The 53,395-nt window shown below is 38.6% G+C and carries 52 protein-coding genes, 2 tRNA genes and 1 rRNA gene (1 of these 55 running past the window's edge); 53 read left to right on the forward strand and 2 right to left on the reverse strand.

The window, feature by feature from the left end:
* The 8 genes in view from BN1372_RS14090 to rsmI are tightly spaced (at most 55 nt apart) and all read left to right on the forward strand, a layout consistent with a single transcriptional unit that may run on beyond the window.
* Positions 1-293, forward strand: partial view of an aminotransferase class I/II-fold pyridoxal phosphate-dependent enzyme gene (locus BN1372_RS14090; RefSeq protein WP_062200961.1) — the 3' portion only. The gene continues 1,132 nt to the left of window position 1, outside the view; only the last 293 of its 1,425 coding nucleotides appear in the window; its start codon lies off the left edge, out of view; its stop codon occupies positions 291-293.
* A 5-nt stretch (positions 294-298) separates the two neighbouring features.
* Positions 299-952 carry a dTMP kinase gene (gene tmk, locus BN1372_RS14095; RefSeq protein WP_062200962.1) on the forward strand — a complete coding sequence of 218 codons (654 nt, stop codon included), beginning with the start codon at positions 299-301 and terminating at the stop codon, positions 950-952.
* A gap of 2 nt (positions 953-954) precedes the next feature.
* A complete protein-coding gene (holB, locus tag BN1372_RS14100) occupies positions 955-1,941 on the forward strand; it encodes a DNA polymerase III subunit delta' (protein WP_062200964.1) in 987 nt (328 codons plus the stop codon).
* Between the two features lie 3 nt (positions 1,942-1,944).
* The gene (locus tag BN1372_RS14105; protein ID WP_062200965.1) at positions 1,945-2,775 is read left to right on the forward strand and encodes a PSP1 domain-containing protein; all 831 of its coding nucleotides are present in this window, start codon (positions 1,945-1,947) and stop codon (positions 2,773-2,775) included.
* A 15-nt stretch (positions 2,776-2,790) separates the two neighbouring features.
* The gene (gene yabA / locus BN1372_RS14110; RefSeq protein ID WP_267902266.1) at positions 2,791-3,138 is read left to right on the forward strand and encodes a DNA replication initiation control protein YabA; all 348 of its coding nucleotides are present in this window, start codon (positions 2,791-2,793) and stop codon (positions 3,136-3,138) included.
* Positions 3,139-3,193: 55 nt separating this feature from the next.
* The gene (locus BN1372_RS14115) at positions 3,194-3,931 is read left to right on the forward strand and encodes a tRNA1(Val) (adenine(37)-N6)-methyltransferase (protein ID WP_062200967.1); all 738 of its coding nucleotides are present in this window, start codon (positions 3,194-3,196) and stop codon (positions 3,929-3,931) included.
* The gene (locus tag BN1372_RS14120; RefSeq protein WP_062200968.1) at positions 3,928-4,176 is read left to right on the forward strand and encodes a GIY-YIG nuclease family protein; all 249 of its coding nucleotides are present in this window, start codon (positions 3,928-3,930) and stop codon (positions 4,174-4,176) included. Before BN1372_RS14115 ends, BN1372_RS14120 begins: the two co-directional genes overlap by 4 nt.
* Positions 4,177-4,181: 5 nt before the next feature.
* Positions 4,182-5,045 (forward strand): 16S rRNA (cytidine(1402)-2'-O)-methyltransferase, encoded by an 864-nt coding sequence (rsmI, locus tag BN1372_RS14125; RefSeq protein WP_147515414.1) that lies wholly within the window; start codon positions 4,182-4,184, stop codon positions 5,043-5,045.
* A 43-nt stretch (positions 5,046-5,088) separates the two neighbouring features.
* On the opposite strand, the gene BN1372_RS14130 is transcribed toward rsmI, so the two are convergent.
* Positions 5,089-5,367 (reverse strand): AbrB/MazE/SpoVT family DNA-binding domain-containing protein, encoded by a 279-nt coding sequence (locus BN1372_RS14130; RefSeq protein WP_062200971.1) that lies wholly within the window; start codon positions 5,365-5,367, stop codon positions 5,089-5,091.
* Between the two features lie 434 nt (positions 5,368-5,801).
* Here BN1372_RS14130 and metG point away from each other — a divergent pair, with 434 nt between their 5' ends.
* From metG to BN1372_RS15760, 3 genes are all read left to right on the forward strand, one after another.
* Entirely contained in the window at positions 5,802-7,745 is a 1,944-nt protein-coding gene (gene metG, locus BN1372_RS14135; protein WP_062200973.1) for a methionine--tRNA ligase, read from the forward strand.
* Between the two features lie 212 nt (positions 7,746-7,957).
* Positions 7,958-8,722: a TatD family hydrolase gene (locus tag BN1372_RS14140; RefSeq protein WP_062200975.1), complete on the forward strand. Its 765-nt coding sequence runs from the start codon at positions 7,958-7,960 to the stop codon at positions 8,720-8,722.
* A 216-nt stretch (positions 8,723-8,938) separates the two neighbouring features.
* Positions 8,939-10,159, forward strand: coding sequence for a ubiquitin-like domain-containing protein (locus BN1372_RS15760; RefSeq protein WP_062200976.1), 1,221 nt, complete (start codon positions 8,939-8,941; stop codon positions 10,157-10,159).
* Between the two features lie 37 nt (positions 10,160-10,196).
* Here the strand turns inward: BN1372_RS15760 and BN1372_RS14150 are convergent, their stop codons facing one another.
* Positions 10,197-10,364 (reverse strand): hypothetical protein, encoded by a 168-nt coding sequence (locus tag BN1372_RS14150; RefSeq protein WP_062200978.1) that lies wholly within the window; start codon positions 10,362-10,364, stop codon positions 10,197-10,199.
* Positions 10,365-10,530: 166 nt separating this feature from the next.
* Between BN1372_RS14150 and rnmV the strand changes: the two genes are divergently transcribed.
* From rnmV to BN1372_RS14365, 42 genes are all read left to right on the forward strand, one after another.
* The gene (rnmV, locus tag BN1372_RS14155) at positions 10,531-11,094 is read left to right on the forward strand and encodes a ribonuclease M5 (RefSeq protein ID WP_062200979.1); all 564 of its coding nucleotides are present in this window, start codon (positions 10,531-10,533) and stop codon (positions 11,092-11,094) included.
* A complete protein-coding gene (rsmA, locus tag BN1372_RS14160; RefSeq protein WP_062200981.1) occupies positions 11,087-11,959 on the forward strand; it encodes a 16S rRNA (adenine(1518)-N(6)/adenine(1519)-N(6))-dimethyltransferase RsmA in 873 nt (290 codons plus the stop codon). Before rnmV ends, rsmA begins: the two co-directional genes overlap by 8 nt.
* A 67-nt stretch (positions 11,960-12,026) precedes the next feature.
* A complete protein-coding gene (yabG, locus tag BN1372_RS14165; protein ID WP_062201411.1) occupies positions 12,027-12,887 on the forward strand; it encodes a sporulation peptidase YabG in 861 nt (286 codons plus the stop codon).
* 219 nt (positions 12,888-13,106) lie between these two features.
* On the forward strand, positions 13,107-13,346 hold the full coding sequence (gene veg, locus BN1372_RS14170) for a biofilm formation stimulator Veg (RefSeq protein ID WP_062200983.1): 240 nt from the start codon (positions 13,107-13,109) through the stop codon (positions 13,344-13,346).
* A gap of 122 nt (positions 13,347-13,468) precedes the next feature.
* Positions 13,469-13,642, forward strand: a complete 174-nt coding sequence (locus tag BN1372_RS14175; protein WP_062200984.1) for a small, acid-soluble spore protein, alpha/beta type — start codon at positions 13,469-13,471, stop codon at positions 13,640-13,642.
* 503 nt (positions 13,643-14,145) lie between these two features.
* Complete coding sequence (gene ispE / locus BN1372_RS14180) at positions 14,146-15,012, forward strand: 4-(cytidine 5'-diphospho)-2-C-methyl-D-erythritol kinase (RefSeq protein ID WP_062200986.1); 867 nt, start codon at positions 14,146-14,148, stop codon at positions 15,010-15,012.
* 58 nt (positions 15,013-15,070) lie between these two features.
* Positions 15,071-15,928: a pur operon repressor gene (gene purR, locus BN1372_RS14185; RefSeq protein ID WP_062200987.1), complete on the forward strand. Its 858-nt coding sequence runs from the start codon at positions 15,071-15,073 to the stop codon at positions 15,926-15,928.
* 496 nt (positions 15,929-16,424) lie between these two features.
* On the forward strand, positions 16,425-16,709 hold the full coding sequence (spoVG, locus tag BN1372_RS14190) for a septation regulator SpoVG (protein ID WP_062200989.1): 285 nt from the start codon (positions 16,425-16,427) through the stop codon (positions 16,707-16,709).
* Between the two features lie 443 nt (positions 16,710-17,152).
* Entirely contained in the window at positions 17,153-18,532 is a 1,380-nt protein-coding gene (gene glmU, locus BN1372_RS14195; protein WP_062200991.1) for a bifunctional UDP-N-acetylglucosamine diphosphorylase/glucosamine-1-phosphate N-acetyltransferase GlmU, read from the forward strand.
* 18 nt (positions 18,533-18,550) lie between these two features.
* A complete protein-coding gene (locus tag BN1372_RS14200) occupies positions 18,551-19,504 on the forward strand; it encodes a ribose-phosphate diphosphokinase (protein WP_062200992.1) in 954 nt (317 codons plus the stop codon).
* Positions 19,505-19,587: 83 nt separating this feature from the next.
* Positions 19,588-20,208 carry a 50S ribosomal protein L25/general stress protein Ctc gene (locus BN1372_RS14205; RefSeq protein ID WP_062200994.1) on the forward strand — a complete coding sequence of 207 codons (621 nt, stop codon included), beginning with the start codon at positions 19,588-19,590 and terminating at the stop codon, positions 20,206-20,208.
* 84 nt (positions 20,209-20,292) lie between these two features.
* Positions 20,293-20,850 carry an aminoacyl-tRNA hydrolase gene (gene pth, locus BN1372_RS14210; protein ID WP_062200995.1) on the forward strand — a complete coding sequence of 186 codons (558 nt, stop codon included), beginning with the start codon at positions 20,293-20,295 and terminating at the stop codon, positions 20,848-20,850.
* Between the two features lie 57 nt (positions 20,851-20,907).
* Entirely contained in the window at positions 20,908-21,138 is a 231-nt protein-coding gene (locus BN1372_RS14215; protein ID WP_062200997.1) for an anti-sigma-F factor Fin, read from the forward strand.
* 47 nt (positions 21,139-21,185) lie between these two features.
* Positions 21,186-24,743 (forward strand): transcription-repair coupling factor, encoded by a 3,558-nt coding sequence (gene mfd / locus BN1372_RS14220; RefSeq protein ID WP_147515416.1) that lies wholly within the window; start codon positions 21,186-21,188, stop codon positions 24,741-24,743.
* A 109-nt stretch (positions 24,744-24,852) separates the two neighbouring features.
* The gene (gene spoVT / locus BN1372_RS14225; protein WP_062201000.1) at positions 24,853-25,392 is read left to right on the forward strand and encodes a stage V sporulation protein T; all 540 of its coding nucleotides are present in this window, start codon (positions 24,853-24,855) and stop codon (positions 25,390-25,392) included.
* Positions 25,393-25,483: 91 nt separating this feature from the next.
* The gene (locus BN1372_RS14230; RefSeq protein WP_062201002.1) at positions 25,484-27,073 is read left to right on the forward strand and encodes a putative polysaccharide biosynthesis protein; all 1,590 of its coding nucleotides are present in this window, start codon (positions 25,484-25,486) and stop codon (positions 27,071-27,073) included.
* 5 nt (positions 27,074-27,078) lie between these two features.
* Positions 27,079-28,548, forward strand: coding sequence for a bifunctional methyltransferase/pyrophosphohydrolase YabN (yabN, locus tag BN1372_RS14235; RefSeq protein ID WP_062201005.1), 1,470 nt, complete (start codon positions 27,079-27,081; stop codon positions 28,546-28,548).
* Positions 28,549-28,827: an RNA-binding S4 domain-containing protein gene (locus tag BN1372_RS14240; protein ID WP_062201008.1), complete on the forward strand. Its 279-nt coding sequence runs from the start codon at positions 28,549-28,551 to the stop codon at positions 28,825-28,827.
* Between the two features lie 71 nt (positions 28,828-28,898).
* The gene (gene yabP, locus BN1372_RS14245) at positions 28,899-29,168 is read left to right on the forward strand and encodes a sporulation protein YabP (RefSeq protein ID WP_230198833.1); all 270 of its coding nucleotides are present in this window, start codon (positions 28,899-28,901) and stop codon (positions 29,166-29,168) included.
* On the forward strand, positions 29,165-29,725 hold the full coding sequence (gene yabQ, locus BN1372_RS15925) for a spore cortex biosynthesis protein YabQ (RefSeq protein ID WP_062201013.1): 561 nt from the start codon (positions 29,165-29,167) through the stop codon (positions 29,723-29,725). Before yabP ends, yabQ begins: the two co-directional genes overlap by 4 nt.
* A 23-nt stretch (positions 29,726-29,748) precedes the next feature.
* Positions 29,749-30,147 carry an FtsB family cell division protein gene (locus tag BN1372_RS14255; RefSeq protein ID WP_062201016.1) on the forward strand — a complete coding sequence of 133 codons (399 nt, stop codon included), beginning with the start codon at positions 29,749-29,751 and terminating at the stop codon, positions 30,145-30,147.
* A gap of 82 nt (positions 30,148-30,229) precedes the next feature.
* Complete coding sequence (locus BN1372_RS14260; protein ID WP_062201018.1) at positions 30,230-30,646, forward strand: S1 domain-containing RNA-binding protein; 417 nt, start codon at positions 30,230-30,232, stop codon at positions 30,644-30,646.
* 579 nt (positions 30,647-31,225) lie between these two features.
* Positions 31,226-31,302 (forward strand) — tRNA-Met (locus BN1372_RS14270).
* Positions 31,303-31,315: 13 nt separating this feature from the next.
* A tRNA-Glu gene (locus tag BN1372_RS14275) sits at positions 31,316-31,390 on the forward strand.
* Between the two features lie 555 nt (positions 31,391-31,945).
* Positions 31,946-34,444 carry a stage II sporulation protein E gene (gene spoIIE / locus BN1372_RS14280; RefSeq protein WP_062201023.1) on the forward strand — a complete coding sequence of 833 codons (2,499 nt, stop codon included), beginning with the start codon at positions 31,946-31,948 and terminating at the stop codon, positions 34,442-34,444.
* A gap of 55 nt (positions 34,445-34,499) precedes the next feature.
* On the forward strand, positions 34,500-35,222 hold the full coding sequence (locus BN1372_RS14285) for a vWA domain-containing protein (RefSeq protein WP_062201026.1): 723 nt from the start codon (positions 34,500-34,502) through the stop codon (positions 35,220-35,222).
* Entirely contained in the window at positions 35,194-36,081 is an 888-nt protein-coding gene (locus BN1372_RS14290) for a protein kinase domain-containing protein (RefSeq protein ID WP_187118417.1), read from the forward strand. Before BN1372_RS14285 ends, BN1372_RS14290 begins: the two co-directional genes overlap by 29 nt.
* A gap of 28 nt (positions 36,082-36,109) precedes the next feature.
* A complete protein-coding gene (tilS, locus tag BN1372_RS14295; protein WP_062201032.1) occupies positions 36,110-37,489 on the forward strand; it encodes a tRNA lysidine(34) synthetase TilS in 1,380 nt (459 codons plus the stop codon).
* A gap of 27 nt (positions 37,490-37,516) precedes the next feature.
* Entirely contained in the window at positions 37,517-38,056 is a 540-nt protein-coding gene (hpt, locus tag BN1372_RS14300; RefSeq protein WP_062201034.1) for a hypoxanthine phosphoribosyltransferase, read from the forward strand.
* A 71-nt stretch (positions 38,057-38,127) separates the two neighbouring features.
* Positions 38,128-40,080: an ATP-dependent zinc metalloprotease FtsH gene (ftsH, locus tag BN1372_RS14305; protein WP_062201037.1), complete on the forward strand. Its 1,953-nt coding sequence runs from the start codon at positions 38,128-38,130 to the stop codon at positions 40,078-40,080.
* 121 nt (positions 40,081-40,201) lie between these two features.
* Positions 40,202-40,978, forward strand: a complete 777-nt coding sequence (locus BN1372_RS14310) for a type III pantothenate kinase (protein WP_062201040.1) — start codon at positions 40,202-40,204, stop codon at positions 40,976-40,978.
* A 65-nt stretch (positions 40,979-41,043) separates the two neighbouring features.
* Positions 41,044-41,916 carry an Hsp33 family molecular chaperone HslO gene (gene hslO, locus BN1372_RS14315; RefSeq protein ID WP_062201043.1) on the forward strand — a complete coding sequence of 291 codons (873 nt, stop codon included), beginning with the start codon at positions 41,044-41,046 and terminating at the stop codon, positions 41,914-41,916.
* 68 nt (positions 41,917-41,984) lie between these two features.
* On the forward strand, positions 41,985-42,914 hold the full coding sequence (cysK, locus tag BN1372_RS14320; RefSeq protein WP_062201046.1) for a cysteine synthase A: 930 nt from the start codon (positions 41,985-41,987) through the stop codon (positions 42,912-42,914).
* A gap of 218 nt (positions 42,915-43,132) precedes the next feature.
* Entirely contained in the window at positions 43,133-44,539 is a 1,407-nt protein-coding gene (locus tag BN1372_RS14325; protein ID WP_062201416.1) for an anthranilate synthase component I family protein, read from the forward strand.
* Between the two features lie 21 nt (positions 44,540-44,560).
* Positions 44,561-45,130, forward strand: coding sequence for an aminodeoxychorismate/anthranilate synthase component II (pabA, locus tag BN1372_RS14330; RefSeq protein WP_062201048.1), 570 nt, complete (start codon positions 44,561-44,563; stop codon positions 45,128-45,130).
* A 15-nt stretch (positions 45,131-45,145) separates the two neighbouring features.
* Positions 45,146-46,006 (forward strand): aminodeoxychorismate lyase, encoded by an 861-nt coding sequence (gene pabC / locus BN1372_RS14335; protein WP_062201051.1) that lies wholly within the window; start codon positions 45,146-45,148, stop codon positions 46,004-46,006.
* Positions 46,007-46,409: 403 nt separating this feature from the next.
* Complete coding sequence (gene folP, locus BN1372_RS14340) at positions 46,410-47,231, forward strand: dihydropteroate synthase (RefSeq protein WP_230198856.1); 822 nt, start codon at positions 46,410-46,412, stop codon at positions 47,229-47,231.
* Entirely contained in the window at positions 47,224-47,595 is a 372-nt protein-coding gene (gene folB, locus BN1372_RS14345; RefSeq protein ID WP_062201055.1) for a dihydroneopterin aldolase, read from the forward strand. Before folP ends, folB begins: the two co-directional genes overlap by 8 nt.
* Positions 47,585-48,112 (forward strand): 2-amino-4-hydroxy-6-hydroxymethyldihydropteridine diphosphokinase, encoded by a 528-nt coding sequence (gene folK / locus BN1372_RS14350; RefSeq protein ID WP_062201059.1) that lies wholly within the window; start codon positions 47,585-47,587, stop codon positions 48,110-48,112. The genes folB and folK overlap by 11 nt, the downstream gene beginning before the upstream one ends.
* 14 nt (positions 48,113-48,126) lie before the next feature.
* Positions 48,127-49,131, forward strand: a complete 1,005-nt coding sequence (dusB, locus tag BN1372_RS14355; protein WP_062201062.1) for a tRNA dihydrouridine synthase DusB — start codon at positions 48,127-48,129, stop codon at positions 49,129-49,131.
* Positions 49,132-49,220: 89 nt separating this feature from the next.
* A complete protein-coding gene (gene lysS, locus BN1372_RS14360; protein WP_062201065.1) occupies positions 49,221-50,717 on the forward strand; it encodes a lysine--tRNA ligase in 1,497 nt (498 codons plus the stop codon).
* A gap of 424 nt (positions 50,718-51,141) precedes the next feature.
* Positions 51,142-52,692, forward strand: a 16S ribosomal RNA gene (locus tag BN1372_RS14365).
* Positions 52,693-53,395 lie beyond the last annotated feature (703 nt).

Raw genomic sequence — 53,395 nt, forward strand, 5'->3', positions numbered from 1 at the left:
CAGTTTTAACGAAACAAGCATCCTCCTTTATCCCCAGCTTGAACAACACGAAGCCATTTCCGTATTGTTATCAACAACTACAACAAAAACAAGTGTTACGTGTACCATTAAAGGAAAGCATTGGAGAAATTGCGGCGGAGTCGATTATTCCGTACCCACCAGGGATTCCTTTTATCTTGAAAGGGGAACAAATTGAACAAGAGCAAGTAAAAATACTACAAACATTACAACAACATCAAGCTTATTTCCAAGGAAATGATGGAAGTGAGATTTTGATTTACGGAAAGGAATAAAATTCGTGAAAAAAGGATTATTTATTACTTTTGAAGGGCCAGATGGTTCAGGAAAAACGACACAGATTAAACGTCTAGCTAACTTTTTACAACAAGAACAGATTCCATTTATCATTACGAGAGAACCAGGAGGAACGCGAATTAGTGATTTAATTCGTGGTATTTTACTAAATCCTGAGCATCAAGAAATGAAAAATCAAACAGAAGTATTGCTATATGCTGCTTCACGCGCACAACATATTCATGAAAAAATTATTCCAGCTATAGAGGAAGGAATAATTGTCTTATGCGACCGCTTTGTAGATGCATCGATTGCTTATCAAGGATACGGGTTAGGGATAGATATTGAAACGATTGAACAAATTAATCGTTTTGCAACGAGTCACCTTGAGCCAGATCGTACGTATTTATTTGATTTAGCACCGGAAGAAGGAAGGAAACGCATGTTGCTTCGACTCGGGGAACAAGTAACGAATTTAGACCGTATTGAACAAAAAACATTGGAATATCATAAACGTGTACGAGAAGGGTTTCATGCATTAGGGGAAAAACATAAGCAACGGATGACGGTCGTAGATGGTGCCCAAACGATTGATGCTATTTCGGAGCAAATTAAGCAAGATTTCTGTGAATTATTAAAAACGTGTGAGTGTGAGTAGTGATGACTTGGGATGAGTTATTTGAGATTCAACCAAATATCGTTAAAATTTTAACGAATAGCTTACGTAAAAAACGTTTATCACATGCGTATTTGATAGAAGGGGGAAAAGGAACTAAGAAGTTACCAATCGCCCTTCAATTAGCAAAGTCGCTGTTTTGTTTACAACGTGACGATGTTCACCCGTGTTTGCACTGTGTTAATTGCAAACGAATTGATTCATCTAATCACCCCGACATTCATGTTATCGAACCAGACGGGGCATCGATTAAAACGGAACAAATCAATGCGTTAAAAGAAGAGTTTTCTTATCGTAGTATGGAGTCGTCGTATAAAATTTACATTATTCAGCAAGCAGAAAAAATGACACCACAAGCGGCAAATAAGCTGTTGAAATTTTTAGAAGAACCGCATCCAGGGACGGTAGCCATTTTATTAACAGAAGCAAAACATCAACTGTTAGATACGATTCGGTCTCGTTGCCAAGAATTATCCACGCGTCCTTTATCGAAAGAACGGTTATATAATCATTTAGTCGAGGAACAATATCCTGCACAACTTGCGCGCATCAGTGTGCACTTAACGAACGATTACTCGGAATGTGTGGCATTGTGTACCGATGAATGGTTTGCACAAGCGAGAAAACTAGTGGTACAATTAACAGAAGAATTACAAAAAAATTCGCAGTCTGTTTTGTTGTTCATTCAATTACATTGGATGAACCATTTTCATGATAAAGACAAATTAGATATCGGATTAGATCTGTTGTTGTTATGGATGAAGGACTTATTGTATGTACAATTAGGTCAAAAAGAAAAGGTTGTGTATGAAAAAGAAGCAGAAACGTTAAGCAACCAAGCATTAACCATTTCAAAACGACAAATATCGAATGATTTATTTTATATATTAGAAGCAAAAAAACAGCTTCGTGCCAATGCCAATCCACAGTTATTAATGGAACGATTGATGCTTTCATTGCAGGAGGGATAATGTTTGAAATATGATGTTGTAGGAGTGCGGTTTAAAAAGGCTGGTAAAATTTATTATTTCGCACCAGACGATTTACCAATTGAGAAAGATAATTTTGTGATTGTAGAAACGATTCGTGGAGTAGAATACGGAAAAGTCGTCACGAATATGAAACAAGTAGATGAAGAAGATGTCGTCTTACCGTTAAAAAAAGTATTGCGTCTTGCAGATGAGAGCGACCGAGCGATTGTTGAGGAAAATCGACAAGCAGCAGAAGAAGCGCAAGAAATATGTATGCAAAAAATTAGCGAACATAAGCTAGAGATGAAACTAGTAGATGTGGAATATACGTTTGACAGAAATAAAGTCATTTTTTATTTTACCGCAGATGGTCGGGTTGACTTTCGTGAATTAGTAAAAGATTTAGCCTCTATTTTCCGAACAAGAATTGAACTTCGTCAAATTGGGGTGCGCGATGAAGCAAAAATGCTTGGTGGAATAGGGCCGTGTGGCCGAATGCTTTGCTGCTCCACGTTTTTAGGTGATTTCGATCCTGTATCGATTAAAATGGCGAAAGATCAAAACTTATCGTTAAATCCGACGAAAATATCTGGGCTTTGCGGTCGTTTAATGTGCTGCTTAAAATATGAAAATGACGGGTATGAAGTAGCTAAACAAGCATTACCAGACCTTGGGGAAAATATTGATACAGCGTTTGGAGCCGGGAAAGTAGTAGGGTTAAATATTTTGGAACGTATAGTACAAGTAGAGTTAAAAGACCACGATCGCGTAGTAGAATATACGCTTGATGAACTGATTGACGAAGGAGCAATTTCGAACGAACGCACGGAATGACGAGGTGGATGATGCGTGGAAAATGGGACAAAAAAAGAAATTTTTCAACAAGTGAGTCATATGGAACAACAAATCGGAGATCTTTATCAGCAACTTGGTCAGTTAAAAGAACAATTAGCTCAACTTCTTGAAGAAAATCAAAACTTAATGATGGAAAATCATCATTTACGACAACGATTTGAAAAAAAATCAACGAAACAAGTCGTAAAAACAAAACGAGAGAAAGAATGGGAAATTGGTGAAGGCTATGATAATTTAGCAAGGTTGTATCAAGAAGGCTTTCATATTTGTAATTTACATTACGGTAGTGTGCGTTCCGATGGAGATTGTCTTTTTTGTTTAGATCTATTAAGCAAACGTTAACCTTTCCAACCCGGGAAAGGTTTTTTTGTGTAACAAGAAAAGGGGGAAAAACGAGATGAAATTATACGAAGATGAACGGTTAGACTATTTATTAAATGAAGAGATGCGGATCATTCAAAGCCCAAATGTGTTTGCTTTTTCATTGGATGCGGTGTTGTTAAGTAATTTTGTCTACGTACCGATTCAAAAAGGGAAAATAATGGACCTTTGTTCAGGAAACGGTGTTATTCCCCTGCTGCTTAGCAAACGAACAAAAGGACAATTAGTCGGGGTGGAAATACAGGAGAGACTGTATGATATGGCCGTTCGTAGTGTGGAATATAACAAGCTAACCGACCGAATTCAAATGGTATTAGGCGACTTAAAGGATGCACCCAAAACAGTCGGGAACGGTATTTTTGATGTCGTGACATGTAACCCGCCTTATTTCCAAATGGATGGCCAAGCCGATTTACATGCCAACCCGCATTATGCGATTGCCCGTCATGAATTATTAACGACGCTAGAAGATGTCGTGAAAACAAGCAGTAGCTTAGTAAAACAAGGTGGAAAAGTAGCATTTGTTCATCGACCAAATCGTTTATTAGATATTGTAACTTTAATGCGAAAATATCGATTAGAACCGAAACGTCTACAATTTGTCCATCCGAAACGAGGAAAAGAAGCAAATACGATTTTAATTGAAGGAATAAAAGATGGCAAGCCGGATTTAAAAATACTCCCGCCAATCGCTGTATACGAAGAAGATAATTCGTACACAAAAGAGTTAAAAGAGATGTTATATTTAACGTGAATTATTACGTTTATATTTTACAATGCGCAGATGATACATTTTATATCGGATATACAACGAACATAAAGCGTCGTGTGATGTGTCATCAACAGAAAAAAGGAGCGAAATACACGCGAGGGAGAACACCGGTTAAACTTATGTATTTTCAAACCTTTTTAACGAAATCAGAAGCGTTACGAGCAGAATGTGCATTAAAGAAATTATCAAGGAAGCAAAAAGAACAACTCATAAAGCAAGGGGTGTAGTGATGATACACGTACAGAAAAGTTTTGCAAAAGAAACGGGGATGCTTTATTTAGTCCCAACCCCTATCGGTAATTTAGAAGATATGACGTTTCGGGCTATTCGCATTTTAAAAGAAGTCGATTATATTGCGTGTGAAGATACGAGAAATACGAAAAAATTATGCAATCATTTTGATATTACAACACCGCTCTTAAGTTATCACGAACATAATAAAATGGAAGCAGGAGCAAAAATAATTGCCCTTTTACAAAAAGGACATACGTTAGCTGTAGTAAGCGATGCAGGAATGCCTGCGATTTCCGATCCTGGTTTTGAGTTGGTGAATGATTGTATTGAAAAACAGATTCCGGTTGTTCCACTACCAGGTGCAAATGCGGCATTAACAGCTTTTATTGCTTCTGGCATGCCGAATGAACATTTTTATTATTACGGTTTTTTATCTCGATACGAAAAAGAACGAAAAAAAGAATTACAATCGCTTCAACATATCGACGTTCCGCTTATTTTTTATGAAGCACCGCATCGATTAAAAGAAATGTTGCAATCGATGTATCGTGTGTTTGGAAATCGTGCGATTGTGGTGTCCCGCGAATTGACGAAACGATATGAAGAATTTATTCGTGGCTCTTTAGAAGAAATAGTGAACCAATTTGAAACGGTAACGGTAAAAGGGGAATTTTGCATCATTGTGGAAGGAAACCAAGAGGAAATGAACGAAACACAATGGTGGGAGGCATTATCGGTTATTGGCCACGTGCAACATTATGTAGAAAAAGGGGAATCTTCCAAAGAAGCGATTAAAAAAGTAGCAAAAGAACGAGAAATGCCGAAACGAGAAGTGTACCAAACGTATCACGGATTATCATAAAAAAAGCATCTATCGTTTTGGATAGATGCTTTTTTTAAAATAATTAATTATCTAATTTTTTTTGGATTTCTTCCATCATGATTTCTGCACCTTCACGGCTTAAGATGATGCGGCCTTCACCAAATGTAAAGTTATCATCAGAAACTTCCCCAGTGATTTGGCAAGTCATGTTTGGTTTGTATTTTTTCAAGATAATGCGGTCATCATCTACGTAAATTTCTAACGCATCTTTTTCTGCAATTCCTAATGTACGACGTAATTCGATTGGAATTACCACACGACCTAATTCATCAACTTTACGAACAATACCTGTAGATTTCATCTAACATTCTCCTCCCAATAATTGAAAAAATTCTATCTTCGCTAATCCGTCATAATTCGACATTTGCAATATATTTATCATAACATAATTTCCTTTAATAGTCAAATACTTTATTTTATGGTAGGTATTTTTGAAAATTTAAAGTTAAAATATGATAAATATAAAACTCTACTATTAAGTAAAGTGCAAATTTTGTTACAATTAGGGTACTCAGTTAATTATCTTACACAATTAGAAAATAGTGCAATAACCTTTTTCGACATTATTCTACAACTTTAGGAAGGAAAATACAACTATTTTGAACGATTTTTTTAAAAAATATTTTTTTGGAAGGCAATACGTTATAATAAACGTAGAATATTAGCAACAATTCGTGTAGGATTCGTTCATTTTGTGTAAAATGGACCATAATAAAGTTAAGGAGGAAATGTGTTTTGAAAAAAGAAACATTTTATATTACTACACCTATTTATTATCCAAGTGATAAATTACATATTGGTCACGCATATACGACGGTTGCAGGCGATGCAATGGCTCGTTATAAACGACAACGTGGATTTGATGTCCGGTATTTAACAGGAACGGATGAACATGGACAAAAAATTCAACGAAAAGCAGCAGAAAAAGGCGTTACACCACAACAATTTGTTGATGAAATTGTAAGTGGTATTCAAGAACTATGGAAAAAGCTTGATATTTCTTATGATGATTTTATTCGTACAACAGAAGATCGCCATAAAGAAGTAGTAGCGAAAATTTTTAATCGCCTTGTGAAACAAGGAGATATTTACATGGATGAGTACGAAGGCTCTTATTGTACACCGTGTGAGTCATTTTTTACAGAACATCAATTAGTAAACGGAAACTGTCCAGATTGCGGACGCTCAGTCGAAACAGTGAAAGAAGAATCGTATTTCTTTAAAATGAGTAAATATGTTGACCGTTTATTGAAATTTTATGAAGAGAATCCAACATTTATCCAACCTGTATCGAGAAAAAATGAAATGATTAATAACTTTATTAAACCAGGGTTAGAAGATTTAGCAGTGTCCCGGACAACGTTTGATTGGGGAATTCGTGTGCCTGGTAATCCGAAACACGTTATTTACGTGTGGATTGATGCGTTAACGAACTATATTACAGCGCTTGGGTATGGAACGGATGAGGATGGTAATTTCCAAAAATATTGGCCAGCAGATGTTCATCTTGTCGGAAAAGAAATTGTTCGTTTCCATACGATTTATTGGCCAATTATGTTAATGGCATTAGATCTTCCATTACCGAAAAAGGTGTTTGCGCACGGTTGGTTGTTAATGAAAGATGGGAAAATGTCGAAATCAAAAGGAAACGTAATTGACCCAGTGACATTAATTGATCGTTACGGATTAGATGCACTTCGTTATTATTTATTACGTGAAGTACCATTTGGTTCGGACGGTGTGTTTACACCAGAAGGATTCGTAGACCGGATCAACTTTGACCTTGCGAACGATTTCGGTAACTTATTAAACCGTACCGTTGCCATGATTAATAAATATTTTGACGGACACATTCCTGCATACAACGGTAACGTAACAGAATTTGATGCTTCTTTACAAGAAATGGCGAAAGAAACGGTACAAAAAGTAGAAGAAGCAATGGAAGAACTACAATTTTCCGTCGCATTAACTGCTATTTGGCAATTTATTAGCCGAACAAATAAATATATTGATGAAACAATGCCATGGCAATTAGCTAAAGAGGAAACAAAACAAGCGGAATTAGCTGCAGTAATGGTTCATTTAGCCGAATCGTTACGTTATGTATCCATTTTATTACAACCATTTCTTACACAAGCACCGAAAAAAGTATGGAAACAACTCGGCATGACAGCAGGAGAAGTAACATCTTGGGATAGTTTACAAACGTACGGTTTAGCAGGTGGCTTAACTGTTATTAAAAAAGCAAAACCAATTTTCCCACGTTTAGATGTAGAAGAAGAAGTAGCGTTTATTAAAGCGCAAATGACACCACCAAAACAAGCGGAACCGAAAAAAGAAGAAAAAGAAGACATGGTGGAAATTACGATTGATGACTTTATGAAAATTGATTTACGTGTAGCAGAAATCATACAAGCAGAAAAAATCAAAAAAGCAGATAAATTATATAAACTACAACTAGATTTAGGTGATGAAAAGCGTCAAGTGGTGTCTGGTATTGCGGAGCATTACACAACAGAAGAATTAGTGGGACAAAAGGTTATTTGTATTACAAATTTAAAACCAGTAAAATTACGCGGAGAATTATCACAAGGAATGATTTTAGCTGGTTCGACTGATGACGTGTTAGCAGTCGCCACATTTGCAAAAGATCTACCAAACGGAACAAAAGTAAAATAAATGATAAAAATGTTTATACTATCCATTTAGTGTTAACTACTGTTTTGCGGTCAGTTACTATATTTTAAAAACTGTTAATAAACGGATGAAATGTTTCAAAAATAACGACATTTCGTCCGTTTTTGTAATATAACTGTAATCGAAATGAATCAGTACGGAAAAGAAAATGTGTTACACTTACTTCTGTAACAAAAGATTGGAGACGGATGAATATGTTATTTGATACACATGCACATTTAAATGCAGACCAGTTTAAAGAAGACAGAGAAGAAACGATTCAACGTGCATTAGAAGCTGGGGTGTCAAATATTTTAGTCGTAGGTTTCGACGAAGAAACCATTAATGGAGCCATTGAACTTGCAGAAAAATATGATTTTATTTATGCAGCAGTAGGATGGCATCCAGTTGATGCAATCGATGCAACAGAAAAAGACTTTGAGCGAATCGAACAACTCGCATATCATAAAAAAGTAGTTGCATTAGGGGAGATGGGTCTAGATTATTATTGGGATAAGTCACCAAAAGAAATCCAACATCACGTTTTTCGCCGCCAAATTCAAATTGCGAGAAAAGTAAATTTACCGATTATTATTCATAATCGTGATGCAACACAAGATTGCATTCAAATTTTACGAGAAGAGAAAGCAAATGAAGTAGGCGGAATTATGCACTGTTTTAGCGGTAGCGTGGAAACGGCAAAAGAATGTGTGAATTTGAATTTTCATATTTCGCTTGGGGGTCCGGTTACGTTTAAAAATGCACGACAACCGAAAGAAGTAGCGAAAGAAATTCCATTAGAGCGCTTATTAATTGAGACAGATTGTCCCTATTTAGCGCCTCACCCATACCGCGGGAAACGAAATGAAAGTGCATATGTCAAATTAGTCGCAGAACAAATTGCGGAATTAAAAGACCTTTCTTTTGAAGAAATTGCGAAAAAAACGACCGACAATGCTAAACAATTATTTCGCATATAGTCGGTGTGATTCAAAAGAAAAAACAGACCATTTTGTCTATAAATGAACTACCATGACGGAATACATCATATGAACAAGCTCTCCCCATATACGCTATAGGAACTTGTCGAACATTTTTTCTTTCAAATTAATCCCATATGTATCATAATATGGCTTACAGAAAAGTAGTTGTTTGCGAGTTGCTTTTGTTCATCCAATCTAACAGGGAGGGATTTCATGAGTTTAAACATGAAGAAACTTTTTTCCACCAATAAAGAGAAAGGGAAAAAGTTATTCATGTCTATCATCAGCTTACTTGTTGTCGTTGGAATAGGCGGGTTACTCTATTACCAATTAACAAGTAAATCCATCGAAATGAAGATTGATGGCGAAACAAAGATAGTACGTACACATGCGGAAACTGTGAACGAATTGATGATGGACGTTGGGATTAAAGTAGATCGTCACGATTATCTTTCACACGAACTAGATGAACCATTGAAACATGGAATGATCGTCCGTTTTAAAGATGCAAAAGAAGTGACGGTAACAGCAAATGGACAAGATAAAAAAGTGCATACAACTGCTAAAAATGTAGGCGATTTGATGAAAGAGCACAGCATAGCGGTTACAGATCACGACTTTATCAAACCAGGTGTGAAAACAAACATTAAAGATAAAATGACGATCACCTTTAATCAAGCATTTGAAGTGACATTAAACAATGCCGGTACAGAAACGAAAGTAATGACAACCACGAAAACAGTAAAAGAATTACTAGAAGCACATGATATAACGCTTGGCGAATTAGACCGCGTTGAACCAGCATTAGATACTGCCTTAACAGGTGCTACCGCTGTAAATGTTGTACGGGTTGAAAAAGCGACAGAAACGGTAGAAGAAAAATTGCCGTTTGCTGTTGTGAAAAAACAAGATAGTACATTAAACGAAGGTCAAGAAAAAGTCGTTTCAGAAGGTCGAGAAGGACTCGCGAAAAAAACAGTGGAAATTACGCGTGAAAATGGGCAAGAAGTGTCACGGAACGTCATAGAAACAATTACGACAGAAGAGGCGCAAGATAAAATAATTGCGGTTGGATCGAAAAAACAATCAGCATTTGAAGGCAGTGTTGCCGTATCTCGTGGCGGAAATAGTGAACCAGCAGGCGGGAAAGAGTTTTATGTAAGCAGTACTGCTTATTCGGAAAACTGTACCAACTGTAGTGGTGTGACAGCAACTGGATTTAATTTAAAAGCAAATCCAAATGCAAAAGTAATTGCAGTAGATCCAAGCATCATTCCATTAGGGTCAAAAGTATATGTAGAAGGTTACGGTTATGCGATGGCTTTAGATACTGGTGGAGCAATTAAAGGAAACCGCATCGATGTCTTTTTCTCTAGTGAACAACAAGCAAAATCATGGGGAAGAAAAACAGTTAAAATTAAAGTCATTGAGTAATAGATGAACACAAGGGATGTGTCTAACCCTTGTGTTTTTATTTTTTATGATAACAACCTTCGCAAATAAACGATCCTTCGAGATGTAACCACGCTTTTATTTCAGTAAACCCTTTATGCTTCGGATAACGCAATTTTACAAAAACGACGTCATTTCCTTTTATTTCTTTTCCGCAAATAGAGCATGTAGGTTTTTCACCAAACATGTTTTGTCCCTCCTAGGTAGAAAGTAAAAAATAATGGGCGTACAACTTCTATCAGAAAATGACTGATGGAAGTTGTACTTTGTACTATAATAAGGTCTAGAAATGAGTCGGTTATATAGTAAGACGAATCGATGAAAAAAAAGGTTCAATTTTTGGAGGATAAAAAATGAAAATGAAAGAAGTCATCGTCGTGGAAGGAAAAGATGATACGATTCGTATTAAACAAGCGGTGCAAGCAGATACGATTGAAACGAACGGTTCCGCTGTTTCAGAAGAAACATTAAGAAAAATTGAACGAGCAAACGAAAAGCGTGGTGTCATTATTTTTACAGACCCAGATTACCCAGGACAACGAATTCGTACTATCATTAGCAAACGAATTCCTGGATGCAAACATGCATTTTTATCACGAACAGAAGCAAAAGGGAAAGAAAATGAAAGTTTAGGGGTAGAACATGCATCAAACGAAGCAATTCAAGAAGCACTTGCAGCGGTAAAAACAGAATATAAAGAATTACCTGGAGAAGCGATTGCGTATCAGGATTTAATCGATGCAGGGCTTATTGCCGGAAATGGTGCTCGTAAACGTCGAGAAAAGCTTGGTATCTTGCTGCGAATTGGGTATTGTAATGGAAAGCAGTTATATCATCGTTTAACAATTTTTCATGTGACGAAAGAAGAGTTTCGCGACGCGATGAAACAAGTGTTACAGGAGGAAAACAATGAATAAAGATATCTCAACCCCGAACCGAACGAAAGAAATTTTACAGAAATACGGGTTTACTTTTAAAAAAAGTTTTGGTCAAAACTTTTTAATTGACCAAAATATTTTACGAAATATCGTTGGTCATGCAACGATTACAGACGAGTCTGGTGTCATTGAAATTGGACCGGGAATTGGGGCGCTTACGGAACAAATTGCGAAACAAGCAAAAAAAGTAGTCGCATTTGAAATAGACCCTCGTTTAATCCCTATTTTAGAAGAGACACTGACACCATATCCGCATGTAACGGTGTTGTTACAAGATGTGTTAAAAGCAAATGTAAAAGAAGTAATAGAACGAGAATTCGAAGGAATCGAAGATATTATGGTCGTTGCAAATTTACCTTATTACGTAACAACCCCAATTTTAATGAAATTGCTAATAGAAGAATTGCCAATCCGTGGCATTGTTGTGATGATCCAAAAAGAAGTAGCAGATCGTTTAAGCGCTGTTCCTGGCACGAAAGACTACAATTCCTTATCCATTGCGGTTCAGTACTATGCTGACGTAGAAACGGTCATGAACGTGCCAAAAACGGTGTTTATTCCGCAACCAAACGTCGACTCTGCGGTCATTCGTTTAACGATGCGTAAAGAACCACCTGTACACGTACAAGATACCGAATTTTTATTTGCATTAGTACGTGCTTCTTTTGCCAATCGGAGAAAAACATTGTGGAATAACTTAGTGACGTTCTTTGGAAAAGAACAAAAAGACAAGTTAGCAGCGCTGTTAGAACAAGTGAATATCGACACAAAACGCCGCGGGGAAACGTTAACGATTGAAGAATTTGCTGTTCTTTCTGAAACGTTACTTCCGTTAAAAAAATAGGGGAAAGACTCACCATCTTTCTCCTATTTTCATATCGTATAGGAGAAAGGGAAGTGAGGTGGACGGCGTGCAGTTAAAAGTCGGAACAATGGTGGCTAGGAAATCTTACGGTTGTGATATTTTGTTTCGGATTACCGAGCTTGATTTTGAAAATAAAATAGCCATATTATGCGGGGAAGATATTCGTCTAGTAGCCGATGCCCCTTTTCATGATTTAGTATTTGTCGATGAAAGAGAAAAGCAAAAGCATAAAGAACTGGAAAAGAAACGACAAGATGAAACCATTCGTATGTTTCGGCAACATTACCGAGTTGTGCAAGAAAAAATGACTTATTTGGTGACCGATGAATATACGATGCAAAAATCGTTTTTTGAACTGCCTGGGCAAGTGCTTCATATTGACGGGGATGCGCATTACCTAAGCAAATGTGAAGAACTGTATAAAAAATTAGGTGTGCCCTTTATCGGATTTCATATGACGGAAGAAGAAATGGTAAAAAAAGTACCACCTTTATTTGAACAATACCAACCACACATTATTGTTATTACAGGGCACGATGCCTATTTGAAACAAAAAGGTGAAGTAGATGAGTTAAAAGCTTATCGGCATACGCGTTTTTTTATCGAAACGGTTAAAAAAATTCGAAAACGGACATTGCAATTAGATTATCCGATTATTTTTGCAGGGGCATGTCAGTCACATTTTGAAAAATTAATTCGAGCAGGAGCAAATTTTGCAAGTTCTCCTGCTCGAGTAAATATTCATGCACTAGACCCCGTCTATATTGCCGCAAAATGTAGTTATACGCCAATTACAGAGTACTTAAACGTGTGGGAAGTGTTAAAACATACGATTACAGGAGAAAAGGGAGTAGGCGGCATTGATACGAAAGGAACGCTTCGAACAGGGATGCCTTTTAAAAAGTAAAAGCAAGTGATGCACTTGCTTTTTTTTGTGCCAAAAAAATATTGTTCAAAATGATACATAAATTTCTTTTCCTGTAAGATACTAAAAATAATTTAAAAAATTTAAGAACATAATAAAAATAAATTGACAAAATCGAACCAATATTGATATAATTTTTTATTTAATTTGACGAAAAAGGGCTTTTCCTGTATACTATAAGTTAGTGAGGTGGGATGATTAATGGCAAAAACATTAGCAGAGATTAAGCGTAAGCTCGATGAACATGTTGGAAAAAGATTAACGTTAAAGGCAAACGGTGGCCGTCGTAAAACGATACAGCGTTCCGGTGTTTTAGAAGAAACATACCCTTCTGTATTTATTGTGAAGCTAGATCCAACAGAAAATGCATTCGAACGTGTATCTTATAGCTATGCTGATGTTTTAACTGAAACGGTCGAATTAACATTTCAAGCAAAATAATAGTGCGTGGTTTTGAGGTGGCAGTTGGCGGTAGTCTGACTGCTTTTTTCATGTTATAAATAGTCCTTTTTCGTCGTATATTAAGAAGGCATCGTAACTGATACACGAAAGGGGTCAACATCATGGCGAAGCGTGGAGTTATGAGCAATCAACTAAAAGAAGAAATTGCGAAAGAACTTGGCATTTATGATGTAGTACAAAAAGAAGGCTGGGGCGGTATTAAGGCAAGGGACGCAGGGAATATGGTAAAAAAAGCAATCGAAATGGCACAAAGACAACTGGACAACAAGCAATAATATCGAGGATTTTCCTCGATTTTTTTCGTTTATCCATTAGGTGTATTAGGAGGCTGTTTGTGAGCGAGTTCGCTCCATTTTGGTATAATCCAGTAGGGGATCGAGTTATAAGATGGATGGCTCCATGAGGAAAACCCGCCTTATTACTCTGTCGCTGAATGAGCCCATCTCCACTTTTTGTATAATCTAGTTGCGATGGGCTAACGACTTCCGCTATAAGTCAAAGCCCTCCAGAGGCAAAGAGGCGCCTCTTCCGGTCTTCGCCTTATAGCTCCGTCGTTGAACGAGCCCATCTCCACTTTTTGTATAATCCAGTTGCGATGGGCTAACGACTTCCGCTATAAGTCAAAGCCCTCCAGAGGCAAAGAGGCGCCTCTTCCGGTCTTCGCCTTATAGCTCCGTCGTTGAACGAGCCCATCTCCACTTTTTGTATGAAAATATAGTCGAATTTTCGTTGTCGTGGTATTATTTGTAGAAGTAGTCTTGAAAAAGTAGGTGAACTTATGAAGGTATCTGTAAAAGCACCAGCTAAGATTAATTTAGCGCTTGATGTACTTGGAAAACGACCGGACGGGTATCACGAAGTACATATGGTGATGACGACGATTGATTTAGCTGATCGAATTGAATTAATGGATTTAGGGGAAGATCGCATTACGTTAGTAACGGATTATCGTTTTGTCCCGGATGATAATCGCAATTTTGCTTATCAAGCTGCGAGATTGTTAAAAGAAAAGTTTCACATCACCCGTGGTGTTCAAATTACGATTGATAAATGTATTCCTGTTGCGGCTGGTTTAGCTGGTGGCAGCAGTGATGCTGCTGCTACGTTACGTGGGTTAAATAAATTGTGGAACTTACAACTATCTACACAGGAACTAGCAGAGCTTGGCAGTGAAATTGGCTCGGATGTGGCGTTTTGTGTTTATGGCGGTACTGCTATTGCATCTGGACGTGGAGAAAAGGTTGAACCAATTTCTTCTCCTCCACCTTGTTGGGTTGTGTTAGCAAAACCGAATATTGGCGTGTCAACAGCAGAAGTATACGGAAAAGTACAAATGGAGACGATTCAACATGCTAACGTTCGTGAAATGGTGCAAGCGATTGAAAAGCAAGATTATGAAGGAATTTGTGAACATTTAAGTAATTCCCTTGAAGCGATTACGATGGAATTACACCCAGAAGTAGAACAAATTAAAGAGCAAATGAGGCGGTTCGGAGCGGACGGTGTATTAATGAGCGGCAGTGGCCCGACTGTTTTTGCGTTAACAAAGTATGAATCACGTATGCAACGTATTTATAACGGACTTCGTGGCTTTTGTGATCAAGTGTATGCCGTTCGACTTTTAAGTGAGTCACCTCTTGAATAAATACGTATAAAAATGTTATATTATGCTTAAAATATTCGGATTTGGGGGGTAGACGGTTATGAAAATGCGTCGGAGCGGTAGATTAGTGGATATGACTTGTTATTTGTTGCAACATCCCCATGAATTAATTTCTCTTACTTTTTTTTCAGAACGTTACGAAGCAGCAAAGTCCTCTATTTCAGAAGACTTAGGGATTATTAAAACAAATTTTGAAACACAAGGAATCGGTTCGCTTATTACAATTGCAGGAGCGGCAGGTGGGGTAAAATACATACCATTAATGAGTGAAGAAGAGTCGAATGAAGTGATTCAAGTGCTATCAGAAAAACTTGAAGATCCAGAACGACTTTTACCTGGCGGCTATTTGTATTTGACGGATTTATTAGGAGATCCGAAATTAATGAATCGGGCAGGACGGTTGTTAGCTTCCTTTTTTGCTAACCAGGACATTGAGTATGTGATGACTGTTGCAACAAAAGGGATTCCATTAGCATATACAGTAGCATCTTATTTAGATGTTCCGATGGTAATTGTTCGACGAGATAATAAAGTAACAGAAGGCTCGACAGTAAGTATTAACTACGTGTCTGGCTCGACAAAAAGAATTCAAACGATGGTGCTTGCACGTCGCAGCTTACCACAAGGTTCTAACGTATTAATTATTGATGACTTTATGAAAGCTGGTGGTACCATCCAAGGAATGGTTAATTTACTCGAAGAATTTAATGCCAATGTATGTGGGATTGGTGTACTAGTGGAAGCGGATTCAGAAGATGCTGACGTAGAAGAACGGTTAGTCGACGACTACATTTCACTAGTAAAGCTTGAAAAGGTAGATGTGAAAAAGAAAGAAATTTCAGCAGTCCCAGGGAACGTGCTCCAACATTACGAAAAATTATTAGATCGTACAAAATGATCATAGGCACTCTTCTTTTTTACAAAAGAAGAGTGTTTTTTGTTTGGATTGTCTCCGCTTTTCGTTGTCTAGCTGCGTTGGGCTAACGACTTCCGCTTTTGGTTGTCCATCTTCGGTGGGCTAACGACTTCCGCTTTTGGTTGTCCATCTTCGGTGGGCTAACGACTGCCGTAATAAGTCCCCCGATTCCAGAGGCAAAGAGACGCCTCTTCCATCGTGTGCCTTATTACTCTGTCGATGGACGAGCCCACCTTCGCTTTTCTTGTTGTCCAGCTCCGGGCGTTAGGGACTCGAATCATAAGACAGCTTGCTCCATGAGGAAAGACCACTTCATTCCGCAAGCTGTCTTATGCTTGTCGCCCCTGATCAAGCGCCCTCCGCTTTTCTTCTTTTTTATAAATTTTTTAAAATTTTTAATTTTAAGAAGGATTTTTTGTGCAATTGTGGAATATGTACACACAGACGTTTTTATTAAAGCATGAAGGTGGTGAAGTAAGTGGAAGTGACTGACGTTAGATTACGCCGTGTCAATACGGAAGGACGTATGCGAGCAATCGCCTCCATTACGCTTGATCATGAATTTGTAGTTCATGATATCCGTGTGATTGATGGTAATAATGGTTTATTTGTTGCAATGCCTAGTAAACGTACGCCAGATGGTGAGTTCCGTGACATTGCACACCCGATTAATTCGAATACTCGTGGTAAAATTCAAGAAGCTGTGTTAGCTGAATATCATCGTGTCGGAGAAGCAGAATTAGAAGAAGCTGGAGCTTCATAATAAAAGAATAAAGAAATACATAGAAGGGGTCTAGTTTATCAAAACTAGGCCTTTTTTTCTTTTTTCCTCTTAAAGCAGAAAGTCTCTTACTCTCAAACGATGGATAGATGGGGATGGATGGCAAGTATGGGTTGAAAAGCTGTAGTTTTTAGGATATATTCATTAGTGGATAAAATGCGAGATTTTTAGTAAAAAAACGCTTATTTAAAAGGAATTTTTTGTGTATTTCTTTTGGAAAAAGAGATGCTTTTATCCACGGTTATTCTCTTCTTTTTTGTACGTAAAAAAAAGAAGAAAATAGTAAAAAAACAGCTTGTATCCGTGAATGCTTGCGGGTTTGGTTAGTGGAGCTTATCTCGCTTTTTGCAAGAGTCACGTAAATTGTAAGATAGAGTATTACTTGCCTTTTTAGCGGGGAGATCTTGACTTTTGGAGGGTTAGTTATGACAAAGCGATTTGCGGTAATTTTAGCCGCTGGACAGGGAACAAGAATGAAATCCAAACTTTACAAAGTATTGCATAAAGTTTGCGGAAAACCAATGGTAGAACATGTTGTAGATCAAGTAGCAGGGTTAAATTGCGAAAAAATTGTCACGATTGTCGGTTTCGGTGCTGAAAAAGTAAAAGAGCGACTAGGTGACCGCGTAGAATATGCATTTCAAGAAGAACAATTAGGAACAGGCCATGCTGTTTTAATGGCAAAAGAAAACCTTGCACAATATGAAGGAGAAACATTAGTTGTGTGTGGAGATACGCCGCTTATTACGAAAGAAACAATGGAAGCGCTACTAAACACGCACAAACAAAGAGGGGCAAAAGCAACAATTTTAACTGCAAAAATGGACCAACCAACTGGATACGGACGAATTATCCGCAATGAACAAGGGTTCGTTGAACGTATCGTGGAAGAAAAAGATGCGACGCCAGAAGAAAAAGCAGTAACAGAAATCAACACAGGTACGTATTGTTTCGATAATCGTTACTTATTTGAAACGTTGAAAAAAGTAGGCAATGATAATGCACAAGGAGAATATTACTTGCCAGACGTTATTGGAATTTTAAAAAATGAAGGAGAAACCATTGCTGCTTACGTTACACCATCTTTTGAAGAAACAATCGGTGTAAATGACCGCATAGCGTTATCTGTTGCAGAAAAAATAATGAAACAACGTATAAACGAAAACCATATGCGTCAAGGTGTGACGATTATTGACCCGAATACAACGTATATCGGCGCGGACGTTCAAATTGGTCGTGATACGATTATTTATCCAAACACTATGCTTTCTGGTCGCGTTACAATCGGAGAAGATTGCCAAATTGGTCCGAATACAGAAATTGAAAACGCTACAATTGGCGATGAAACTGTTATTCGTCAATCGGTTGTAGAAGATAGCTCGGTAGGAAAACGAGTTAAAATTGGTCCTTTTGCTCATCTTCGTCCTGCTTCTGATATTTCCGACGATGTGAAAATTGGAAACTTCGTTGAAATTAAAAAATCAGTGTTGAAACAAGGGGCAAAAGCATCCCACTTAAGTTATATTGGTGATGCTGAAATTGGGGAAAATGTAAACCTAGGTTGTGGTTCGATTACCGTTAACTATGATGGTGTCCATAAGTTTAAAACGATTGTAGAAGATGACGCCTTTATCGGATGTAATTCTAATTTAATTGCACCAGTTCGTATTGAAAAAGGAGCGTACGTTGCTGCTGGTTCAACAATCACCAACGATGTTCCGCACGGTGCGCTATCGATTGCACGTGCTAGACAAACGAATAAAGAAGGCTACGCAGAAAAAATAAATCAAAAGAAAAATTCTTAAGCGGAGGGAACCCGACTAATGACTTCTTTAAATAATGACTCTCACTTTAAAGTATTAACATTAAGTTCAAATCCAGAGCTTGCACACGAAATTGTGGAACACATTGGTGTGAAAATGGCAAAAAGTACGAGTAAAACATTTAGTGACGGAGAAATCCAAATTAACATTGAAGAAAGCGTTCGTGGTTGTGACGTATATGTCATTCAATCTACATGCCAACCGGTAAATGACAATTTAATGGAATTACTAATTATGTTAGATGCCTTAAAACGTGCATCTGCCAAAACTATTAACGTTGTTATTCCATACTATGGGTACGCTCGTCAAGACCGGAAAGCACGTGCTCGCGAGCCAATTACAGCGAAATTGGTTGCCAATATCATCGAAACAGCAGGTGCGACTCGTGTTATTACTTGTGATTTACATGCAACGCAAATTCAAGGCTTTTTTGACATTCCAGTAGATCAACTATTAGGTGTACCGATTTTAGCGGATTATTTTGAAGAACAAAACTTAGAAGATATTGTCGTTGTTTCTCCAGACCATGGCGGTGTAACACGCGCGCGTAAAATGGCAGATCGTTTAAAATCACCGATTGCTATTATCGACAAACGTCGCCCTCGTCCAAACGTGGCTGAGGTGATGAATATTGTTGGCAATGTAGAAGGAAAAACGTGTATTTTAGTCGATGATATTATCGATACAGCAGGTACGATTACATTAGCGGCTAATGCGCTAATTGAAAGCGGTGCAAAAGAAGTGTATGCATGTTGTACACATCCTGTTTTATCAGGTCCTGCTATTGAACGCATTGAAAATTCAAAAATTAAAAAAATGGTCGTTTTAAATACAATTCCACTACCCGAAGAAAAGAAAATTGAAAAAATTGTCCAATTATCAGTTGCTGAATTGATGGCAGAAGCGATAGTTCGTGTTCAAAATAAGATGTCAGTAAGCAAGCTTTTTGACTAAATACAAAAAGAGGGTTATAATTTTCCATAATAGGGTACTCCTATAAATACGGTAAGGAATAAAAACTGGAAGGTGATTTTTAAATGTCTACTACAATAGTAGCAAGTCCGAGAAAAGATACGAAACGTTCAACTGTAAAAGCGCTTCGTAAGGAAGGAAAAATCCCGGCAGTCGTTTATGGAAAAAACCTAGACACTCAAGCGATTGCAGTTGATGGCCTAGAGCTAAATAAAACATTACGTGAACATGGTCGAAATGCTTTGTTAAGTTTACAAACATCAGACGGTCAAACCCATGCAGTATTAGTTCAAGAAGTTCAAACTGATTCTATTAAGCGTAACTGGATTCATGTAGACTTCCATAAGGTAAGTATGACCGAAAAAATTGATATTGAAGTACCAATAGTGTTAAAAGGACAAGCCCTTGGTGAAAAAGAAGGTGGCGTTGTCGACCAAACATTACGTGAAGTGGTTATTAACGTACTTCCAACAGAAATTCCAGAAACGCTTGAATACGATATTAGCGAATTAAACATTGGTGATGTTGTAACTGTAAATGATTTAAAAGAAAAATATTCATATGAATATGTGACTGACGGTGAAGAAGCAATTGTTTCTATCGTACCTCCTACACAATTAGGAGAAACTGATGGAGACGAAGAAGCTGCAGAACCAGAAGTTATTGGCGAAAAATCAGCAGAATAACATCTATTTATCTACATGATAAAAGGACGTAACCATAAGTTTGGTTGCGTCTTTTTTCACATTACATAGAAGGAGGGACCCACAATGAAATGTTTTGTCGGACTCGGAAATCCTGGAAAGAAATATGAACATACAAGACATAACGTAGGCTTTATGGTAATGGATGAATTAGCGAAGCGATGGAATATTTCCTTCAATCAAGAAAAATTTAAAGGAATTTATGGCACTGGCATCGTAAATGGCGAGAAGGTCTTTTTAATTAAACCGATTACGTACATGAATTTGTCCGGGGAGTGTGTACGTCCCTTTTTAGATTATTTTCAAATTGCTTTAGAAGACCTTGCCGTTGTGTATGATGATTTAGACTTGCCGACAGGACGTATTCGTTTGCGCCAAAAAGGAAGTGCAGGGGGGCATAACGGGATTAAATCATTAATTCAACATGTTGGTACCAAAAAGTTTAATCGACTCCGTATCGGCATCTCTCGACCTACTAAGCCTATTCCCATTCCTGATTACGTGTTAGGTTCTTTTTCAAAAGAGGAAACACCAGAAATTGAAGCTGCCATCATGCAAGCAGCGGACGCATGCGAGTCATTTTTAACGAATCCTTTTTTAGAAGTAATGAATAAATACAATTAACAGATGCATAAAATAAAACACCTTGGCTCATAATGACGATAAGGAGGCTAGAGAAAAATGGCTATTGTATATCGTTGTCGTCATTGTGGCGTTCGCGTAGGAACGATTGATACATCGTTTGTAGATATGCACCGATTAGGCTTGTCGTTATTATCGGAAGAAGAGAGAGTAGAAATGATTCAATACCAAAAAGACGGGGAAATTACCGTTCAAACGATTTGTGAAGACTGCCAAGAAGCGTTAATGCGTCAACCAGATCTTCATCAGTGGAAAACGTTTATTCAATAGAGAGATAGCTTTGGCGGCAAATGCTCCCGTCAAAGCCTTTTTGCATGATGTTGGAAGGAGGAAATAACTTGCATATAAAACAACTGTTACAAGGTGCAGAAGAGTTTAATATTATTGCGAATGGCATAGAAAAAGGAATCAAGGAACAGCTTGTATCAGGACTAACTGGTTCTTTGCGCACTTTTTTTATTGGGGGATTAAAAGAGCGGTTAAACCGACCGATTTTAATTGTAACCCACAATTTATTACAAGCACAAAAAGTACAAGATGACCTAACAGAATGGTTGCCAGATACACCTGTTTATTTATATTCGACCAGTGATTTAGTATCTGCTGAATTATCGGTAGAATCGCCGGAATTTCGCGCAGCACGAATGGATGTGTTAAATGCGTTAACCAATCCAAACGAAAAGCCAAGCGTAATCGTTGCACCGATTTCTGGGTTGCGTCGTTTTTTACCACCTAAATCACTATGGAAGCAGTATCAGTATACGCTAACGGTTGGCGATGACTTGTCATTAGATGATTTTTTAGAACAACTAGTAGAAAGCGGGTATGCGCGTACCTCTTTTGTATCGAAACCTGGGGAATTCAGTCTTCGCGGTGGTATTTTAGACATATATCCGTTAACGGAGGAACATCCAGTTCGAGTGGAATTATTTGATACAGAAGTTGATTCCATTCGCTATTTTGATAGTGAAACACAACGTTCTTTAGAAATGATGAAAACGATTTCTTTTGGACCAGCGAGTGAATGGTTGTTACGAAAAGAACATTTAGTGACAGCAGGAGAACGTTTAGAGGAAACATTAAAAGAAACAATCAAAAAAGTAAAAGACCAATCGATTAAAGAACAATTAATCGAAAATATTACGTATGAAATCGATCAATTAAAAAATGGGCAAGTTGTCTCTTCTCCGTATAAATATATGTCTCTTTATTATGAACAGTGCGCTAGTTTATTAGATTACGTGCGTGAAGATAGCGTCATCGTCATGGATGAAATTAGTAGAATCCAAGAAATTTCGCAAAATTTAGATAAAGAAGAAATGGAATGGTTATTATCTTTAACGGAAAGCGGAGAAATGGTTCACCTTTCTATTTCGCATCCGTATGAGGCAGTCATGAATAAGCGCACACAACCGTTGCTTTATTTTTCGTTATTTTTACGAAATGTGCCACATGCGAATATTGGAAATGTGACGAGTGTTGCTTGTAAGTCGATGCAAAACTTCCACGGCCAATTTCCTGTCTTAAAAACGGAAATCGAACGGTTCAAAAAGAGTGACATGTATCCTGTTTTTGTTGCATCGGATGATTCACAAGCAACGCGGTTACAAAATGTTCTCCATGATTACGGAATAGAAAGTGACCTTGTAGCATACGACCAAGCGCTCACGACAGAACGACCGCAAATTATGACGTTAGATTTGCAAGCTGGATTTGAATGGAGTACGGCCAAATTAGTCGTTGTAACAGAAAAGGAAATTTTTACTAAAACGAAGAAAAAATCTAGAAAACGACAAAAGCTTTCTAATGCGGAGCGAATTAAAAGTTATTCCGAGTTAAAGATTGGCGATTATGTTGTTCATATTAATCACGGGATTGGAAAATATATTGGTATTCAAACGTTAGACATTAACGGCGTTCATAAAGATTACTTACACATTAAATATGCAGGCAATGACCAATTGTACGTACCGGTTGAGCAAATTGATCAAGTGCAAAAATATGTCGGTTCAGAAGGAAAAGAACCGAAAATATATAAACTAGGCGGTACGGAATGGACAAAAGTAAAACGGAAAGTACAGTCTAGTGTAGAAGATATTGCGGATGACTTAATTGCCTTATATGCCGAACGAGAAGCGAGCAAAGGATACGCATTTTCGGAAGATGGTGTCATGCAACAAGAATTCGAAGCATTATTTCCGTATCAAGAAACGGAAGATCAGTTGCGCACGATTGAAGAAATTAAACGAGATATGGAGCAGGAACGGCCGATGGACCGACTTCTTTGCGGGGATGTTGGATATGGAAAAACAGAAGTAGCGTTACGTGCAGCCTTTAAAGCAGTTGTCGACCAAAAACAAGTGGCGATGTTAGTGCCAACAACTATTTTAGCGCAACAACATTATGAAACGATGAAAGAACGATTTCAAAATTATCCGATTAACATCGGATTGTTAAGTCGTTTTTCTACACGCAATGAACAAAATGAAACGATTAAAGGATTACAAAACGGAACGGTTGATATCGTGGTTGGGACACATCGTTTGTTGTCCAAGGACATTACATTCCGAGATTTAGGGTTATTAATTATTGATGAAGAGCAGCGTTTTGGTGTAAAACATAAGGAAAAAATAAAACAATTAAAAGCAAATATTGACGTGTTAACGTTAACAGCTACACCGATTCCGCGTACACTCCATATGTCAATGCTTGGAGTTCGAGATTTATCAGTTATTGAAACACCGCCGGAAAATCGGTTCCCGATTCAGACGTATGTCGTAGAAGAGTCCGGCATTCTAGTCCGAGAAGCAATTGAACGAGAGCTAGCACGAGATGGCCAAGTATATTATTTATATAATCGCGTCGAAGACATTGAACGAAAAGCAGATGAAATATCGATGTTAGTTCCAGATGCACGCGTCATGTATGCGCATGGAAGAATGACAAGCACGGAATTAGAATCGGTGATGATTGACTTTTTAGAAGGAAATTATGACGTACTTGTAAGTACGACGATTATCGAAACGGGTGTAGACATTCCGAACGTGAATACGTTAATTGTGCACGATGCGGATAAAATGGGGCTATCCCAATTGTATCAATTGCGCGGTCGGGTAGGACGTTCAAATCGAGTAGCATATGCGTATTTTACGTACCAAAAAGATAAAGTGCTTTCGGAAGTTGCTGAAAAACGATTGCAAGCGATTAAAGAGTTTACCGAATTAGGTTCTGGATTTAAAATTGCGATGCGCGATTTATCGATTCGCGGTGCTGGAAACATTCTCGGTGCCCAGCAACATGGATTTATCGACTCGGTTGGTTTTGATATGTATTCGCAAATGCTGAAAGATGCAATCGAACAGCGAAAAGAAACAGGAGAAGTCGCAAAAGAAACATGGAAAACAGAAATTGATCTGTTGCTGGATGCGTATGTACCGTCTGCTTATATTGCGGATGAAAATCAAAAAATTGATATGTATAAACGTTTCCAAGCATTAGATTCGTTAGAAGATTTAACGGAATTACAAGATGAATTGCTTGACCGTTTTGGAGAATATCCAGTAGAAGTGGACTTTTTAATTCGAGTCGCAAAAATTAAATTGTATGCGATTCGTGAGAAAGTGGAATCGATTCTTCAAAAGGACCACGAAATTAAAGTGTTATTTAGTGAAGAAACAACGAATATGTTAGACGGTTCGAAAGTGTTCTTATTTGCAAACCGCATTGGCTCTTATCTCGTGCCAGGTATGGCAGGGCCACAATTATTTATTAAATTAAATGTGAAAAAAGTGCCACCGCACGAATATTTACATGCGATTGAACAAATTGTAATGAACGTAACGGAACTAAAACGTGAAAAAGTGGAATCGAATTAAGAAACTTTCACAAAAATTGCATATTTTTTTCGGAAGATACGGATAATACTAGCAAGGACGGTATTTTTTAATCTCTTATCCATTACCGAAAGAAAGTGAGGCAAAATGTATGAAAGCAACTGGTATTGTACGACGTATTGATGATTTAGGACGGGTTGTGATTCCTAAAGAGATCAGGCGTACATTACGTATTCGTGAAGGAGACCCATTAGAAATTTTTGTTGATCGTGACGGAGAAGTTATTTTAAAAAAATATTCACCGATTCAAGAGCTAGGCGAATTTTCGCGCATGTATGCGGATGCACTGTTTGATACAACGCAGCAACCTGTACTGATTTGTGATCGCGATGCGTATATTGCGGTAGGTGGCCAAACGAAAAAGGACTTTTTAAATAAAAGTATTGGCGAAGAAGTGGGCGCAGCTATCGATGCGCGACAAGTGAAGCGGATGAGTGAGCAAACAGAGGTAGAGCTTGTAGATGGACTGAAAGAAAGCATAGCTGGGTACGTCATTGCTCCAATTATTGCAAGTGGCGATTCGATGGGAGCGGTTATTTTATATGTGACAGATGGAAAAGAAATCGGCGATACCGAGCAAAAATTAGCAGAAACAGCAGCGGCGTTTTTAGGGAAACATATGGAAGATTAACGAAAGAGGCGAATGAAGCCTCTTTTTCTTTTGGGCAATTGTTGGTATAATACGGTTTTGATTTAGGTATGTACGGAGAGGAAAAAAACAGATGTCACAAAAACGATTTTCTTTATTAAAAGGTGCGTTTTTATTAACGGCCGCTACATTGATTGTGAAAGTTTTAAGTGCCTTTTACCGGATTCCTTTTCAAAATATGGTCGGGGATCATGGGTTATACGTTTATCAACAAGCATACCCTTTTTACGCATTAGCAATGACGCTTGCGACATACGGATTTCCAGTTATGAATTCCCGGCTTGTTGCGGAACGTAGCATAACCGGTACGTCCAAAGAAGTAGAATGGTTCATGAATCAATCGCTACGGGCAATGATGTATGTTAGTTTTTTGATTGGTATCGTTATTTTTACCGGTAGTCCGTATTTTGCGTACTGGATGGGAGATGCTTCGCTCGTTATGCCGATCAAAATCAGTGCGTTGTGTTACGTTTTCTTGCCGTGGGTTGCGTTAAGTCGCGGGTATTTCCAAGGAAATAACAATATGACACCAACGGCCATTTCTCAAGTAATCGAGCAGCTCGTTCGTGTCAGTTTTATTTTGGTGTTCACATATGTATTGTTTCAGCGGGGGGCATCGATTTATGTCCTTGGGTCTGCAGCAACGGCTGGTGGCGTCTTTTCTTTTGTGGCATCCTCTGTTGTGTTAGCCTTTTTTTTTAGGAAACAAAAGAAGCGACCTTTCCGAATCGTTCGTGTCAAACTATCCATGGACGTTATCAAGCCCTTTTTAGTTGGTAGTTTTGCTATTTGTATTAGTAGTTTATTATACATATTTTTTCAATTTGTCGATGCGTTTACGTTCGTCTCCCTATTACAAAAAGAAGGCGTTCCGTTATGGAAAGCGCAACAATTAAAGGGTGTGTACGACCGCGCACAACCGTTTATTCAATTAGGTACAGTCGTATCGACCGCCGTTTCCCTAGCTGTTGTCCCGCTCGTTACGATGCTTTATACGCAACGCAATATGGAAGAATTAAAAGGGCACGCAGCGTATGCGTTAAAAATGAGTATGTTTACAAGTATCGCTGCAAGCGTTGGCTTAGGTTGTATTATTCAACCAACGAACGTGATGTTATATGAAAATGCAAAAGGTAGTTTTGTGTTAGCTATTTTAGGAATATCGATTATCGGGAATAGTATAGCACTAACGACAGCTGCGCTATTACAAGGACTAGGTGCTTTACAAAAACCGCTCCAGTATGCGTTCATTGGGGTAGGTGCAAAAATTTTGTTCAATCTGCTACTCATCCCGATTTTTCATAGTGTGGGTGCAGCACTTGCGACGGTATGTGCCTTTTTCATTACTGCGCTTTTACAATGGCGGGCGTTATCTCGTCAGTTACAATGTTCGCTCATTACGTTTTCGTACATTCAAAAGTTGCTTCGAGCTGCTTTTGTGATGGCCATTGCATTAGTCGTGTATACGTTTCTGTTTGAACATCTCGTCCAACTTTCTCGCCTAACAGCAACGATTGAAGCATTAACAGCTGTAGGAATTGGCGCTATTCTGTATATTTATATAGCGATGAGGCAAGGAGTGCTTGAAGCAAAGGAATGGACGTTTTTACCCAAAGGAGATAAGATTTCGCATTTGATTGATAAATTTCAAAAAAGAAGGTGACCATTTTGGCGAAAGAAATTATGGTGATTGGATTAGGAGCAGGGGATATAAAGCAAATGTCGTTTGGTGTATACGAAACGTTAACGAATGCGGTGCATCTTTATTTGCGTACTGATCAACATCCTGCTGTAGATTATTTGATAGAAAAAGGACTGGCGTTTCGTTGTTTTGATGACATTTATGAAAAGCATGATGATTTTGAAACAGTATATGGAGAAATAGTAGAACGATTGTACGAAGCGGCCGATACGTATGAGTCAATTGTATATGCCGTACCAGGTCACCCGCTTGTAGCAGAAAAAACGGTCCAACTTTTGTTAACAGAAGGAACAGAAAAAGGGTATCATGTGTCGGTGCAAGGTGGACATAGTTTTATTGATGATATGTTAACAGCTGTTTCGGTTGATCCGATTGAAGGATTTACCTTCGCAGACGGCGCTACGTTATCGTATGAAGATATGAACGTAACGCATCATCAGTTTATTTGCCAAGTGTATGATTCGTTTATTGCTAGCCATGTGAAATTAACGTTAATGGAACTTCTCCCAGATGAATATGAGGTATATATCTGTGATGCGGTCGGTTCAGTGGCGGAAAAAGTAACGAAAGTACTGTTATATGAACTAGACAGAGCAATGAAAGTAAGTAATTTAACGACGATTTACGTACCGAAAGTAACTGATGAAACACTTCGTTACCGTACTTTTGATAAACTAAAAGAAGTCATTCAAATGCTTCGTTCTGAAAATGGTTGTCCGTGGGACCGTGCACAAACCCACGAATCGTTAAAAAAATATTTAGTTGAAGAGACGTATGAAGTATTAGATGCAATTGACGAGCAAGATGATGATCACTTAGTAGAAGAACTAGGGGATGTGTTATTGCAAGTTATGCTTCATGCTCAAATCGGGGAAGATGATGGCTATTTTACAATGGAAGACGTAATCGAAGCGGTAACAAGTAAAATGATTCGTCGTCATCCGCATGTGTTTGGGAAAGTTCATGTCGAAAATGAACAAGAAGTGATGACGAATTGGGAAGCAATTAAAAAGCAAGAAAAAGAAACACAACCTACATCGCTATTAGAAAATATCCCTTCTCATTTACCTAGTTTGTATCGAGCCTTTGAAATGCAAAAGAAAGCAGCAAAAGTAGGATTTGATTGGACAGACCCAGCAGACATATGGGGCAAGTTAAGGGAAGAAGTAGCGGAATGGAAAGAAGAGTTACAGTCAGGAAATCAAGAGAATGCAGAAAAAGAATTAGGAGATGTTCTTTTTGTCCTTGTGAATTTGGCACGTTTTTATAAACAAGACCCAGAAGAAGCAATCCGTTCTACGAATCGAAAATTTCAAACGCGATTTGCATATGTGGAACAAAAAGTTATGGAAAGTAACCGAGGGTGGACGTCTTTTACATTAGAAGAACTAGATACATTTTGGGACGAAGCAAAGAAAAAGGAGAGAGAATCATAAATGCGATTAGATAAATTTTTAAAAGTATCTCGTTTAATTAAACGGAGAACACTAGCAAAAGAAATGGCGGAAAAGGGCAGAATTATGATTAACGACCAAGTGGCAAAACCAAGTTCTGTCGTAAAAGTAGGCGACGAGCTTACTGTTCGATACGGAAATCGAATCGCCGTAGTGAAAATTAATGAATTAAAAGAAACGGTTCGGAAAGAAGAAGCAAATGATATGTATACAGTAATAAAAGAAGAGCGAATTGCAGAAAATCCAGAGGGCTTGTTCTAAGCTTTCTGGATTTTTCATATACATGAACTAACACAATGGATAGCCGTAGAGAGAAAAAGGGGGGCGGAAAAATGCGAGAACTCGTACACGATATGTCGCTAAAAGGAAGAAAAGAGATGGACATTACAGGAGTGAAACACGTAGAAAGTTTTGACCATCAAGCGTTTCATTTAGAAACCATTCTGGGTTTTTTAATCATTGAGGGAGAGAATTTACAAATGGTCAATGTCGATGTGGATGAGGGGGTTGTATCGCTAAAAGGAAAAATCAATCGCTTTATGTATGTAAGCCCGGAGCAGAAAGGAAAAGCTAAAGGTGTCTTTAGCAAGTTATTTCGATGAGCCTTTATTTACAATTCGAATCGATGCTTGCTATTTTTATTCTCGGCATCCTATTTGGTTGTTGCTTTGATACATATTTACGCCTCGTACGGAAATATAAACGAAACCGAATACGTATATTTATAAGTGATATCTTCTTTTTTATCGGATATGGTTTTCTTTTTTTTTATCTCATTTATTTAGTCAATGAAGGTACTGTTCGTTTCTATATGTTTTTAGCCAATCTTCTCGGCTTTTCCGTCTACCAAGTACTGTTACAAAAATATTTTTTGAATTTTTTAGAATTTTCCCTTCGTTTTATGTTAAAATTGTATATGATAGTAAGGAAACTATTACAGTTCTTTTTTATAGAACCGATTCGATATATATTGAAACTTCTTGTACTCTTCGTTATGATTATGTGTAAAGTCATCTTGTTTTTGTTGCGCCCCGTTCAATTTCTTTTGTATCATTCCATTTGGAAGCACTTACCGTTCTCTTTTCGAGATAAGACGCAAAAATGGATACAAATGCTTCCAGAAAAAAAGAATGAATGGTTACATTGGTTAAAACAGTAATTTAATGAAAGAGGTGATCCTCCTTGCATTCTACACAAAGAAAGATATCAATTCCCAGTAATGAAAGCATTCAATACGGAACACCCACCCAACGAGAAATTACGAAAAAACGACGCGTTCAAAAAAAGCGAGTTGCCCTTATTCAGCGGCTTGTTTTCTTTGCCGTTATTAGTATTTGCTCTATTGGGTTTTTAACAGTACAATTAATAAACCAAGAATTAGCGATTTCTAAAAAAGAAGAACAAAAAGTAAAATTAGAACAACAAAAACAAGAATTAAAAGAAGAAGAGAAACAATTAAAACAAGAAGTAAAAAATTTGCATGACAAAGAATATATTGGTGAAATCGCGAGACGTGACTTCTATTTATCGAAGCCTAACGAAACACTTTTTAAAGTGCAAGAAGATAATACGTCAAATTAGTCGTCTATCTCGCATTATATAATTTTCTAAAGTATAATATATCTCTATTATCAAGAGGATGTTAAGGAGGAGCATTTTTTTTATGTCGATTGAGGTAGGCAGCAAGTTACAAGGAAAGGTTACTGGTATTACAAACTTTGGAGCATTTGTCGAGCTGCCAGGAGGTTCCACTGGCCTTGTTCATATTAGTGAAGTAGCAGACAATTATGTAAAAGACATCAACGACTTTTTAAAAGTCGGCGACGTTGTAGAAGTAAAAGTAATTAACATTGAATCAAACGGTAAAATTGGTTTATCTATTAAACAAGCAAAAGACCGTCCAGAACGCCCAGAGCGTGAAGAAAGAAGACCACGCCCTCGTGGAAATAACAATCAACGTCGCAATAAGACAGAATCCCTTTCTTTTGAAGATAAGCTAAACAACTTCTTAAAAGCAAGTGAAGAACGTCAAGCGTCGTTAAAACGTCATGTAGAAAAACGTAACGGACGCAGTCGTTAATCAAACATATATAAACTAACGTTATATGACACGAACCCTCTTTTTTACTTACATTGAGAAGTAAAAAAGAGGGTTTTTATTTTCTGTGTAAATCTAGGTGTCTTGGACCGAGCACCCTTCGCTTTTTGATAATCCAGCTCCGGGCGCTACCGACTGCCGTCATAAGCCACGCAACTCCAGAGGCAAAAAAGACGCCTCTTCCATTGCGCGTCTTATTCCTCTGTCGGTGACCGAGCGCCCTTCGCTTTTTGATAATCCAGCTCCGGGCGCTACCGACTGCCGTCATAAGCCACGCAACTCCAGAGGCAAAAAAGACGCCTCTTCCATTGCGCGTCTTATTCCTCTGTCGGTGACCGAGCGCCCTTCGCTTTTTGATAATCCAGCTCCGGGCGCTACCGACTGCCGTCATAAGCCACGCAACTCCAGAGGCAAAAAAGACGCCTCTTCCGTTGCGCGTCTTATTCCTCTGTCGGTGACCAAGCACCCTCCGCTTTTTGATATTAATTTTTGAAAAACTGTGTTGACATTTTGAAAAGTGTCTTGTATTATATAACTTGTGCTTAAGAAAGTTAGTAATATGGCGGTGTAGCTCAGCTGGCTAGAGCGTACGGTTCATACCCGTGAGGTCGGGGGTTCGATCCCCTCCGCCGCTACCAAAATTTTTATATTGGCCCGTTGGTCAAGCGGTTAAGACACCGCCCTTTCACGGCGGTAACACGGGTTCGAATCCCGTACGGGTCACCAATTAAACTTAAACAAATTAATGAATTCTCACAAGGTTCCCCAGTAGCTTACCAGCGCTGGACTAGCACGTAAACGTGCGTTGGAATCCCGTACAGGCCACCATCTAAAATAGTAGATGCAAAGAATATACACCAAATTGTTGGTGCTTTTTTTATTTGTAAGGATATTTCTATAGTTGCCAAGAAAAGCTACTCTTATCAATATACGATAGAGTAGCTTTTCTTATTTTAATGCTTTTTTACTGATTCTCCCCATCTTATACCTGTTATTCTTGGGAAATTGCCCTCCGCTTTTTGATAATCCAGCTCCGGGCGCTACCGACTGCCGTCATAAGCTACTCAACTCCAGAGGCAAAAAGATGCCTCTTCCGTTGCGCATCTTATTCCTCTGTCGGTGACCAAGCGCCCTCCGCTTTTTGAATTTTTTTGTGTTTTTGTTTTGGTTTGTGGTTGAAAAAGTCGAATATTTTTTTGACTTCGACTTCGTATTTTGACAAATTTTTATACCAATATATGGTTCAATGAGTGTAACAAATTGAAATGGGTGGTGTTTTTTATGATCGGTAAGCTAGAACGTGGGTGGAATCAAGTGATGAAGGCGGAAGGGATTGCATTAAAAACGAGAGATGTGTATGGATCGATGAAGGAAAAAATGGATACGTTTATTCATAAAGTTCTCTTAAACCCGACGATGATAATGATTGCTTTTGCGTTTTTGCTTGGACGAGCAGTAATGTTAGATGAAATGACACCATTTGGTCTTCCTTTTTTTGCGACGATTTATATGTTAAAACGGAAAAAAAGTATTCTTGTCATTTTAGCGATGTTAGTAGGGTCCGTATCGAATATTCCATTTCATAGTGTGTACTTATTAGTTGGGGTCTTTTTCTTTTTCCTATTTGAAAAAATATACGGCGTTACGAGCGAAACGTGGACAAAACGATTGCCTATCGCTGTATTGAGTGCAAGTGTAGCTAGTCGTTTCGCTTTATTAATCGGGATGGATAAAGGGATTGCCTGGTTGGATGTGGCGCTGGTTACCGTTGAAGGATTGCTTGTTGGATTGTTAACATTGATTTTCATTCATAGCTTACCGCAACTGTATATTCAAAAACGAAAACAACCGCTTCGAACGGAGGAAGTGATTAGCTTTTTAATTTTATTAGCTTCGATTATGACCGGTACTATAGGCTGGTTTGTGTTTGATTTATCGGTTGAAAATATTTTAGCGCGTTATATCGTTTTATTGTTTGCTTTTGTTAGCGGAGCGGCGATGGGTTCGACCGTCGGAGTAGTCATCGGTTTAATTTTAGGTTTTTCCAATATTAATAACTTATATCAATTAAGTTTACTGGCGTTTTCCGGGCTTTTGGGTGGTTTATTACGGGAAGGGAAAAAAATTGGTGTTACGTTCGGTTTATTTATCGGTACGCTTTTAATCGGGCTTTATAGTGCTCCATTTGAACAGGTGAACCAGATGGTATCCGAGACGTTAGTCAGTATTGCACTTTTCTTATTGACACCGCGTCAAGTCACGAATAAATTAGCAAGTTATATTCCCGGTACACAAGAATATGCTTCTGAAGAACAACAGTATTTGCGAAAATTACGAGACGTGACAGCACATCGAATTGAACAGTTTTCTACGTTGTTTCATACGCTTTCGAATAGTTTTAAAGATCCTGTTTTATTTCAAGATGAATCGAAACAAACGCGCGAAGTAGATTTATTTTTAAGCAATATTACTGAAAAAACGTGTCAAACATGTTTCCGAAAAAAATATTGCTGGTCCACTCATTTCAATACAACATATGATTTCATGAAAAACATTATGATGGAATGTGAAAAAACACAATCGAAAAGTTTACCACCATCGTTGTCGCGTGAGTGGGAAAAGCATTGTGTGAAACCAGCAAAAGTCATTCAAATGGTAGAAGATGAAATTTCGTATTATCGGATGAACCAAGATTTAAAAAAGCAGGTGTTAGAAAGTAGAAGGTTAGTGTCTGAGCAATTAAAAGGAATTTCGCAAGTAATGGAAAACTTCGCAGAAGAAATTAAACGAGAGCGGGCCAATTTATATGAACAAGAAGAAGAAATTATTGAAATGTTTGAACATCACGGCATTGATATTGAACATTTAGAAATTTATTGTGCCCAAAAAGGAAATATTGATGTTGAAATTACGATGTATGAAGACGGCTTCGGTATTGCAGAAAAAATTATTGCGCCGATGTTATCGGATTTATTTGATGAAACAATTGAAATAAAACGAGAAGAACGTAAAAATGAAAGTGATTTATATACGTTCTCTCTTGGGTCGACACAAGCATTTGTGTTAGAAACAGGCATTGCTTCTGCAGCAAAAGGTGGCGGTTTTATTTCGGGGGATAGTCATTCGACGATTGAAATAGGCACAGGAAAAATTGCTTTAGCCATTAGTGATGGAATGGGGAATGGAGAACGAGCGCATGCAGAAAGCCATGAAACAATTCAATTGTTACAAAAAATATTACAATCGGGCATTGATGAACAAATTGCGATTCAATCGGTGAATTCCATTTTATCGTTACGGACGACCGATGAAATTTTCTCGACGCTGGATTTAGTGATGGTCGATTTACAAAAGGCAACGGCGAAGTTTTTAAAAGTCGGCTCATCGCCTAGTTTTATTAAACGAGGGCAAACAGTTAATATGGTGACCTCTGGTAATTTACCAATTGGTATTTTTAACGAAGTCGATGTGGATGTAGAAACGGAACAATTAAAAGCGGGTGATTTACTCATTATGATGAGCGACGGAGTGTACGATGCACCGAAGTTTGCGGCGAATAAAGATATATGGTTAAAACGAAAAATTCGAGAAATGAAAACGAACGATCCGCAAGAAGTGGCTGATTTAATAATGGAAGAGGTTATTCGCTCGCAATCCGGGCAAATTGCAGATGATATGACGATTGTTGTAGCAAAAATTAAACGAAATATTCCGAAGTGGGCAGCAATTCCGGCGTACCAAGCACCAACCTATAGAAAAAAACGTGTATCATCGTTATAAATCTTTTCTTTCTTGTACATGATGAAGATAGTACGAAAGAAAGGATGATTCATCAGTGCATAAAGGTGTTATCAAACAAATTTTATTGCTAACAGATGGATGCTCAAATCGTGGGGAAGATCCAGTTGCAATGGCGGCACTTGCGTATCAACAAGGAATTACGGTAAATGTCATTGGGATTATTCAAAAAAACCATATGGAAAGTCGTGCGGCAGAGGAAATTGCCCAAATTGCAGAAGCGGGGGGTGGAGTGTGTCAAGTCGTATATACGAATGAATTGCCACAAACGGTACAAATGGTTACTCGGCAAGCAATGACACAAACGATTCAAGGGGTGGTCAATCGAGAATTAAAAAATATTTTAGAAACAAATGATACGCTCGAAACGTTATCGCCAGAAAAACGGATGAAAGTAATGGAAGTCGTCGACGATTTAAGTGAAACACTTGATTTGGAAATTTGTATTTTAGTCGATGCAAGTGCGAGTATGACGAAAAAATTAGCAAAAGTAAAAGAAGCGCTCGTTGATTTATCGATTAGCCTTTCCTCGCGTATGGGGAATCATCGTTTTTCGTTAACGATATTTCCCGGGAAAAGGTCAGATACGGAAGAAATATTTTCATGGACGGATGATGCAAAAAAAATTGAAAATTGGTTTCAAAAATTAGTACCGCAAGGGTTAACACCAACAGGACCTGCATTAAAACATGCCCTTTTACAATTTTCTTCGTTGAAAAGGTGGGCAGATGATGAATACATCGAAGAGCAAGGTTGGTAAGTTCCAGTATGGTCAAAAAGTGGTTGGAAAGTGGCATCGGAATGAATATGTTGTTCTTAAAAAGCTAGGTCAAGGGGCGACGGGGGTGGTTTATTTAGTACGAAAAGGTCCAAAGAAAATGGCGATGAAAGTAAGTGAACAGTTTTCTAGTCTCACGTCTGAAGTCAATATGCTGAAAGAATTAATGCAGGTCCAAAGGCGTAGCCTTGGACCTTATTTGCTTGATATCGATAACAATGATTCCTTTCATTTTTATTGTATGGAATATATTGAAGGGTATCCACTAAGTGAATGGTTTCAAACGAGAGGCAGTGCCTGGCTCGAGGTGTGCCTACCTTCTTTATTAAATGGATTGTACGATTTACATGAGCGAGGGTACATATTTGGCGATTTAAAACCAGAAAATATTATGATGACCGCGTCCCCGCCATACGATGTTCGATTCATTGACCCAGGAGGAGTGAGTCGAATCGGACGGTCGGTGAAAGAATTTACGGAATTTTACGATCGCGGTTATTGGGGGTGTGGATTGCGTATTGCGGATGAAAAATATGATATATTTGCAGTAGCTATGATTGTGATTTATAGTAAAACAGGTCGCTATATACATAGAGGGAAACATCCTAAAAAACAATTATTACAGGAAATTGAAACAAATTCATCCCTTACACCGTATAAACATATATTAAAAAAAGCAACATTAGGAAAGTATGCAGACGTACTCGAAATGAAAAGAGAGTTTCTTTTGTTGCATACGAAACAAAAGAAACGAAAGCATGGACATTCGTTCGTAAAAAAATGCTTGTTTTCTCTATTCATCGCTACAAGTATATATGCGCTATATATCGGATGGGTGTAAGTGGTAGCAAAGGAAGGGAGCTTACGACGTGCAAAGGGAAGTGCTAGCTTTTATCGAAAAACATCAGCTTCTAAAAAACGGAGCAACTATCGTCGTTGGAGTATCTGGGGGACCGGACTCTATGGCGCTTCTTCATTTTTTACAAACGTTACAATCCCGTCTACAACTTATGTTAGTGGTAGCTCATGTCGATCATCAATTTCGCGGGGAAACGTCTTATGGTGACTATCAATTTGTCGAACAATATGCGAAAGAACAGCAATTGATATTTGAAGGAACACGGATAGACGTGACGAGTTATGCCAAAGTGATGAAAAAAACATCGCAAGTAGCCGCGAGAGAATGCCGGTATCAATTTTTTCAAGATATTATGGAAAAATATTCCGCTGATTATTTGGCATTAGCCCACCACGGAGATGATCAAATGGAAACGATGCTGATGCGTCAAACATTAGCGGGTTTTGGCGAAAGCTTATGTGGAATCCCAGTGCGACGTCCGTTTTGTACAGGAGAAATTATTCGTCCGTTTTTATGCGTTTCTAAAGCAACTATTGAACAGTATTGTACAATGCAACATCTCCCCGTACGAAGAGATGAGTCGAATGAAAAAGATGATTATGTAAGAAATCGGTTTAGACATACTGTCTTGCCATTTTTACATAACGAAAATCCAGCTGTTCACGAACGATATCAATTTCTTAGTGAAGCTTGTTTTGACGATGAACAGTATATAAAAATGCAAGCGAAAAAAGCATTGGAAACGATTATCCACACAAAAACAGAGCATACGATTATTTTTAATATAGCCCCTTTTTTAACGTTGCCAAAATCTTTACAAAGGAGAGTCATTCATCTAATATTAAACTATCTTTATCATGAATCTCAGTTCATTTCTTTCGTTCATATAGAACAATTGTTACAGTTGGTACAAAAGAAAGGCCCGGCAAAAGAAATCCATTTGCCGATGGGATTGCTAATTCAAATATCCTATGACCGATGTATTTGTTCTTTTCAACAACCAACAGAGGCTTCCTCGTACCGATATGAACTGAAAGAAACGGAAGAACTTTCGTTAGAAGTAGGAACGATTACGGCACAATATAAAGAAATGATAGAAGAGGATAAAGGTACATCGATTTGTTATGTCCCGCGTTCGTTTTATTCGTTCCCCTTTTACGTTCGATCTAGAAAACAAGGAGATCGAATGGCATTACCGAACGGGGGGACAAAAAAGATCAAGGATTTATTTATCGATGCAAAAATGACTCGATATGAACGTGACAGATGGCCGCTCGTGACAGATAGCAAAGATCGCATCATCTGGGTGCCGAATGTGAAACATTCTTCCCTTTTAAACGTAAAAGAAGAGGAAAAAGGGTTTATTATGTTAAAATTTAAAGAAGTGTAGGTTTAATGTAGGAGGAAAGGAACAACAATGGAACAAGACATTCAAGAAGTTTTATTAACAGAAGAGGAAATTCAAGCGAAAGTGCGTGAAATGGCCGCGCAATTATCGAAAGAATATGCACATTCATTTCCGCTTGTGATTGGTATTTTAAAAGGCGCAATGCCGTTTATGTCTGATTTAACGAGACGGATGGATATTTATTTAGAAATGGACTTTATGGATGTTTCTAGTTATGGTGCATCAACAAAATCGTCCGGGGAAGTAAAAATTATTAAAGATTTGGATGCTTCTATGGAAGGGCGCGACGTTATTTTAGTGGAAGATATTATTGATTCAGGTTTAACATTAAACTATTTAGTGGAATTATTTAAACATCGTAATGCAAAATCAATCAAGATTGTGACGTTGCTTGATAAACCTGCGGGACGTAAAGTCGATTTAGTACCAGATATGAAAGGGTACACCGTTCCAGATGCGTTTGTGGTAGGATATGGATTAGATTATGCAGAACGATATCGCAATTTACCGTACATCGGAATTTTAAAACCAGATGTATACGAAGGGTAAATGGTTGTTAGAAATAAATTGGATATGATAGTATTAATTATAGTTTTATGGTCCGTGGGAGGAGGTTTGGAATGGAAAAATTCCGTAAGTCCATTGTTTATATTTTATTACTGTTAGTCGTGATTGGAATCGTTTCTTTACTAAGTGGGACTGGTCAAGAAACAAAGCCAATGAAGTTTGATGAATTCCAACAACGTTTAGCTGATGGCAAAGTAAAATCATTGATGATACAACCTGAAGGTGGCGTTTACGTCATTAAAGGACAGCTAACAAATGCAAAAAAAGAAGAATATTTCCAAACATATATTCCAGATAATGAAAACTTAATGAACGAAATTCGCGAAACAGCGAAAAAGACAGAAGTAGAATTTAAACCTGCAGAACAAACAAGTGGATGGGTTACTTTTTTTACATCCATGATTCCTATCCTGATTATCGTTATTTTCTTCTTCTTCATGATTAACCAAGCCCAAGGTGGCGGTAATCGTGTGATGAATTTTGGGAAAAGTAAAGCAAGAATGTATAACGATGAGAAAAATAAAGTGCGTTTTAAAGACGTAGCAGGTGCTGATGAAGAAAAACAAGAGCTAGTAGAAGTGGTGGAATTTTTAAAAGATCCGCGTAAATTTGCTGCGCTTGGTGCGAGAATTCCAAAAGGGGTCCTTTTAGTAGGTCCTCCAGGGACAGGTAAAACATTGCTTGCTCGTGCTGTTGCTGGAGAAGCAGGCGTGCCGTTCTTTTCTATTAGTGGTTCAGACTTCGTAGAAATGTTTGTCGGTGTTGGTGCAAGTCGTGTTCGTGATTTATTTGAAAATGCAAAGAAAAATGCACCTTGTATTATCTTTATTGACGAAATTGACGCAGTTGGTCGTCAGCGTGGTGCAGGTCTTGGTGGTGGCCATGACGAGCGTGAACAAACATTGAACCAATTGCTTGTAGAAATGGATGGATTTAGTTCAAACGAAGGAATTATTATCGTGGCGGCGACAAACCGTCCGGATATTTTAGACCCAGCATTACTTCGCCCAGGTCGTTTTGACCGCCAAATTACAGTAGATCGCCCAGACATTCGTGGTCGTGAAGCAGTATTAAAAGTACATGCTCGTAACAAACCATTAAATGACGACGTAAACTTAAAAGCAATTGCAACACGTACACCAGGTTTTTCAGGTGCAGACCTTGAAAACTTATTAAACGAAGCAGCACTTTTAGCGGCTCGTCGTAATAAAAAAGATATCGATATGGTAGACGTAGAAGAAGCAATTGACCGCGTAATTGCAGGTCCAGCGAAGAAAAGCCGTGTTATTTCTGAAAAAGAAAAACAAATTGTTGCATATCATGAATCTGGACATACAATTATCGGTTTGGAATTAGAAAATGCTGATACAGTGCATAAGGTAACCATTGTTCCTCGTGGTCAAGCGGGTGGATACGTGGTAATGCTTCCAAAAGAAGATCGTTATTTTATGACAAAACCAGAATTGTTAGATAAAATTACGGGACTACTTGGTGGTCGCGTAGCTGAAGAAGTTATTTTTAACGAAGTGAGTACCGGAGCGCATAACGACTTCCAACGCGCAACTGGCATTGCTCGCCGTATGGTAACAGAATTCGGAATGAGTGATAAATTAGGTCCGCTTCAATTTGGTAATGCGCAAGGTGGTCAAGTATTTTTAGGTCGTGATATTCAAAATGACCAAAATTATAGCGATACCATCGCTTATGAAATTGACCGAGAAATCCAACGTATTATTAAAGAATGTTATGAAAGAGCACGTAAAATTTTAACGGACAATCGCGACAAACTAGAATTAGTGGCGAAAACGTTAATGGAAGTAGAAACATTAAATGCGGAACAAATCCGTCACTTAGTGAATACTGGTGAACTTCCAGAAGGTCCAGGTCTTTCTGTGAAAAATGAAGAAGAACAAGTAAAAGTAAACATCAAATCACAAGAAGAAAAAGAAAATACACCAGAAGAAAAACAAGAAGCAGAAACAGAAGAACAAAAGAAAGATGAATAATTTCAAAGGGAATCTAGTGTCTAGATTCCCTTTTTTTACGCAAAATATGATATGATGAAAAAAAGTTTTTGCAATCGATTTCATGTAAAAACACTATACTCTATAAATTGTGGTGATGGATATGATCTTTGTTTTTGATGTTGGGAATACAAACATTATGTTAGGTGTTTATGATGGAAATAAGTTGAAATATCATTGGCGTATTGAAACAAATCGTCATAAAACGGGCGATGAATACGGCATGCTTATTTTAGATTTATTTCGACATGAAGAAATTAGTGTAAAAGATATTAGCGGTATTATTATTTCATCAGTTGTGCCACCTATTATGTTTGAACTAGAGCGGATGTGTGAAAAGTATTTTCATCAAAAACCACTTGTAGTGGGACCAGGAATTAAAACAGGATTAGATATTAAATACGATAATCCACGGGAAGTAGGGGCAGACCGAATCGTAAATGCGGTAGCGGCGATTCATTTATATGGAAGTCCGCTTATTATCGTTGATTTTGGTACAGCAACGACGTATTGTTTTGTAAACGAACAAAAACAATATATGGGTGGTGCCATTGCACCAGGAATTAATATTTCAACGGAAGCGTTGTACACACAGGCAGCGAAATTACCACGAATTGAAATAGCAAAACCGAACCATATTATTGGAAAGAATACCGTTGATGCGATGCAATCTGGTATTTTGTATGGATATGTAGGGCAAGTAGAAGGAATCGTAGTGAGAATGAAAAAATTTGCAAATGAAAACCTAAAAGTAATTGCAACAGGTGGATTAGCTCCTCTTATTGCAGCAGAGAGCGACGTCATTGACCACGTAGATCCATTTTTAACGTTAAAAGGATTGCAATTAATTTATTTAAAAAATCAACCAACTGCAAAATAAAGAAGGCGATGTGCTTTCTTTATTTTTTCGTGTAGAGTGAAGGATGCACAAAAGGAGTGAAAACAATGAAAGATTATTTAATACGGGCAACAGGGTTTAACGATGAAATTCGGGCATTTTCTGTCGTTTCGACATCGATTGTGAGCCAAGCGCAAAAGCGACATCAAACGTCTGCGACTGCTTCTGCCGCATTAGGAAGAACATTATCTGTTGCAGCAATGATGGGGTCGATGTATAAAGGGAATGAAAAGATTACCATCAAAATTGATGGCGATGGTCCGATTGGAGCCATTATTGTAGATGCAGATACAGAAGGAAATGTTCGCGGGTATGTTCGTCATCCAAAAGCGGATGTACCGCGTTATGACAATGGAAAATTGGCAGTAGGTGATGTAATTGGCAAAGGATTTTTAACGGTTGTAAAAGATTTAGGATTAAAAGAAAATTTTTCTGGGATGGTGCCGTTAGTGTCTGGTGAAATTGGCGACGATTTTACGTATTATTTTGCGACGTCCGAACAAGTTCCTTCTGCAGTAGGTGTAGGGGTGTTAGTAAACCAAGATGATTCCATTTCTGCAGCTGGTGGATTTATCGTGCAAGTACTGCCTGGAGCAAGCGAAGAAACCATTACAGAGTTAGAGCGTCGGATTACTTCGATGCCACACGTTTCTTCTTTAGTCGAACAAGGTTGTACACCTGAAGCGTTATTACAAGTCGTCTTAGGGGAAGATAATGTAAAAATGTTAGGGAAACAAGACATCCAATTCCAATGCGTTTGTTCCAAAGATCGTTTCGCAACAGCAATTATTGGTTTAGGTAACGATGAAATTCAAGCAATGATTGAAGAAGACGGGCAGGCGGAAACAGTGTGTCAATTTTGCGGAGAGAAGTATATTTTTACAAAAGAAGAATTAGAAAAGTTAAAAGCAAATGATTGACAGGGAAAATAAAGCGTGTTAAAATTCACTTAAACCAATAAAATTAGTCGGATATAGGAGTGAAGAGGATGCGTGTTGCAAATTCAGTGACTGAATTAATCGGTCAAACACCGATTGTAAAATTAAATGGATTCACAAATCCGGAAACAGAAGGTAACGTATATTTAAAATTAGAATATTTTAATCCAGGAAGTAGTATTAAAGATCGTATTGCTCATGCAATGATTGAAACGGCAGAAGAAGAAGGATTCATCAAACCAGGCGATACGATTATTGAACCAACAAGCGGAAATACAGGAATCGGTTTAGCAATGGTTGCAGCAGCGAAAGGATATCGTTCGATTTTTGTTATGCCTGAAACGATGAGTATTGAACGCCGTCGTTTACTACGTGCATATGGTGCAGAACTTGTTTTGACACCAGGATCTGAAGGAATGGGTGGAGCAATCCGAAAAGCAAAAGAATTATCTGACGAAAAAGGCTACTTTATGCCACAACAATTCGAAAACTTAGCAAACCCAGCGATTCATCGTAAAACGACAGGACCTGAAATTATAGAACAAATGGGAAAAGAGCTTGATGCTTTTATCGCAGGTGTTGGAACAGGCGGAACGGTAACTGGTGTAGGACAAGTGTTAAAAGAATTTAACCCAGACATTAAAGTGTATGCGGTAGAACCATCTAGTTCTCCTGTATTATCAGGAGGAAAACCAGGTCCACATAAAATTCAAGGAATCGGTGCAGGATTTATTCCAAAAACATTAGATACAGAAGTATATGATGAAATTATTAAAGTGGACAACGAAGATTCGTTTACGTATGCGCGTCGTGCTGCTCGTGAACAAGGAATTTTATGCGGAATTTCATCAGGTGCAAACATTTACGCGGCAATTCAAGTAGCGAAAAAATTAGGAAAAGGTAAAAACGTTTTAGCAATTGTTGCAAGTAACGGAGAACGTTATTTATCTACAGATTTATTTAATTTTGGTGACGAGTAAGGAAATATTCCTTGCTCGTTTTTTTGTTTCATCTATCTGATGCTTGTCGCCCTTATACAAGCACCCTTCGTTTTTGGTGCATCATAAAAAGGAAGTGGACAAATATACAGAAAAAAGGATTAGCGATTCTTATGAAAAAAGTATGTTTCTTGTCGGATTTTTTGTAAGATAGAATTATATATTGAATTGTAATAAGGGGAGTCGACTTAGTGGGACAGATAAAACAGAAACAAATGTTTTGCAAAAAGCTTACAAATTACCGTCATTTTTGGTTTCATGCGTATGAACATTTGGTAGATAAAGAGCTGTATCACATGTTATTAGAAAGCAATGAACAAGGTCGTTATTCCGTAATGGCTTGGAAAGCAGATACGATTTTCCGAGCAAAAGACGGGGAAATCGTGATTGAACATGAAAACGAACAAAAGCCATTACAAGGAACAGATCCATTAGAATTATTAAAAGGATGGATGCACTCGTATAAACGACCGAGTAAAATTGGGGTTCCTCCAATGCATGAGGGGGCATTGGGGTTTTTAAGTTACGACTATGTGCGTTATTTAGAAGATATTCCAACTATCGCAACCGATGATTTACAAACACCAGATGTTTTTTTTGTCATGTTTGATGAATTTGCTATTTTGGATAAAAAAACAGATACGTTATGGCTCATTAGTTATGACTATCCGGAAAATGCAGTATTAGTACAACATCGAATGGAATACTACGCGCAGCTTTTCCAATCAGATATTGGACCGTATAAATACGACCGAAGCATGTCACCCATGGGGGAAGTGGCAGCTGATTCGTTAACAAAAGAAGCTTTTATGGAAAACGTTGAAAAGGCAAAAGCATATATTCGCGCTGGAGATGTGTTTCAAGTGAACTTATCTTTACGGCATGAAGAAAGTTTACTTACGCATCCAAGACAAATTTACCGTACGTTGCGAAGATTAAATCCGTCTCCGTACATGGCGTACATTCAAACGCCGGATTTTCAAGTAGTGAGTGGTTCGCCGGAGTTGTTATTAAAAAAAGAAAAAGAGACATTGGTCACTCGTCCGATTGCTGGTACAAGATCTAGAGGAAGAACAAAAGCAGAAGATAAGCAGCTAATGGAAACATTAAAGCTTAATGAAAAAGAACAAGCAGAACATGTAATGTTAGTGGATTTAGAACGAAACGATTTAGGGAAAGTGTCGGAATTTGGGTCTGTACAGGTGACGCAATTTATGACAATTGAAAAATATTCTCATGTTATGCATATCGTTTCGGAAGTTGTTGGGAAGATTCGCAAAGAACGCACTGGAATTGATGCTTTAAAAGGGATGTTCCCAGGTGGTACAATTACAGGAGCACCGAAAGTTCGAACAATGGAAATTATCGAAGAGTTAGAACCGACAAGACGAGGAATTTATACTGGTTCTATCGGTTGGTTAACGAACGATGGCGATATGGAATTTAATATTGCTATTCGGACGATGTATGTAAAAGACGGAAAGGTGTATGTACAAGCCGGTGCTGGTATTGTGAATGATTCTCTTCCGGAAGCGGAGTATAATGAATCATTAAAAAAAGCACAAGCATTATGGAGTGCAAAGGAAGCTAGTGAAGAAGAGATTTAGTAAAGACGAGGAGAGATGAGTATGATTTTAATGATTGATAATTATGATTCTTTTACGTACAATTTAGTGCAATATGTCGGAGAATTAGGGGAAGAGATTCAAGTTTATCGAAATGACGAAATTTCCGTGAAAGATATTGAAACATTGAATCCGAAAATGATTATGATTTCACCAGGACCGTGCACGCCAAATGAAGCGGGAATTAGCTTAGAGGTAATCCGTACGTTTGGCGGGAAAGTGCCGATTTTTGGTGTTTGTTTAGGTCACCAAGCAATCGCGCAAGCATTTGGCGGAGAAGTTGTGCGAGCGGATGTGTTAATGCACGGAAAAACATCTAGCGTATACCACGATGATCAGACGTTGTTTAAAGGATTGCCACAACCATTTACAGCAACGCGGTATCATTCGTTAATTGTCAAAAAAGAAACGTTACCGGATTGTTTGACGATTTCCGCTGAAACGAAAGACGGGGAAATTATGGCAATTCGTCATAAGGAACTGCCGATTGAAGGGGTTCAATTTCACCCTGAATCGATGCTAACTGAAGGCGGAAAAGAAATGATTAAACAATTTGTGGAGTATTATAAATAAAAGTGTGGGATGAAGATGTATATGTATTGGAATGGAGAGATTGTTTCAGCAGATGAAATAACAATCTCCCCGTTCGATCATGGATATTTATATGGGATGGGCGTGTTTGAAACTTTTCGAGTTTACGAGCGTCATCCCTTTTTATTTGATGATCATTATGAACGGTTAAAACAAGGATTACAACAATTAAATATTACGAATCAGGTGGAAAAAGACGCGTTGCTACAAGGATTGTATCATTTGTTAGATGCGAACCAAATAGAGGATGCGTACGTTCGTTTAAATATTTCGGCTGGTGTTGGAGATGTTGGATTGCGCACTGAACCGTATGAGCATCCGACAGTGTTAATGTACATGCGCCCTTTACCGAAGGACGTGACCTATCCAGAAAAAGACGGACACATTTTACGCCTCCGTCGAAATACACCTGAAGGGTCATTTCGGTTAAAATCACATCATTATTTAAATAATATGATGGCGAAACGAGAAATTGGTTCAAAGCCGAACATAGAAGGTATTTTTTTAACAGAAACAGGAGTGTTAGCAGAAGGGATTGTGTCGAATCTCTTTTGGGTACAAGATGGTATCGTCTATACACCAAGTGTCGATACTGGTATTTTAAATGGGATTACTAGGCAATTTATTCTCGAAATGTGCCAAAAATTAAGTATAATCGTCAAAGAGGGGCATTTTTCAAAACAAGAAATGAAACTGGCAGATGAAGCGTTCATTACGAATTCTATCCAAGAGATTGTTTCGTTAAAAAGTATCGATGGTAGAGTCCTACCAGAAGATAAACGACTTAAGTCGATGTTACAAACGTATTATCATCAAAATCGGACAACTTTATGGGCAAAACAACAGTTTCAAAAATAGAAAGGACCGAGAATTTCCAATGAAAACATATAATCCTATTCGACTTTATATAAAAGAACAAAAAGACATTGTAACAGAATTTAAAAAAATTGGTGCAGACCCAGGGGGCATTAAATTAATGGCTCCGAAAGGGGAAGTCCTGTTAATTCGTGCGGAACAAGTATCGCTAAAAGCAGCCAATTTATTAAAACAGGAAATGTTATCTCGAGGTGGCGATTGTGTCGTTCATCGTAACGTAAGTAATTTAACGATAGAAGAGAGTGCTGTGATTCTAATTGGCACGCGTCGCATCTTCCAAGGTGTATTACCAAAACTACGCTCGCAGCCATTTGGTCTAAAAGCACTTGGGAAAGAAATCGAAATATTGCTATATAACGAAATGAAATCAAAAGAATCCCAAACGATGATGATTCGTGGAAAAGTGTATGATTGGAATGCAAAAACATGGATTATGGGCATTTTAAACGTAACACCTGATTCTTTTTCAGATGGCGGAAAGTTTAATCAATCAGAGTATGCAGTTGCACATGCGAAGGAAATGGTAGCGAACGGAGCGGATATTATTGATATTGGCGGCGAATCAACTCGACCAGGACATGAACCGGTTTCGTTAGAACAAGAACTAGCTCGCGTAGTGCCAATCATTGAAGCGCTTCGAACAGAGGTTCCAGATATACCAATTTCTATCGATACGTACAAAGCGAAAGTAGCAGAAGAGGCAATCAAAGCGGGAGCGGACATTATTAACGATATTTGGGGAGCGAAAAAAGAACCAGCCATTGCGGGAGTTGCAGCCAAGTATCAAGTGCCGATTATTTTAATGCATAACCGTACCGACAAAAACTATGTACATTTAATGAGTGATATTGCTTCTGATATGCGCAAAAGCATTGCCATTGCAAAAAAAGCTGGTGTAACAGATGGACAAATTATTTTAGATCCAGGGATTGGCTTTGCGAAAACGTACGAACAAAATTTAGAAGTTATGCGCAAACTTGATACGTTTACTGCGCTAGGATATCCTGTTTTGTTAGGTACGTCACGAAAGTCGATGATTGGTAATGCACTTGATTTACCAGTAACAGAACGGATGGAGGGGACCGGCGCAACTGTTTGTTTAGGAATTGAAAAAGGTTGCCAAATTATGCGTGTGCATGACGTGAAGGAAATGAGCCGCATGGCAAAAATGATGGATATCATGCTTGGGAGAAGAATAGATGGATAAAATTTATATCAACCAAATGGAGTTTTATGCGTATCACGGTGTGTTTGAAGAAGAAAAACGGCTTGGTCAACGTTTTATTGTCGATGCCGTGTTAGAATTAGATTTGCAAAAAGCAGGTCAAAGCGATGATGTACAAGATACGATTGATTACGGTGCGGTGTATCAGGAAGTAAAACGAATTGTAGAAGGGGAACAATACCAACTAATTGAACGATTGGCTGAAAAAATTTCCACTGAGCTTCTTCGTATCTTTCCAACGCTTTTTGCATGTACAATAAAAGTAAATAAACCGAATGCGCCGATTCCAGGGCATTTAGCATCGGTTGCAGTAGAAGTCATAAGAAAGAGGACAGATGATGAATAAAGCTTATTTAGCGCTCGGTTCTAATATGGGGGACCGTTATTATTATTTATGTCAGGCGTTGCAGGCGATGCATCTGGCAAAAGAAATAGATATTTGCCGTGTATCATCGATTTACGAAACAGACCCAGTCGGATATGAAAATCAAAATTGTTTTTTGAATATGGTCATCGAGGTGAATACGACCTTTTCACCGCATGATTTATTAGCGTATTTACAAAAGAATGAACGGAAATTAGGGCGGAAGCGAGAAATTCGATTTGGTCCAAGAACGATTGATTTGGATATTTTATTGTACAACGATGAAGTAATAGAAACGGACACATTACAGTTACCGCATCTGAGAATGACAGAAAGAGCGTTTGTACTCATTCCATTGCAAGAAATTGCTAGTAATCTTTCCGTTCCAAATGACAAACGTTCATTAGAAACAATGATTGGTGAAGCAGATGATCGATTAGGGGTAAGGCTTTGGAAGCAAAAAGCAGGTCAAGAAACAGATAAATTATTTGCTAATTAAAAAGGAGTGATAACATGTTAAAAATCGGGGATATCGCGATTAAAAATCCTGTCGTTTTGGCGCCGATGGCCGGAGTGTGTAATGCGGCGTTCCGGCTAACGGTTAAAGAATTTGGAGCGGGACTAGTATGCGCGGAAATGGTTAGCGATAAAGCAGTCATTAATCGAAATGAAAAAACGATGGATATGCTTTATATTGATGAACAAGAAAAACCGTTAAGTTTACAAATTTTCGGTGGAAGTAAAGAAACATTAGTAGAAGCGGCAAAATACGTAGCAGAAAACACAACAGCAGATATTATTGACATTAATATGGGGTGCCCAGTACCGAAAATTACAAAGTGCGACGCAGGTGCAAGATGGCTATTAGACCCAAATAAAATTTATGAAATGGTTTCTTCAGTTACCGATGAGGTCGATGTTCCAGTAACGGTAAAGATGCGGATAGGCTGGGATGAAGAACATATTTTTGCGGTAGAAAATGCGCTAGCAGCAGAACGAGCTGGTGCAAAAGCAGTGACAGTTCATGGACGTACACGTGTACAAATGTATGAAGGAAAAGCGAACTGGGATATTATTAAGCAAGTAAAACAAGCTGTTAACATCCCGGTTATCGGAAATGGTGACGTAGCAACTCCACAAGATGCTAAACGGATGATTGATGAAATCGGTGTAGACGGTGTTATGATCGGTCGAGCGGCGTTAGGAGACCCATGGATGATTTACCGAACTGTCCGTTATTTAGAAACAGGGGAATTGATGGACCCACCGACGCCGCGGGAAAAGGTAGATGTATGTATGCTCCATTGTGACCGTTTAATGAAGTTAAAAGGGGAACACATTGCCTTGTTAGAAATGCGCAAACATGCAGCGTGGTATTTAAAAGGATTGCCTGGAAATGCAAAAGTAAGAAATCGTATTAATGAAATTACAACACGCGACCAATTAGAACAAGTACTTCTAGAATATGTACAACAATTAGAAGAAAGAGCAAAAATGACAGAAAAAGCGGTATTATAATAGTATCCTTTTTCTCTTTTTGCTTAAAAAGTGATAGAATAAAGCGTGGATAAGATACACGTGGATATTAGTAGGGAGTGAATACTAGAATGAGTAATGAATTCGAAACAAATGAATTGCTACAAGTTCGTTATGATAAACTACACACATTAGAAGAAATGGGTGTAAATCCATTTGGGCATCGTTTTGATTGTAGCCATACAGCTAAAGAATTACATGAACAATTTGACCAATTTACAAAAGAAGAATTAGAAGAAAAAAGCGTATCTGTAAAATTAGCAGGGCGTTTAATGACAAAACGCGGAAAAGGGAAAGCGGGATTTGCCCACATCCAAGATCGCACAGGTCAAATTCAAATTTACGTACGGAAAGATACAGTACAAGAAGGTCAATATGATGTTTTTAAATTAAGTGATATCGGTGACATTATCGGGGTAGAAGGAGCGTTATTTAAAACAAAAGTAGGCGAACTGTCTATTAAAGTAAGTGATTTTGATTTCCTTTCTAAATCCCTTCGTCCACTGCCAGAAAAGTTTCATGGTCTTCGTGATATCGAGCAACGTTATCGCCAACGTTACTTAGACTTAATTATGAATCCAGAAAGTCGCGAAACATTTATTACGAGAAGTAAAATTTTACAATCCATGCGTCGTTATTTAGATGAACACGGATACTTAGAAGTAGAAACACCAATGATGCATAACATTCCAGGTGGAGCTTCTGCGCGGCCGTTTGTGACTCACCATAATGCGTTAGATATTCCTTTATATATGCGAATTGCAATTGAATTACACTTAAAACGTTTAATTGTCGGTGGATTAGAAAAAGTGTATGAAATTGGACGCGTGTTCCGAAACGAAGGTGTATCTACTCGTCATAACCCTGAGTTTACAATGCTAGAATTATATGAAGCGTATACAGATTTTAATGACATTATGGAATTAACAGAAAACATGGTAGCGCATATTGCGAAAGAAGTATTAGCTACAACGACGGTGCAATATGGTGACTATGAAGTGAACTTAGAACCAAAATGGACAAGACTTCATATGGTAGATGCAATTAAAGAAAAAACAGGTGTAGACTTTTGGAAAGAAATGACGGATGAAGAAGCGCGCACTTTAGCAAAAGAGCATCACGTAGAAATTAATGATCATATGAAATTTGGACATGTTGTAAACGAATTTTTTGAACAAAAAATAGAAGAAACATTAATTCAACCAACATTCATTTATGGACACCCAGTGGAAATTTCGCCATTAGCGAAGAAAAATGAAGAAGACCCACGCTTTACAGATCGTTTTGAATTATTTATTGTTGGTCGTGAGCATGCGAATGCCTTTACGGAATTAAATGATCCAATCGATCAACGTGGACGTTTTGAAGCACAATTAAAAGAACGTGAATTAGGAAATGATGAAGCGCATATGATGGATGAAGATTTCTTAGAAGCATTAGAATACGGAATGCCTCCAACAGGTGGATTAGGTATCGGTATTGACCGTCTGGTAATGTTACTTACTAATTCTCCGTCCATTCGCGATGTATTATTATTTCCACAAATGAGAAAAAGAGAATCAAAATAAAGAACAGCAATCCTTCGTTCTTTGTTTTAGGTATTTAGTCTATGATGTAGGAATAAATAGATGAATAGCCTCTCACTTTCTATTTGCGTAGTGTAAAATAGAGGGGGAGAGGTTGTTTATTGTTAAAAGGATATAACATGAAAATAAAAAACAATAAGTTTTTAAAAGTTTTTTTAAAAAAGTATTGCAATCATTTTAAACGCATGGTATATTATTAAACGTCGCTTATGACATAAACACTTCTAAAAAACATTTTAAAAAAAGTGTTGACGGAAGTTCAGTCAGGTGATATGATAATAAGGTCGCTTTTGAAAAGCGATGATGTCCTTTGAAAACTAAACGAAACGTCAAGCAATAGAATGTACGATATACAATTTGTATAAAATGCATCTCTAGTCAATTCTAAAGAGTCAACGTAAAACTTTTATTTGAGAGTTTGATCCTGGCTCAGGATGAACGCTGGCGGCGTGCCTAATACATGCAAGTCGAGCGAACCAACGAGGAGCTTGCTCCTTTGCGGTTAGCGGCGGACGGGTGAGTAACACGTGGGCAACCTGCCCTTAAGACTGGGATAACATCGAGAAATCGGTGCTAATACCGGATAACTGATTAGACCGCATGGTCTAATGATAAAAGATGGCTTCGGCTATCACTTAAGGATGGGCCCGCGGCGCATTAGCTAGTTGGTAGGGTAACAGCCTACCAAGGCAACGATGCGTAGCCGACCTGAGAGGGTGATCGGCCACATTGGGACTGAGACACGGCCCAAACTCCTACGGGAGGCAGCAGTAGGGAATCTTCCGCAATGGACGAAAGTCTGACGGAGCAACGCCGCGTGAGTGATGAAGGTCTTCGGATCGTAAAACTCTGTTGTTAGGGAAGAACAAGTATCGTTCAAATAGGGCGGTACCTTGACGGTACCTAACCAGAAAGCCACGGCTAACTACGTGCCAGCAGCCGCGGTAATACGTAGGTGGCAAGCGTTATCCGGAATTATTGGGCGTAAAGCGCGCGCAGGCGGCTTCTTAAGTCTGATGTGAAAGCCCACGGCTCAACCGTGGAGGGTCATTGGAAACTGGAAAGCTTGAGTGCAGAAGAGGAGAGTGGAATTCCATGTGTAGCGGTGAAATGCGTAGAGATATGGAGGAACACCAGTGGCGAAGGCGACTCTCTGGTCTGCAACTGACGCTGAGGCGCGAAAGCGTGGGGAGCGAACAGGATTAGATACCCTGGTAGTCCACGCTGTAAACGATGAGTGCTAGGTGTCGGGGGGTCCAACCCTCGGTGCTGTCGCTAACGCACTAAGCACTCCGCCTGGGGAGTACGGTCGCAAGACTGAAACTCAAAGGAATTGACGGGGGCCCGCACAAGCGGTGGAGCATGTGGTTTAATTCGAAGCAACGCGAAGAACCTTACCAAGTCTTGACATCCCTTGCACGCTCTAGAGATAGAGTTTTCCCCTTCGGGGGACAAGGTGACAGGTGGTGCATGGTTGTCGTCAGCTCGTGTCGTGAGATGTTGGGTTAAGTCCCGCAACGAGCGCAACCCTTGATCTTAGTTGCCAGCATTTAGTTGGGCACTCTAAGGTGACTGCCGGTGACAAACCGGAGGAAGGTGGGGATGACGTCAAATCATCATGCCCCTTATGACTTGGGCTACACACGTGCTACAATGGGTGATACAAAGGGTCGCGAAGTCGCAAGGCGGAGCTAATCCCATAAAGTCACTCTCAGTTCGGATTGCAGGCTGCAACTCGCCTGCATGAAGTCGGAATCGCTAGTAATCGCAGATCAGCATGCTGCGGTGAATACGTTCCCGGGCCTTGTACACACCGCCCGTCACACCACGAGAGTTTGCAACACCCGAAGTCGGTGAGGTAACCTTTTGGAACCAGCCGCCGAAGGTGGGGTAGATGATTGGGGTGAAGTCGTAACAAGGTAGCCGTATCGGAAGGTGCGGCTGGATCACCTCCTTTCTAAGGAATATACAAAGAGCAACGCTCTTTTACAAAAACATTTTCAATCTTTAGATTGACTGCTTAGACGTTTGTTTAGTTTTGAGAGGATATCTCTCAAAAATTACCGCTTTCTTTTTTAAGAAAGTGAGTGATATAATAAAAATCCGCTTAAGGCGGGTTGTTGTTCTTTGAAAACCAAATAACGAATCATTGATATTTTGATTATATNCGTAGAGATATGGAGGAACACCAGTGGCGAAGGCGACTCTCTGGTCTGCAACTGACGCTGAGGTGCGAAAGCGTGGGGAGCGAACAGGATTAGATACCCTGGTAGTCCACGCTGTAAACGATGAGTGCTAGGTGTCGGGGGGTCCAACCCTCGGTGCTGTCGCTAACGCACTAAGCACTCCGCCTGGGGAGTACGGTCGCAAGACTGAAACTCAAAGGAATTGACGGGGGCCCGCACAAGCGGTGGAGCATGTGGTTTAATTCGAAGCAACGCGAAGAACCTTACCAAGTCTTGACATCCCTTGCACGNTCTTGACGGTACCTAACCAGAAAGCCACGGCTAACTACGTGCCAGCAGCCGCGGTAATACGTAGGTGGCAAGCGTTATCCGGAATTATTGGGCGTAAAGCGCGCGCAGGCGGCTTCTTAAGTCTGATGTGAAAGCCCACGGCTCAACCGTGGAGGGTCATTGGAAACTGGGAAGCTTGAGTGC

Origin of the sequence: Massilibacterium senegalense (genome assembly GCF_001375675.1) — a bacterium.
GTDB lineage: Bacteria > Bacillota > Bacilli > Bacillales > Massilibacteriaceae > Massilibacterium > Massilibacterium senegalense.

Excerpts from the sequence above, each read along its gene's own strand:
- holB (WP_062200964.1), top strand. The coding sequence starts at position 955 with ATGACTTGGGATGAGTTATTTGAGATTCAACCAAATATCGTTAAAATT.
- BN1372_RS14115 (WP_062200967.1), top strand. The coding sequence starts at position 3,194 with ATGAAATTATACGAAGATGAACGGTTAGACTATTTATTAAATGAAGAG.
- BN1372_RS14130 (WP_062200971.1), bottom strand. The coding sequence starts at position 5,367 with ATGAAATCTACAGGTATTGTTCGTAAAGTTGATGAATTAGGTCGTGTG.
- BN1372_RS14140 (WP_062200975.1), top strand. The coding sequence starts at position 7,958 with ATGTTATTTGATACACATGCACATTTAAATGCAGACCAGTTTAAAGAA.
- BN1372_RS15760 (WP_062200976.1), top strand. The coding sequence starts at position 8,939 with ATGAGTTTAAACATGAAGAAACTTTTTTCCACCAATAAAGAGAAAGGG.
- BN1372_RS14150 (WP_062200978.1), bottom strand. The coding sequence starts at position 10,364 with ATGTTTGGTGAAAAACCTACATGCTCTATTTGCGGAAAAGAAATAAAA.
- rnmV (WP_062200979.1), top strand. The coding sequence starts at position 10,531 with ATGAAAATGAAAGAAGTCATCGTCGTGGAAGGAAAAGATGATACGATT.
- rsmA (WP_062200981.1), top strand. The coding sequence starts at position 11,087 with ATGAATAAAGATATCTCAACCCCGAACCGAACGAAAGAAATTTTACAG.
- veg (WP_062200983.1), top strand. The coding sequence starts at position 13,107 with ATGGCAAAAACATTAGCAGAGATTAAGCGTAAGCTCGATGAACATGTT.
- BN1372_RS14175 (WP_062200984.1), top strand. The coding sequence starts at position 13,469 with ATGGCGAAGCGTGGAGTTATGAGCAATCAACTAAAAGAAGAAATTGCG.
- ispE (WP_062200986.1), top strand. The coding sequence starts at position 14,146 with ATGAAGGTATCTGTAAAAGCACCAGCTAAGATTAATTTAGCGCTTGAT.
- purR (WP_062200987.1), top strand. The coding sequence starts at position 15,071 with ATGAAAATGCGTCGGAGCGGTAGATTAGTGGATATGACTTGTTATTTG.
- glmU (WP_062200991.1), top strand. The coding sequence starts at position 17,153 with ATGACAAAGCGATTTGCGGTAATTTTAGCCGCTGGACAGGGAACAAGA.
- BN1372_RS14200 (WP_062200992.1), top strand. The coding sequence starts at position 18,551 with ATGACTTCTTTAAATAATGACTCTCACTTTAAAGTATTAACATTAAGT.
- BN1372_RS14205 (WP_062200994.1), top strand. The coding sequence starts at position 19,588 with ATGTCTACTACAATAGTAGCAAGTCCGAGAAAAGATACGAAACGTTCA.
- pth (WP_062200995.1), top strand. The coding sequence starts at position 20,293 with ATGAAATGTTTTGTCGGACTCGGAAATCCTGGAAAGAAATATGAACAT.
- BN1372_RS14215 (WP_062200997.1), top strand. The coding sequence starts at position 20,908 with ATGGCTATTGTATATCGTTGTCGTCATTGTGGCGTTCGCGTAGGAACG.
- mfd (WP_147515416.1), top strand. The coding sequence starts at position 21,186 with ATGTTGGAAGGAGGAAATAACTTGCATATAAAACAACTGTTACAAGGT.
- spoVT (WP_062201000.1), top strand. The coding sequence starts at position 24,853 with ATGAAAGCAACTGGTATTGTACGACGTATTGATGATTTAGGACGGGTT.
- BN1372_RS14230 (WP_062201002.1), top strand. The coding sequence starts at position 25,484 with ATGTCACAAAAACGATTTTCTTTATTAAAAGGTGCGTTTTTATTAACG.
- BN1372_RS14240 (WP_062201008.1), top strand. The coding sequence starts at position 28,549 with ATGCGATTAGATAAATTTTTAAAAGTATCTCGTTTAATTAAACGGAGA.
- yabP (WP_230198833.1), top strand. The coding sequence starts at position 28,899 with ATGCGAGAACTCGTACACGATATGTCGCTAAAAGGAAGAAAAGAGATG.
- yabQ (WP_062201013.1), top strand. The coding sequence starts at position 29,165 with ATGAGCCTTTATTTACAATTCGAATCGATGCTTGCTATTTTTATTCTC.
- BN1372_RS14260 (WP_062201018.1), top strand. The coding sequence starts at position 30,230 with ATGTCGATTGAGGTAGGCAGCAAGTTACAAGGAAAGGTTACTGGTATT.
- spoIIE (WP_062201023.1), top strand. The coding sequence starts at position 31,946 with ATGATCGGTAAGCTAGAACGTGGGTGGAATCAAGTGATGAAGGCGGAA.
- BN1372_RS14290 (WP_187118417.1), top strand. The coding sequence starts at position 35,194 with ATGAATACATCGAAGAGCAAGGTTGGTAAGTTCCAGTATGGTCAAAAA.
- hpt (WP_062201034.1), top strand. The coding sequence starts at position 37,517 with ATGGAACAAGACATTCAAGAAGTTTTATTAACAGAAGAGGAAATTCAA.
- ftsH (WP_062201037.1), top strand. The coding sequence starts at position 38,128 with ATGGAAAAATTCCGTAAGTCCATTGTTTATATTTTATTACTGTTAGTC.
- BN1372_RS14310 (WP_062201040.1), top strand. The coding sequence starts at position 40,202 with ATGATCTTTGTTTTTGATGTTGGGAATACAAACATTATGTTAGGTGTT.
- hslO (WP_062201043.1), top strand. The coding sequence starts at position 41,044 with ATGAAAGATTATTTAATACGGGCAACAGGGTTTAACGATGAAATTCGG.
- cysK (WP_062201046.1), top strand. The coding sequence starts at position 41,985 with ATGCGTGTTGCAAATTCAGTGACTGAATTAATCGGTCAAACACCGATT.
- pabA (WP_062201048.1), top strand. The coding sequence starts at position 44,561 with ATGATTTTAATGATTGATAATTATGATTCTTTTACGTACAATTTAGTG.
- pabC (WP_062201051.1), top strand. The coding sequence starts at position 45,146 with ATGTATATGTATTGGAATGGAGAGATTGTTTCAGCAGATGAAATAACA.
- folP (WP_230198856.1), top strand. The coding sequence starts at position 46,410 with ATGATGATTCGTGGAAAAGTGTATGATTGGAATGCAAAAACATGGATT.
- folB (WP_062201055.1), top strand. The coding sequence starts at position 47,224 with ATGGATAAAATTTATATCAACCAAATGGAGTTTTATGCGTATCACGGT.
- folK (WP_062201059.1), top strand. The coding sequence starts at position 47,585 with ATGATGAATAAAGCTTATTTAGCGCTCGGTTCTAATATGGGGGACCGT.
- dusB (WP_062201062.1), top strand. The coding sequence starts at position 48,127 with ATGTTAAAAATCGGGGATATCGCGATTAAAAATCCTGTCGTTTTGGCG.
- lysS (WP_062201065.1), top strand. The coding sequence starts at position 49,221 with ATGAGTAATGAATTCGAAACAAATGAATTGCTACAAGTTCGTTATGAT.